The organism is Microbulbifer sp. ABH2_005, assembly GCF_056160005.1.
The window spans coordinates 2,940,063-2,997,733 of record NZ_JBSWWI010000001.1 but is presented as its reverse complement, the minus strand read 5'-3'; the positions used below and the strand labels follow the sequence as shown (position 1 = coordinate 2,997,733).

The 57,671-nt window shown below is 52.8% G+C and carries 48 protein-coding genes, 1 tRNA gene and 1 pseudogene (2 of these 50 cut by a window edge); 24 read left to right on the top strand and 26 right to left on the bottom strand.

Going from position 1 to position 57,671, the window contains the following annotated elements; translation table 11 throughout:
• The 6 genes from thiO to ACXAFI_RS13075 form a co-directional block, all read left to right on the top strand.
• A protein-coding gene (gene thiO / locus ACXAFI_RS13100) for a glycine oxidase ThiO (protein WP_475109167.1) crosses the window boundary here: on the top strand, positions 1–306 show its 3' portion. Its footprint begins 771 nt before the window's first position; 306 of the gene's 1,077 nt are visible here — the last part of the coding sequence; its start codon lies beyond the left edge, outside the window; its stop codon occupies positions 304–306.
• On the top strand, positions 306–506 hold the full coding sequence (gene thiS / locus ACXAFI_RS13095) for a sulfur carrier protein ThiS (protein WP_475109166.1): 201 nt from the start codon (positions 306–308) through the stop codon (positions 504–506). The genes thiO and thiS overlap by 1 nt, the downstream gene beginning before the upstream one ends.
• Before the next feature lie 5 nt (positions 507–511).
• Positions 512–1,318 carry a thiazole synthase gene (locus ACXAFI_RS13090; protein WP_444921503.1) on the top strand — a complete coding sequence of 269 codons (807 nt, stop codon included), beginning with the start codon at positions 512–514 and terminating at the stop codon, positions 1,316–1,318.
• 7 nt (positions 1,319–1,325) lie between these two features.
• Entirely contained in the window at positions 1,326–2,879 is a 1,554-nt protein-coding gene (thiE, locus tag ACXAFI_RS13085; RefSeq protein WP_475109165.1) for a thiamine phosphate synthase, read from the top strand.
• Positions 2,873–3,622, top strand: a complete 750-nt coding sequence (locus ACXAFI_RS13080; RefSeq protein ID WP_475109164.1) for a HesA/MoeB/ThiF family protein — start codon at positions 2,873–2,875, stop codon at positions 3,620–3,622. The genes thiE and ACXAFI_RS13080 overlap by 7 nt, the downstream gene beginning before the upstream one ends.
• Positions 3,623–3,890: 268 nt before the next feature.
• The gene (locus ACXAFI_RS13075; protein WP_475109163.1) at positions 3,891–4,361 is read left to right on the top strand and encodes a Dps family protein; all 471 of its coding nucleotides are present in this window, start codon (positions 3,891–3,893) and stop codon (positions 4,359–4,361) included.
• Between the two features lie 40 nt (positions 4,362–4,401).
• Here the strand turns inward: ACXAFI_RS13075 and ACXAFI_RS13070 are convergent, their stop codons facing one another.
• The gene (locus tag ACXAFI_RS13070) at positions 4,402–5,316 is read right to left on the bottom strand and encodes a LysR family transcriptional regulator (protein WP_475109162.1); all 915 of its coding nucleotides are present in this window, start codon (positions 5,314–5,316) and stop codon (positions 4,402–4,404) included.
• Between the two features lie 191 nt (positions 5,317–5,507).
• Between ACXAFI_RS13070 and ACXAFI_RS13065 the strand changes: the two genes are divergently transcribed.
• From ACXAFI_RS13065 to ACXAFI_RS13050, 4 genes are all read left to right on the top strand, one after another.
• Positions 5,508–7,487: an acetoacetate--CoA ligase gene (locus tag ACXAFI_RS13065; RefSeq protein ID WP_475109161.1), complete on the top strand. Its 1,980-nt coding sequence runs from the start codon at positions 5,508–5,510 to the stop codon at positions 7,485–7,487.
• 128 nt (positions 7,488–7,615) lie between these two features.
• Positions 7,616–8,008 carry a hypothetical protein gene (locus ACXAFI_RS13060; protein WP_475109160.1) on the top strand — a complete coding sequence of 131 codons (393 nt, stop codon included), beginning with the start codon at positions 7,616–7,618 and terminating at the stop codon, positions 8,006–8,008.
• Between the two features lie 221 nt (positions 8,009–8,229).
• A complete protein-coding gene (locus tag ACXAFI_RS13055) occupies positions 8,230–10,035 on the top strand; it encodes an autotransporter assembly complex protein TamA (RefSeq protein ID WP_475109159.1) in 1,806 nt (601 codons plus the stop codon).
• Positions 10,035–14,048, top strand: a complete 4,014-nt coding sequence (locus tag ACXAFI_RS13050) for a translocation/assembly module TamB domain-containing protein (RefSeq protein WP_475109158.1) — start codon at positions 10,035–10,037, stop codon at positions 14,046–14,048. The genes ACXAFI_RS13055 and ACXAFI_RS13050 overlap by 1 nt, the downstream gene beginning before the upstream one ends.
• Before the next feature lie 632 nt (positions 14,049–14,680).
• On the opposite strand, the gene ACXAFI_RS13045 is transcribed toward ACXAFI_RS13050, so the two are convergent.
• From ACXAFI_RS13045 to ACXAFI_RS13030, 4 genes are all read right to left on the bottom strand, one after another.
• The gene (locus tag ACXAFI_RS13045; RefSeq protein ID WP_475109157.1) at positions 14,681–15,283 is read right to left on the bottom strand and encodes a hypothetical protein; all 603 of its coding nucleotides are present in this window, start codon (positions 15,281–15,283) and stop codon (positions 14,681–14,683) included.
• A 349-nt stretch (positions 15,284–15,632) separates the two neighbouring features.
• Positions 15,633–16,205, bottom strand: coding sequence for an HD domain-containing protein (locus ACXAFI_RS13040; protein ID WP_475109156.1), 573 nt, complete (start codon positions 16,203–16,205; stop codon positions 15,633–15,635).
• 107 nt (positions 16,206–16,312) lie between these two features.
• Positions 16,313–17,170 carry a M90 family metallopeptidase gene (locus ACXAFI_RS13035; RefSeq protein WP_475109155.1) on the bottom strand — a complete coding sequence of 286 codons (858 nt, stop codon included), beginning with the start codon at positions 17,168–17,170 and terminating at the stop codon, positions 16,313–16,315.
• Positions 17,167–17,586: a nuclear transport factor 2 family protein gene (locus ACXAFI_RS13030; protein ID WP_475109154.1), complete on the bottom strand. Its 420-nt coding sequence runs from the start codon at positions 17,584–17,586 to the stop codon at positions 17,167–17,169. Before ACXAFI_RS13030 ends, ACXAFI_RS13035 begins: the two co-directional genes overlap by 4 nt.
• 337 nt (positions 17,587–17,923) lie before the next feature.
• Here ACXAFI_RS13030 and ACXAFI_RS13025 point away from each other — a divergent pair, with 337 nt between their 5' ends.
• Entirely contained in the window at positions 17,924–18,688 is a 765-nt protein-coding gene (locus ACXAFI_RS13025) for a substrate-binding periplasmic protein (RefSeq protein WP_475109153.1), read from the top strand.
• Between the two features lie 243 nt (positions 18,689–18,931).
• Here ACXAFI_RS13025 and ACXAFI_RS13020 read toward each other — a convergent pair.
• Positions 18,932–19,008 (bottom strand) — tRNA-Arg (locus ACXAFI_RS13020).
• Positions 19,009–19,378: 370 nt separating this feature from the next.
• Between ACXAFI_RS13020 and ftsH the strand changes: the two genes are divergently transcribed.
• The 3 genes from ftsH (at position 19,379) to ACXAFI_RS13005 (ending at position 25,633) form a co-directional block, all read left to right on the top strand.
• Positions 19,379–21,331: an ATP-dependent zinc metalloprotease FtsH gene (ftsH, locus tag ACXAFI_RS13015; protein ID WP_475109152.1), complete on the top strand. Its 1,953-nt coding sequence runs from the start codon at positions 19,379–19,381 to the stop codon at positions 21,329–21,331.
• 792 nt (positions 21,332–22,123) lie between these two features.
• Positions 22,124–24,412, top strand: coding sequence for a TonB-dependent receptor (locus ACXAFI_RS13010; protein WP_475109151.1), 2,289 nt, complete (start codon positions 22,124–22,126; stop codon positions 24,410–24,412).
• A 243-nt stretch (positions 24,413–24,655) separates the two neighbouring features.
• Positions 24,656–25,633, top strand: coding sequence for an NAD(P)H-quinone oxidoreductase (locus ACXAFI_RS13005; protein WP_475109150.1), 978 nt, complete (start codon positions 24,656–24,658; stop codon positions 25,631–25,633).
• A 24-nt stretch (positions 25,634–25,657) separates the two neighbouring features.
• Here ACXAFI_RS13005 and ACXAFI_RS13000 read toward each other — a convergent pair whose 3' ends face one another.
• Positions 25,658–27,973 carry a transporter substrate-binding domain-containing protein gene (locus ACXAFI_RS13000; RefSeq protein WP_475109149.1) on the bottom strand — a complete coding sequence of 772 codons (2,316 nt, stop codon included), beginning with the start codon at positions 27,971–27,973 and terminating at the stop codon, positions 25,658–25,660.
• 70 nt (positions 27,974–28,043) lie between these two features.
• On the bottom strand, positions 28,044–29,396 hold the full coding sequence (gene xseA / locus ACXAFI_RS12995; protein ID WP_475109148.1) for an exodeoxyribonuclease VII large subunit: 1,353 nt from the start codon (positions 29,394–29,396) through the stop codon (positions 28,044–28,046).
• 172 nt (positions 29,397–29,568) lie between these two features.
• Between xseA and guaB the strand changes: the two genes are divergently transcribed.
• Together guaB and guaA are read left to right on the top strand one after the other, a co-directional pair.
• Positions 29,569–31,056, top strand: coding sequence for an IMP dehydrogenase (gene guaB, locus ACXAFI_RS12990; RefSeq protein ID WP_475109147.1), 1,488 nt, complete (start codon positions 29,569–29,571; stop codon positions 31,054–31,056).
• 87 nt (positions 31,057–31,143) lie between these two features.
• The gene (gene guaA, locus ACXAFI_RS12985; protein WP_475109146.1) at positions 31,144–32,721 is read left to right on the top strand and encodes a glutamine-hydrolyzing GMP synthase; all 1,578 of its coding nucleotides are present in this window, start codon (positions 31,144–31,146) and stop codon (positions 32,719–32,721) included.
• A 384-nt stretch (positions 32,722–33,105) separates the two neighbouring features.
• Here guaA and rlmB read toward each other — a convergent pair whose 3' ends face one another.
• The 7 genes from rlmB to ACXAFI_RS12950 all read right to left on the bottom strand — a co-directional run bounded on the left by rlmB (position 33,106) and on the right by ACXAFI_RS12950 (position 38,005).
• Positions 33,106–33,882 carry a 23S rRNA (guanosine(2251)-2'-O)-methyltransferase RlmB gene (gene rlmB, locus ACXAFI_RS12980; RefSeq protein ID WP_475109145.1) on the bottom strand — a complete coding sequence of 259 codons (777 nt, stop codon included), beginning with the start codon at positions 33,880–33,882 and terminating at the stop codon, positions 33,106–33,108.
• Entirely contained in the window at positions 33,879–34,748 is an 870-nt protein-coding gene (locus ACXAFI_RS12975) for a Rossmann-like and DUF2520 domain-containing protein (protein WP_475109144.1), read from the bottom strand. Before ACXAFI_RS12975 ends, rlmB begins: the two co-directional genes overlap by 4 nt.
• Entirely contained in the window at positions 34,748–35,506 is a 759-nt protein-coding gene (locus ACXAFI_RS12970) for a pyridoxine 5'-phosphate synthase (protein WP_475109143.1), read from the bottom strand. The genes ACXAFI_RS12975 and ACXAFI_RS12970 overlap by 1 nt, the downstream gene beginning before the upstream one ends.
• A gap of 3 nt (positions 35,507–35,509) precedes the next feature.
• Positions 35,510–36,103 carry a peptidylprolyl isomerase gene (locus ACXAFI_RS12965; protein ID WP_475109142.1) on the bottom strand — a complete coding sequence of 198 codons (594 nt, stop codon included), beginning with the start codon at positions 36,101–36,103 and terminating at the stop codon, positions 35,510–35,512.
• A 123-nt stretch (positions 36,104–36,226) separates the two neighbouring features.
• A complete protein-coding gene (locus ACXAFI_RS12960) occupies positions 36,227–36,907 on the bottom strand; it encodes a TIGR04211 family SH3 domain-containing protein (RefSeq protein WP_475109141.1) in 681 nt (226 codons plus the stop codon).
• Between the two features lie 26 nt (positions 36,908–36,933).
• Positions 36,934–37,233, bottom strand: coding sequence for a YciI family protein (locus tag ACXAFI_RS12955; protein WP_152452435.1), 300 nt, complete (start codon positions 37,231–37,233; stop codon positions 36,934–36,936).
• Between the two features lie 46 nt (positions 37,234–37,279).
• A complete protein-coding gene (locus ACXAFI_RS12950) occupies positions 37,280–38,005 on the bottom strand; it encodes a VC0807 family protein (protein ID WP_475109140.1) in 726 nt (241 codons plus the stop codon).
• A gap of 248 nt (positions 38,006–38,253) precedes the next feature.
• On the opposite strand from ACXAFI_RS12950, the gene ACXAFI_RS12945 reads away from it, so the two are divergent.
• The 5 genes and pseudogenes from ACXAFI_RS12945 (at position 38,254) to rluB (ending at position 43,102) form a co-directional block, all read left to right on the top strand.
• Positions 38,254–39,168, top strand: a complete 915-nt coding sequence (locus ACXAFI_RS12945) for a PHP domain-containing protein (protein ID WP_475109139.1) — start codon at positions 38,254–38,256, stop codon at positions 39,166–39,168.
• A 117-nt stretch (positions 39,169–39,285) separates the two neighbouring features.
• Positions 39,286–39,909: an L-threonylcarbamoyladenylate synthase gene (locus ACXAFI_RS12940; RefSeq protein WP_475109138.1), complete on the top strand. Its 624-nt coding sequence runs from the start codon at positions 39,286–39,288 to the stop codon at positions 39,907–39,909.
• 54 nt (positions 39,910–39,963) lie between these two features.
• Positions 39,964–40,860: pseudogene (locus ACXAFI_RS12935) on the top strand (segregation and condensation protein A); the annotation flags it as partial.
• A gap of 212 nt (positions 40,861–41,072) precedes the next feature.
• Entirely contained in the window at positions 41,073–42,248 is a 1,176-nt protein-coding gene (gene scpB, locus ACXAFI_RS12930; protein WP_475109137.1) for an SMC-Scp complex subunit ScpB, read from the top strand.
• Entirely contained in the window at positions 42,245–43,102 is an 858-nt protein-coding gene (gene rluB, locus ACXAFI_RS12925; RefSeq protein WP_152452443.1) for a 23S rRNA pseudouridine(2605) synthase RluB, read from the top strand. The genes scpB and rluB overlap by 4 nt, the downstream gene beginning before the upstream one ends.
• A gap of 73 nt (positions 43,103–43,175) precedes the next feature.
• Here rluB and ACXAFI_RS12920 read toward each other — a convergent pair whose 3' ends face one another.
• The 3 genes from ACXAFI_RS12920 to ACXAFI_RS12910 all read right to left on the bottom strand — a co-directional run bounded on the left by ACXAFI_RS12920 (position 43,176) and on the right by ACXAFI_RS12910 (position 46,078).
• Positions 43,176–43,895: an SRPBCC family protein gene (locus ACXAFI_RS12920; protein ID WP_475109136.1), complete on the bottom strand. Its 720-nt coding sequence runs from the start codon at positions 43,893–43,895 to the stop codon at positions 43,176–43,178.
• Positions 43,896–43,985: 90 nt separating this feature from the next.
• Positions 43,986–45,362: an ATP-binding protein gene (locus ACXAFI_RS12915; RefSeq protein ID WP_475109135.1), complete on the bottom strand. Its 1,377-nt coding sequence runs from the start codon at positions 45,360–45,362 to the stop codon at positions 43,986–43,988.
• An 11-nt stretch (positions 45,363–45,373) separates the two neighbouring features.
• Entirely contained in the window at positions 45,374–46,078 is a 705-nt protein-coding gene (locus ACXAFI_RS12910; protein WP_475109134.1) for a response regulator, read from the bottom strand.
• Between the two features lie 168 nt (positions 46,079–46,246).
• Here ACXAFI_RS12910 and ACXAFI_RS12905 point away from each other — a divergent pair, with 168 nt between their 5' ends.
• The 3 genes from ACXAFI_RS12905 to ACXAFI_RS12895 all read left to right on the top strand — a co-directional run bounded on the left by ACXAFI_RS12905 (position 46,247) and on the right by ACXAFI_RS12895 (position 47,866).
• Positions 46,247–46,714 carry a Spy/CpxP family protein refolding chaperone gene (locus tag ACXAFI_RS12905; RefSeq protein ID WP_475109133.1) on the top strand — a complete coding sequence of 156 codons (468 nt, stop codon included), beginning with the start codon at positions 46,247–46,249 and terminating at the stop codon, positions 46,712–46,714.
• A 216-nt stretch (positions 46,715–46,930) separates the two neighbouring features.
• The gene (locus tag ACXAFI_RS12900; protein ID WP_475109824.1) at positions 46,931–47,482 is read left to right on the top strand and encodes a flavodoxin; all 552 of its coding nucleotides are present in this window, start codon (positions 46,931–46,933) and stop codon (positions 47,480–47,482) included.
• 6 nt (positions 47,483–47,488) lie between these two features.
• Entirely contained in the window at positions 47,489–47,866 is a 378-nt protein-coding gene (locus ACXAFI_RS12895; RefSeq protein ID WP_475109132.1) for a hypothetical protein, read from the top strand.
• Positions 47,867–47,943: 77 nt separating this feature from the next.
• On the opposite strand, the gene ACXAFI_RS12890 is transcribed toward ACXAFI_RS12895, so the two are convergent.
• The 8 genes from ACXAFI_RS12890 to ACXAFI_RS12855 form a co-directional block, all read right to left on the bottom strand.
• Positions 47,944–49,902 carry an alpha/beta hydrolase family protein gene (locus ACXAFI_RS12890; protein ID WP_475109131.1) on the bottom strand — a complete coding sequence of 653 codons (1,959 nt, stop codon included), beginning with the start codon at positions 49,900–49,902 and terminating at the stop codon, positions 47,944–47,946.
• A 113-nt stretch (positions 49,903–50,015) separates the two neighbouring features.
• Positions 50,016–52,070: an alpha/beta hydrolase family protein gene (locus ACXAFI_RS12885; protein ID WP_475109130.1), complete on the bottom strand. Its 2,055-nt coding sequence runs from the start codon at positions 52,068–52,070 to the stop codon at positions 50,016–50,018.
• Positions 52,071–52,208: 138 nt separating this feature from the next.
• Positions 52,209–53,342 (bottom strand): succinyl-diaminopimelate desuccinylase, encoded by a 1,134-nt coding sequence (gene dapE, locus ACXAFI_RS12880; RefSeq protein WP_475109129.1) that lies wholly within the window; start codon positions 53,340–53,342, stop codon positions 52,209–52,211.
• Between the two features lie 90 nt (positions 53,343–53,432).
• Complete coding sequence (dapD, locus tag ACXAFI_RS12875; protein ID WP_475109128.1) at positions 53,433–54,464, bottom strand: 2,3,4,5-tetrahydropyridine-2,6-dicarboxylate N-succinyltransferase; 1,032 nt, start codon at positions 54,462–54,464, stop codon at positions 53,433–53,435.
• A gap of 9 nt (positions 54,465–54,473) precedes the next feature.
• Positions 54,474–54,827: an ArsC family reductase gene (locus tag ACXAFI_RS12870; RefSeq protein WP_152452464.1), complete on the bottom strand. Its 354-nt coding sequence runs from the start codon at positions 54,825–54,827 to the stop codon at positions 54,474–54,476.
• Between the two features lie 2 nt (positions 54,828–54,829).
• Positions 54,830–55,498, bottom strand: a complete 669-nt coding sequence (gene nth, locus ACXAFI_RS12865; protein WP_475109127.1) for an endonuclease III — start codon at positions 55,496–55,498, stop codon at positions 54,830–54,832.
• A 60-nt stretch (positions 55,499–55,558) separates the two neighbouring features.
• Positions 55,559–56,737 (bottom strand): succinyldiaminopimelate transaminase, encoded by a 1,179-nt coding sequence (gene dapC / locus ACXAFI_RS12860; RefSeq protein ID WP_475109126.1) that lies wholly within the window; start codon positions 56,735–56,737, stop codon positions 55,559–55,561.
• Positions 56,738–56,764: 27 nt separating this feature from the next.
• Positions 56,765–57,671, bottom strand: the 3' end of a protein-coding gene (locus ACXAFI_RS12855; protein WP_475109125.1) for a [protein-PII] uridylyltransferase. 1,802 nt of this gene lie beyond the right edge of the window; the window shows 907 of its 2,709 coding nt (coding positions 1,803–2,709); the start codon falls outside the window, past its right edge; the stop codon is at positions 56,765–56,767.

Here is a 57,671-nt window from a genome sequence, read left to right as displayed (position 1 = left end):
AGTGATGGCCGCACTGTGATTGGCGCTACAGAAATTGAAAGTGAAGATCTGTCCCCGATTTCGGTGCGCTCTAGCATGGAACTCTCCTCTGCCCTTTATTCCCTTAATCCAGCATTTGCCGAGGCTCGTATTTTGGAGACTCGAGTGAACTGTCGCCCTGCCACTATGGATAATCTGCCATATATACACAATGAGGATGGGCTGGTTCGGGTAAATGGCCTCTATCGCCACGGCTATCTTTTAGCGCCGGCGATGGTAGAGCAGGTCGTGAATCAAGTAACGCAACAACGGTTACAGGTGGTTTGATGCTGGTATCAATTAATGGGGAAGCTTACAGCCTCGAATCTCCCATAAAACTCGCTGCACTTTTACAACAACTTGGGTATCGCGGAGAAACATTTGCCGTTGCGGTTAACGGTAGTTTTGTCAGCCGCTCGGAATATGGTAATACACAGATTAATAGCGACGATAGCCTTGATATTGTTGCGCCAGTAGTAGGGGGTTAGAAAAGATGAGTGACCTATTAACGCTCTACGGAAAAACATTTAATAGCCGGCTTTTGGTGGGAACGGCTTTATACCCATCCCCTGCCATTATGCGTGAGTCGGTGCAAGCCTCAGCATCAGAAATTATTACTTTGTCTCTGCGTCGACAGAATCCAGCGCAGCAGCGGGACAATAGTTTTTGGAATTATATTCGCGAGTTTGGTTGCCAGTTGTTGCCCAATACTGCCGGCTGTAAATCCTCCCGTGAGGCGATCGAGCTGGCAAAAATGTCCCAGGAGATTTTCCAGACTGACTGGATCAAACTGGAAGTCATTGGCGATGACTACAACTTGCAACCTGACCCTTTTGGTTTGGTAGAGGCGGCGAGGGAGCTAGTTCATCTCGGCTTTAAAGTCTTGCCTTACTGCACTGATGATTTGGTCTTGTGCCGCAAGTTACTAGATGTGGGCTGTGAGGTATTGATGCCTTGGGGGGCGCCGATTGGCACTGGGCAGGGACTTCTGAATAAGTACAACCTGCAAACTCTGCGTGACCGCTTGCGTGATGTGCCGCTAATTATCGATGCTGGCATCGGTGCGCCATCGCAGGCTGCCGAAGCTCTGGAGATGGGATTTGATGCGGTATTACTAAATACTGCCATCGCCAAAGCGCAAGATCCCATACGGATGGCACAGGCCTTTAAGTTGGCGGTGGAATCTGGACGAATCGCCTTTAATGCGGGCCTGATGCTCAGGCGACAAACTGCCAGCCCCAGTACCCCAACCCTGGATATGCCATTCTGGCAGCAGGCAGAGAGTATGCTGCAGGATTAGGATGTTTATGCGAGATCAATTTCTAACGAAAAAACCTATCACCTGGACCATTGCTGGCAGTGACTCTGGGGGAGGTGCCGGTATACAGGCAGACTTGCTGACGTTTGCCGATTTTGGCTGTCACGGTTGTAGTGCTATCACCGCCAACACCGCACAAAATACGGTGGAAGTGACTGCGATTAATGCAGTTTCTTTAGAGGTACTGGATTCCCAGCTACAGACTTTACAGCGGGACTTATTCCCCGCTGCGATTAAAATTGGCCTGCTGGCCAATACCGGTCAAGTCTTGTTGGTTGCTAATTTTTTACGCAAATTAAAAACGATACAGCCGGTTCCCGTTATTTATGATCCGGTTGCCGTTGCCACCAATGGAGCAGGACTTACTGAGGGCGATATTGACGCGGAAGTCTTGGCCCAGTTACTGCCGCAGTGTGATCTGGTGACTCCCAACTTACATGAATTGGAGTGGCTTACCCGGGCAAGTACCACGGATGCGAAATCTATTTTAGAGGCTGCGCGACAGCTGCACGCCTTGGCAGGTACAGGGGTTTTGGTGACCGGTGGCCACACGCAGTTGCGGCCAGGTGAGGTTTCTGACTTGTTTTGGGACGGTGAAAAGGCCGACTGGTTTATTGGCAGGCAGGTGCCGGGTAATAATACCCACGGAACCGGCTGCACTTTATCCTCTGCTATTGCCGCCTGTTGCGCTCTCGGTTATCCCATAAGAGATGCCTGTGTGGTTGGTAAGGCCTATGTGCAACGTGGTTTACGCCTTGGGGAGAATTCCCATATCGGCGTTGGTGCCAGCCCGGTAGGGCATTGTGGTTGGCCACTAGACTTGGCGGATTTCCCTGAGATACTGCTCGCGGGTGAAGAGCGCGCGCAAGATTACGGCCTTAGCTCTACCCAGCCATTCGTTCAAGGATTTGCTGCAACCGATACCCAAGCTTTGGGTTTATATCCGGTGGTGGATACTGTGGAATGGTTGCAACGCTTGGCTGAACAAGGCGTGCGCACCTTACAGTTGCGGATAAAAACGCCCGGTGAGGATCTACGTGAGCAAATTAAGCGCGCGGTCGCTATCGGTAGGAGTTATAACTTGCGCTTGTTTATCAATGATTACTGGCAGCTAGCGATTGAATGCGGTGCTTATGGTGTTCATTTGGGGCAGGAAGATTTACAAGAGGCGGATCTTACTGCGATCCAATCTGCGGGCCTTAAGCTGGGTATCAGTACCCACGGTTTCTTCGAGTTATTGCTGGCCTATCGATATCGCCCCAGTTATCTGGCGATCGGCGCTATTTACCCCACAGATACCAAGGATATGTCTGATCAGTTACAAGGGGTAGAGAAGCTGACGCGGATGGCTGTACTTCTACCCAATTACCCACTGGTTGCGATTGGTGGCATTAATCAGCAGTGCGCACCAGAGATTATTGCTACTGGTGTGGGCAGTATCGCTGTGGTCAGTGCAATTACCAAGGCAGAAAATTATAAGCGGGCGGTTGCCGAATTCAATGCCCTCCTGGAAGACAAGTGTACGGAAGTCGAGCCATGTTAAGCAGTAAGGAGCTACAGCGGTACAGTCGCCAGATGATTCTGCCCCAGGTGGGAGAAGAGGGACAGGAAAAACTGGCGGCGGCACGGGTAATGATCATTGGTCTCGGTGGCTTGGGTAGTCCGGCAGCACTTTACCTCGCCGCTGCAGGCATCGGTGAATTGCACTTAGTAGATGGTGATCATATTGATCTTTCCAATTTGCAGAGGCAGGTGCTGTACAAAACCAATCACCAAGGTAAATCAAAGGCGCAGGTGGCGGCACAGCAGTTAACCGCAGCAAATCCCAATATTCGAATTTATGCGCATCCTCAAATGGCCGATGAAATCTGGCTTAGAGATCATGTTGCACAGGTGGATCTGGTGCTGGATTGCACGGATAACCTCAAAATACGCTACCGGATAAATCGAGCTTGTCACGAAATCGGGCGACCAGTAGTGATGGCATCAGCCCAGGGCTTTTCCGGACAGTTGATTAGTTTTGATTTTTCTAAGAATAAAAATCCCTGTTACGCCTGTCTGTTTCCACCCCAACAGCAGGAAGATATTCATAACTGCTCAACGATGGGGGTGATTGGTCCGGTTTTGGGTGTTGTTGGCAGCGTTCAAGCTTTGGAGGCATTGAAAATTTTACTCGGTTTGCCGGCATCCAGTCTTGGTCAATTGTATTTAATTGAGGGGGAGACCCTGGCTATGCGGACACTAAAGCTAAATAAATCTGAGAATTGCCCAGTTTGTTCTGCATAGAAGTTGGCATAATTATGCAACAAATAATAATTTTTTAAATTTCTCAGGGTGTCGGATATTTTTTTTGTGGTTTTTTTGAGGGAAAGTTTCGAATTCTGGGGATAGGCGTGACACATCTTCCGGATATTGTTAATGTGTAATCGAAAGCTGTGTATTTATAGATGTTGAATTTTGTGTCTTGGCTTTCATAGGCTCAATATTTGTATCTTTTTCAATACATGGACTTTTTTACAAAAACCCAACTCTTATACACGAGGGGCGCGTTGTTATGAAGAAAATTGACATTGGTATTAGTGAAAGTGACCGGGAAAAAATCGCTGGTGGCCTCAAACACTTATTGGCAGACAGCTATACCCTATACCTACAAACGCACAATTTTCACTGGAATGTCACAGGCCCGCTGTTTCGTGAATTACATCTGATGTTTGAGGAACAGTATACGGAGCTTGCAGAAGCGGTTGATGATATCGCCGAGCGTATCAGAACCTTGGGAGTTCCCGCCCCAGGCACTTACCAGGCATTTGCTCAATTGAGCTCAATTGAGGAAGTGGTAGAAATTCCTGCAGCTGAGGATATGGTAAAAATATTAACCGAAGGCCACGAGAAGGTTATTAAGACTTGCCGGGAAGTATTAAAGTCTGCGCAAAAAGGGGAGGATGAATCCACCCTGGCACTGGTGTCTGATCGCATGCAGGTGCATGAAAAAACTGCCTGGATGTTGCGGGCTACCAGTCAATAAGACTGTTTTCGGTGCGGGCGTTTTGCCCGCACTGAATAAATTATTTCGGTAAGTATCCAGGATGTAAGTCCCCAGGATCTTGTTGAATGCTTCGCAGAAAAGCGCTGGCCGCAGCAGAGAGCGTGCCACGGCTTTTCATCAATATACCAACCTCCTGATATACAACAGGAGCGGATAGAGGATGGCAGTGCAAACCGTACTCGCGAATCTGCCCTTCGCACAGACTCGGTACCGCACTTACCCCCATATTGGCCCGAATCAATTGCCCGATAGTACTGAGCTGATTGGCTTCACACAGGTAGCGGGGCACCTTGCCACAGTCTGCAAAGGCCTGCTCTGTCCAACGGCGCACAGCTGATCCCCTATTCATAGAAATAAACGGGTAGTCCGCCAGGTCGCGCCAGTGCAAGGCCTCTTTGCTGGACAGAGGGTGTTGCGGAGGAGTGACCGCGATAAAGCGATCTCGCTCCAGGGGGGTAAACTCCAAGCCGCCCAGATCCTCCGGGCGGAAACTGATGCCCAGCTCTGCGCGTCCCTCCTGCACTGACTGCACAACACCCTCCATCACAATGTCTTCCAGCACAATGTTGATCTGGGGATTGTCCCGGTGAAAGCTGGCCAATAATTCAGGTAGGCGATTTAGGGCGAAGGCCGGGATTACCGCCAATAACAACTGCCCACGATCGAGGCGAAAACGCTGCTGAATGGCCTCAAGAGATTGGTCCCAGTTGTTAAGCAATTGCTCTGCACGGGTTAGGAATTCACGGCCCTCTGGGGTCAGTACGAGTTGACGACCATCGCGACTGAACAGCGGTCCCCCGGTGGCGTCTTCCAGGTTGCGAATAGCCACCGACAGCGCCGGCTGGGAGGTGTGTAGTTGTGCGCTGGCCTGCGCCAGGCTGTGGCTGCGCGCAACGGCTACGAAGGCGCGGAGCTGTTTTATCGTGGCACTCACAGGGGCTCCAGACTGATAACCGGGTTCCCGGCAGGGTTTCAGAAATGCTTTCAGAAAAAGTTAAGATTTATTTAATAAACCTTCGAAAGATTAATATAGTTTAAAGTTGTAGGGCAAGGCATGATTGCCCCTTTCGCCCAGTAAATGGGTGTAGAAATATCGAGAATAATGAACCCATAAGGCCTGCTGAAATGAAGGACAACACACAACCCCTCTGGCAACCGAGCCCCGAGGCCATTGCCGCTACCCAGATGGATGAGTTCCGCCGCCTGATCAACGAAAGGCACCAGCTTCAGCTGCAAGACTACAGCGCGCTCTACCAGTGGTCTGTAGAGGAGAGGGAAACCTTTTGGCGTGACTTATGGGATTTCACTGAAGTGCAGGCCAGTGCGCACGGTGAAGTGGTATTGGGTCGTGACAGTATGCCGGGTGCAGAGTGGTTCCCCGATGCCCGTCTCAACTTTGCCGAGAATCTTCTGCGTTTCCGGGACGATAAACCGGCCTTGGTTGAGCGCCTGGAGAATGGCAGCCGACGCCAGCTCAGTTATGTGCAGCTGCACAGCCGGGTAGAGCGTCTTGCCGCAGCCCTGGCGGAACAAGGGGTTTGCGAAGGGGATCGGATCGCTGGCTTTATGCCGAATGTGATCGATACCGTAGTGGCCATGTTGGCAGCCACCAGCCTCGGGGCGATTTGGACTTCCTGTTCGCCGGATTTTGGTATCAACGGGGTATTTGACCGTTTCGGCCAGGTGGGGCCAAAAGTACTGTTTGCCTGCGAAGGCTATTTCTATAACGGCAAGGTGATTGATTCCCTGCCGCGCCTGCGTGAAATTATCGCCCGTATCGATTCCATCGAGAAACTGGTGGTGGTACCGGTTGCCCGCTCCCAGGAGGAAACCCGCCAGTTATTGGTGGCGGAGCCTCTGGAGAAAGCAGTCATACTGCAGGACTTTGAAGCAGCGGCGCCCGAGCGCGAACTCTCTTTTGTCCAGACCGCTTTCGATCATCCCCTCTACATCATGTACTCCTCCGGTACCACTGGGGTACCCAAGTGTATTGTGCATGGCGTAGGCGGCACACTGCTGCAACACCTTAAAGAGCACCGCTTGCACTGCGATCTCCGTCGCGAGGATACGCTCTTTTACTTCACCACTTGTGGTTGGATGATGTGGAATTGGCTGGTAAGTGGCCTGGCCTGCGGCGCCACCCTGGTCTTGTTTGATGGCTCACCTTTCTACCCAGAGGCAGAGAGCCTGTGGGATATGGCAGATGAAGAAGGTATCAGTGTATTCGGTACCAGCGCCAAGTATATTGCTGCATTGGAAAAGAGCGGCTGTAAACCCCGTAAGAGTCATAAGCTGCAGCGTTTGCGCGCAGTTTTATCGACAGGGTCGCCCTTAGCTCACGAAGGCTTTCGCTATGTGTATCGGGATATCAAGGAAGACCTGTGCCTCTCCTCTATCTCCGGTGGTACCGATATTGTGTCCTGCTTTGCCCTGGGCAACCCAACCCTGCCGGTCTATGCGGGAGAGTTGCAATGTCGCGGTTTGGGAATGGCCGTGGAAGTTTGGAATGATGAAGGGCAGTCGGTCACAGAAGAGAAGGGCGAACTGGTGTGTGCCAAGTCTTTCCCCTGTATGCCAATTGGTTTCTGGAATGATCCCGACGGGAAGAAATATAAAAGCGCTTACTTTGAAAACTGGCCCGGTGTTTGGGCCCATGGGGATTATGCGGAGATCACCGCCCATGAGGGTGTAGTTATTTATGGTCGCTCCGATGCGGTTTTGAATCCCGGTGGCGTGCGAATCGGCACCGCCGAAATCTATCGCCAGGTAGAGAAAGTAGAAGAGGTGCTCGACAGTATCTGCATCGGCCAGCAGTGGCATGACGATGTGCGAGTGGTGCTGTTTGTGGTGCTGCGTGAAGGAATTGAGCTGGATGAGGGGCTGGTACAGAAAATCCGCTCCACCATTCGCGCCAATACTACCCCGCGCCATGTACCGGCCAAGGTGATTCAAGTGGGCGATATTCCGCGAACCATTAGTGGAAAAATTGTCGAGTTAGCCGTACGCAATGTGGTGCATGGTCAGGCGGTTAAGAATAAGGAAGCTCTCGCCAATCCCGAAGCACTGGCACTGTTCGAAAACCTTCCGGAGCTGAAGGAAGATTGAGGCTTTTAGGGTACTGAGGAGCTACGCATTATGGTGAGGGTACGTAGGCGGGCGTCATTTTGTTTATGCCGGTTCTGCGCTACTCTTGCCCTCGAGTAAAACGAATAAATTCACGGCGAAGAACAAGTATGGTTACATATCTCTATTGGGCAGCGGTTATTGCCCTGGTTATTCTCTCTCTCTTTATCGGTAGTCGTATGGGCAGCCTTAAAATTGGCGCCATCGCGGCCGCTGTTTTCTTCCTCGCCGGGTGGCTGGCGTATTACTTCCATTACGAGCAAGTCTTTGTGAAGCGTTTTGGCGGCGTAATGAGCATTTCTGTGCCCGAGGGCTTCCGTCATATCGGCGCCACTTGGAAAGAAGATAATCTATGGGTTGAGAATTACGACCCCAGAACCAACCAGTGTATTTTCACTGAGTATTCGAAGGGGAATATCCTCAAGGGGCGGGTCATCATCAAAGACTGTAACCCCCTGCTTGGCAGCCCTAGCTCTAGTCCCCGTTCCAGCACCCAGCCATAAATCGTATATAGATTTCAGGTCCGGCACGAACCTGAGAAAAAGCCAGCAGGTTCGCACACTTGCGTCAGTATTTTGTGAGCGATCATAAAATACCTCAGCTTATGAATTGTTTGTGCCAACAAATTTCCCCTGGACATTGGTTGTCCGGGGGAAAATCAGATGTTAAGGGAATGGACTCCCGGTAGTAGGCGGAGTAACCGCTGTGGACAACGGATAAAATTTTGCGAATCCTCAGTACATGTCTGCTTGTCGCTTTTGTTCTGCTTTCCCCGCTGCAGGCGCAGGCGGTGACCATCCCTTTTTTTTCCAACCTGCCCAGTTTTACCCTTTCTGTACAAGGGGACAAACAATTACAGGCCACCCTGCGAAACGAGCTTGAAGAGCTGCGTAAAAATAGCAGTGCTCTCGAAAGCTACGAGTCCCCGCGTGATATCGCCCACTACGAGCGCGGCAACCTAGAAAAGTTGCTGCGCTCCGAGGGTTACTACGATGCTATTGTGCGTGAATCTGTAGAAGGTCGAGAGATAAAATATCAAGTGATACCCGGCCCTCGCTATTTAATAAAAAGCCTGGATATCATCATGCCTGCCGACTTAAGGGCGGGCTTCCCAGGATTGCCGATTGGAGTTGGAGACCCGCTGCAGGCAGATGAGGTACTTGAGGGCGTGCAGACTATTACTCAATACCTCAATAACAATGCCTGCCTGCTCAACGTGGATGTCACCTACCAGGCCACAGTGATTCACCAGGAGGCCGCCGCGCGCCTGGAGTATCGGGTGGCCCCTAGCCCAGAGGTGATGGTAGGGGATGTGCAGGTTCTCGGGGCGACTTCGGTAGAAGAGGATTACTTGCGGGATAAATTGAATATCAACCCCGGAGACTGTTTTAGCCGCAGTAAACTGGATGCGGCTCAATTACGGCTGCTGCGCACCAATCTGGTCTCCAATGTTACCAGTCAGGTATCTGAGCCATACGGTGGTCTTGTTGACATTAACTTTATTGTACAGGAGCGCAATCATCGTACGGTGACTCTGGGGGTGGGCTACACCTCTGATGAGGGCGCCGGAGTTTCCGCCAGTTGGGAGCACCGCAACATATTTCACCGTGGTGAGAAGCTGGAAGTATCCAGCAAGGTGAACAAGGTGAAACAATCTCTGGAGAGCAAGCTCAGTATTCCGCGCTTTTTCAATGATAAGCAGCGTTTTACCGGTAGCGTGGGTTTGACTGGTGAAGATGTGGATTCCTACACTTCCAGGGCCTTGACGCTAAAAGGGTTGGTGTCCCGCAAGTTGAGTAAGCACCGCACCATCAGTGCAGGGGCAGAGTTGAAGTTCAGTCGCGTCGATGAAAAAGTGGATGGCGCAGTGGAGGGTGGAGACCCGGATGAAAATTACCATTTGTTGGCATTTCCCCTTGGGTTTAAATTAAACACCACGGATAAACCCCTGGATGCTCGCCGCGGCGCCACCACAGCACTGGAAGTAAAGCCCTATCTGGACCTCAAAAATAATAGCACCTCCTTTGTCAAAAATATCCTGCAATTAACGGCCTATAAAACAGCGGAATCGGCGCGCTACGAGCCGACATTGGCGCTGCGTATCAAGGCCGGGGCTATTACCGGCGCACCCAATTTGGAGCTGCCTGCGGATGAGCGCTTTTATGCCGGTGGCGGTGGCTCGGTGCGAGGTTATGGCTACCAGGAGTTGGGCCCAAGGCTCGTGGAAATTGATGCGGATGGCCAGGAAAGCCTGTCTGATGCGATTGGTGGCCGCGGTCTCAGCGAAGTTTCCATTGAAGGGCGTTTCCGCTTTAGTGAAACCTGGGGCGGGGTTCTGTTTCTCGATGGGGGCAACGCCTATGAGAACCCGCGCCCCAACTTTTCCAACCTCTTTTGGGGGGCGGGCTTTGGTGTCCGTTACAACACCTCCTTTGCACCCATCCGCTTTGATTTGGCTTTTCCCCTGGATCGACGCGACGGTGTAGATGATCACTACCAGGTTTATGTCAGTTTAGGGCAGGCCTTCTGATGTCCAAATTGAGAGGGGTTACTCTGGGCTTACTTCGTGCGCTTGGCGCTTTTCTACGGAGCTTTTGGCGCTCCCTCAGAGCAGGAGGGGCAGTAATCACGGGCTTGTTGATATTTATTCTGCTTACACTGTTCTATTTTCTTGGCACCGAGCAGGGTAGGGTCAATCTGACTCGCACAGCTTTTTATGGCGCGGAGCAGGCGATTGATGGACTGACTATTGAGGCCGATGGAATTGCCAGTGAGCGCCTTGGGGCCTGGTTTTTTGAGCGCTTGCGGATCAATTTTGATAGCAACACCCTAGCCGATGGAGAGCGGTTGGAATTCAAACTGCAGAGCTTTTCCCGCAATCCCATCAATATTGAGCGCATCGCCGCTAAAGATTTTTTGTTGAACCTTGATGTGCTGGATGAACTACTGAGCTCACTGGCACGGGCGGAAGAAGATGCAGTCCAAGTTGTGGACGAAAGTGATAGTGGCATCGCTAGCAGTTGGGAAACCCTGTTGCCGAGCTTTCGCCTGGGAGAATTAAAACTTGAGCGCTTACAGTTAATCAGTAGCAAAGTACCCGATATTCCCACGGTTTCGGTATTTGGTAATACCCTGTATCGGTGGGAGGGGCAGCCCACCCAGCTGCAATTGAAAATTCTCGAAATAAATGGTGGGGAACTGCAATTTATTGCCGAGGGGCGCGAACAACAACCGGGCCGATTTGTTCTGGATTTTTCTGCCAGTGAGAGGGCTCAGGGTTTTGTTGGCCGTCGGTTGCAATTACCACAAGGGCAGGCCCTGGATGCGCACGGTAAAATTTCCCTGCGCCGCCACGATCAGCAGTTACTGGTAGATATTGAATCTCTCTCCACTCCACTTTCCCAGCATCAATTAGGATTGACCGGTAGCGTACAAATAGACCTTTTCCCTTGGCGTTTATACACAGAGGGTATCTGGTTGCAAGTAGATGGCCGACGCAGCACTTTGTCTGGCAATGTTAGTGCCGATGATATTAATGCTGAACTCCACCTCAATCGCTTGCCGATCACTCTCTCTCGTCCATGGCAGGATGTACTAAATAGCGGTTGGCTCAGTGCAGAAGTCACCGTTAGCGGCGCATTAGCACGGCCTAATATCTCCGGTCAGGTAAAGCTTAACAGCAGCTATCGGGATCAGCCCCTGAACTTGGTAGGAGAAGTGAATACTACCCAGGGTGTTATCCAGCTGGAGTCTTTACAGCTGGAGTTTGCCGGTGCAGAGATTCGCACAGCGGGCACTATCGATACTGAAAATAAAACTCTGGATTTGGGTGTGTCAGCGCAAGAGCTTGGCGTAGAAGAGATACGTCGGCTGCTGTCTTCCCTGCCGCAAACAGAGAAAATAAATATCCCGAATGACTTTTCCGGCACCCTGCATCAGTTGCAGGCGCGAGTCAAAGGACCCTGGAATAAACCCGATTTTGAAGGGGATCTGAGCGCCGTTACCGTCTATCGGGATTTACACAATGAGCTGACGGCCAAGATCGATGGCAACTTGCAGGGAGTAACAATTACAGATCTGAGCCTGGTGGGCGAAAAGCTGAATGTCCTCGGCGGTGGCACGGTGGATATCGAGGCGAAAACGCTAAATTTGCAGCTCAAACTGGATATTCGAAATCTCAATCCCTATGAAGATCTGGACCTGACCTCGGCGCAGGGCGTAACCCTGAGCCTGCAGGGGCAGGTCGGCGTGGAGGGCCCCTGGTCCAATCCACGCCTGAATGCCAGCCTGGAGTCTGATGGCTTGGTTCAAGAATATCGGTATAACTTGAAAGGCGATGCCAGCGGGGATCTGGAAAAAATAGACCTGCAGGGTTTGCGCTTGGAGCTCTTTGCCAACGGCACCTTGAACTATTTTGGCTCGAGGCAGTTTCAAGGGCCCCAGTCGCCTGTGATTATTCCCGGGATTGAGAAGGGAGCTGTACAACCCGCACAGAGCGAGAGTCGACTGACTGCCTTGGCCGAGGAAGCCCAGCGTCTGGGGCGGCAGGGTGTTGTACTGGTAGAGGCGCAGGGAATAATCGAACCAAAGAAAGACCGGCTCCAGGTGGGGGTGAATGTGCGCAACTTGCCCCTGAGCCTGGTGGAAGTGGTTGGGTTGCCACTACCCAATACCCTTGAGGGTGAGCTGAGCCTGGATGGTGAAGTTAACGGATCACTGACCAACCCTGAGGTACGAGCTAGTGTGTTGGCCCAGGGTGGCTACCGCTATGAGCCTTGGAAATTACAGGGCGCATTGGATTATGCCGACAAGAGTTTGGTTGTCGAAGGCTTGGAGTTTTTATGGGCGGGGCGCAACCAGTTATGGGTTCACGGCAGTCTGAACGAGCAGCGCCTGGACTTACAAATTCAGGGCCGGGCTTCTCTGGAGGATCTCTCCCAGGAGGTGCCTTTTAATATGCCCAACCAAGGTGATGTCACTCTGCACGCGAGTGTCACTGGCAGTCCACAGCAACCCCTGCTTGAGGGCGATCTACGCCTCAGTGGCTATATGCCTGGTAGGGAGAAAGGGAGGGTTCAGGTACAGCCGCTCTCTATGGGCCTGGAATGGCATACCGAGGGTGGTGAGTTGCAGGTGTCCCTGGTAGCTGATCACGGTAATCGGCGTGCGATAGATAGCAGCGCCAAACTACAGATCGCTCCAATAGTTGAGCGACTGTTCGCCGATAACCCAACTGAGCCGATGAGCGAAGTACCTCTGCAATTGGTTAGTGGCGGTACCGCAGACTTGTCAGTGCTGGCAGAATTTATGGACCCCAGGGTTAATGTTTTGCGAGGGTTATTGAGCTTTTCTGCTGATGGCACCGGCACTCTGGGCAATCCCCGTTTAAATGGCGAAATAGAACTGAGTGGGGCCAGCTACGAACACCGTCCCAGCTATACCCGTATATCGAATATTGATTTTTATGCGCGCCTGACTCCACAGGAGTGGCGCATTGAGAGGGGGAGTGCCACTGTTGTCGATGGCGGTAATATTAATCTGGGCGGAGCCATATTTTTTCCTGGGCAGGCCCCAGCGAGAATGGATCTCAGCCTGAATTTAAATCGGGCGCATTTACTGAATACTCCTGCGGTACGCGGCGCTATTAGTGGGCAGGCAACTCTGACTGGTACAACGGAGAGCGCCGAGGTTGCCGGCCGCTTCACTCTGCGCCCTTTATCTGTACAAATTGAACAGTGGATCGGCAGTAGTGTGCCGGAAATACAGGTGACGGAAGTCCAAGTGGATGGCGAGCAAGTGGAGCGCGCACCGCCACTGCTCAGTAAGTTGGGTTTGGCTGTGGAAGTCATTTTGGATCAGCAGTCCTATGTGCGTGGCCTGGGGCTCAATTCCCAGTTGCGCGGCCAGGTAAACATTCAAGGAACTGCATCCAAGCCCGAGGCCTCTGGTAAATTGACCATTGTACGGGGCAGTTTCGATTTGCTCGGTAAGAAATTTGATTTGCAAGAAGGGGAGATACGCTTCGAAAATAACGAAGTCGCCGTTAATGTCGAAGGGGTATACGAACACAGTGATGGAGAGATTACCGCAACGATCTCCGGCAACACTTCCGACCTGGATATTAACTTCAGTTCCGATCCTTCGGCTTCCCAGGATGAAATCTTGGCGCAACTGCTTTTTGGCAAGTCACTCTCAGATATTTCCCCGCTGCAAGCCGTGCGTTTGGTTAGTGTAATACGAAGCCTGCAGACTGGCCGTGCAGCTCTGGATCCCGTGGCCAAAACTCGTGAATTGTTGCGTTTGGACACCCTCAATATCGAGCGAGAGGAAAGCGATGAGGGGGATGAGTATGCCCTGAGCTTGGGTAAATATATCACCAACCGGATTTATGTGGAGTTGCAGCGTAGTACTGACCCGTTAAGTCCCTGGCAGGCCGAGATGCAGATAGAAATTCGCGATAATCTCAATCTTGAGTTTAAAACGGCTGACGAGGGCGATAGTGGTTCTGGTAGTGTCGAATTGCAGTGGAAAAAGGACTATTAATGTTTATTGTTTTTAATAGTTACCAATAAGGTGAAGTTGGGCTTGCTTTCGATTTGGTGATTAATAACCTGCTTTTTTAACTTCTTAAAGAAATTTTTTGACTGGATCACAGGATGATCCAGTCATTTTGCCAAAGTGCAGCAGAAGATTGTGATAGATCGAGAGCCATAATAACCACTAAAATACCTCTGGTGATATCTATTGCTGGGTATCTCAAGTTCTTGTCTCCAGGCTGATGATTTGTATTTATCGGCTATTTTTAGAGATGTCCTCCTCTCGCTGTTATCTTGTTGTGGGGAATTTTACGCGAATGTCTGAAATTCCTACTTTTGAGATTTCGAAGCTTCGGTAAAAGCTGTTATAAGGCTTCTATAAAAATCTTTGCCGCTTAGTGGTTTAATTCATCGGAGTAGCTTACTTCTAAATTTACATCAAGTCACTGGCATTGGTTGATTGTTGTAAGTCTATTCAATGAAGGTTTCTCAGTCAGACTATTATTCCAGATGGGGTCATTCTGGGTATTTTCAGATCTTGGTTTTTTAATATTTAGATATTCCTTCGTAAGTATAAATTTTGATAGCTATTGTTTGGCTTTGTTTTCGAAATTTTGGCAATTTCATTTGAGACCTATTCTACTCTTCAGAAGGCCTCAATTGTTTTGTGATTACCATATCTGTAATCTCTAAAACACACCCTTTTTGGGGAGGATCATTGACTCCCCAATTATCGACAACAATCATCATGGATTCGTCAAAAACACTAGGACCTTTCTCGCGATAGGCATGCCAGAGTTGATTGGAACTGTCACAGCTTGTCGCTGTAGCATCACACACCCGGATATCCCATTGGTAGGTACCGCTATTCGGCCCCGAGAGAACCTGGCTGGAAGTGAAAGTGATATGTTGTTTAGTGCCGTTATTTACTCTGATAGCGCCCTGTTTATTACCCCACCCTGCTTGCTTGGGGCGGTCTCCCCAGTTAGAAGCGAAACCGCCGGGACCATTGGGGCCTTTGGTTTCTACAAAGTCCACTTCACGGTCGCCACCATCCCAACAACCCCCCGGTTGCCCACACCAGGGAAACATGTATACGGCGATCCACTCCCTCGGACCACATTTACCTGCAGGGACAGTAACCTTAAAGTCAATCGCGGCAATATCCTCCATCCGGATATCTTCATTACCACATTGAACCGCAGTGGTATAAACGCAAGCGCCTTTAGTATCTCGATTCATTGTGATCGTTGCTGATCCGGCATGAATGCTTGGCTGAAAATCGATTAAGGTGCACCGGTTGTATTGAGCAACCTTGTCATCTTGGTGGTTAAATAGGGGCTGGCAGCTAGTAGGAGAAGTGGCTGATGTTGTGTGGAGAAAAAAAAGACTGAAGATACTGAGGAGTGGTGGGATTACTTTTGGCACGATATTAACTCCTGATGAGCTGGAACTGATCAAGATATCGGAGGCAATGAGGGCGAAGCTTCACAAGGAATATAATTGATTATAGAACAGGCTTAGCTGAATGATCTTAGGGGGCAGGTTCACGACCTTAATTTAATACACTTGAATCAGTCTAGGCTAGATCTTACTTGAGGATGCCATCTTTGACTACGCCCTCTAGTTTGCTTCTAATTTCAGACCAAAGTACTTCGCTGCCTTTCCCAATACGCGCGTTTAAAGAAAATACTTGTTCCTTGGTGATACCGTGCTGCTTCCAGCTGTGTCCCCCGCCATAAATGTTATGGAGTAGGGGAGGAATACGATCAATAGCCTTAGCAAAGCGAGCATCAGCTGTTTCTCCAGACTCGAACTCCTCCCATAGGTTCACCAACTCTCTATTCATATCTCCAGGCAAGAGTGAAACCAGGCGTTGCAAGCCTTCCTTTTCTTTTGCCGTGTCTGTTTCACTTGAATAGATTATGGTATCCCCTGCATCAATCTCCCCAAGATCATGTATAAGCAGCATTTTTATAACCCGATCTATATTTGTTGGGTCATTTGAATAATCTTTCAGGATCAAAGCGCATAGACAGACATGCCAGCTGTGCTCTGCAGAATTCTCGAAGCGCTTCAATCCCACAGGTTTTGTTTTTCGTTGTACATTTTTGAGCTTCTCTATTTCAACAATAAAGCGGAGCGCTTTTTCAATATCTTCCATTACAATTTCCTGGGCTTACTTGTGTGGGATTATTTCTTGGTGTTTATCGTGGCCAATAGGCAGGGAATGTCATATTGCGCTTCAATACAGGGTTTAAAATTAATGATTTACAATCCTGGCTTTATTCTCCTAGTTCCACCGATCAAGCTTGCTGGGTCTAGCCGATAGAAATTACTCAGTTCATTGTACAGTTCTGGGTGTAGAGAGCGCATGGCAACGGGTATGGTATAAAAACTCTCAGTGGCTACGGCAAAAAATTCAGCTGGAGATTGGGCTCCATATAAATCCAATACTGAGGGACTGTCGCCGGGAAATTGACCAAATTCGGCTCTTTGCCGTAAACGGTGGAATTCCCGGCTCATTACTTCGGCCCAGTTGGCGCCATCGTTGGACTTCTCAAATAATGGGCGGCCATCAAAGTAGCCATCTTCTTCATCTACTTTGTGGGCAAACTCGTGCAGGGCAACATTGTGGCCTCGTTGGGGATTCTCAAGATCCTCATCCAAATCTCCCCAGGAGAGCACCACTGGTCCGCGGTAATGTGCTTCACCTTCCCGCGCACTGTGTCTGGCCGTTTCTATATAGCCTTCCCTGTGGGTTTCATGGGCAACATAGGTGTCAGGGTACAGGAGTATGGTGTAGAGATTGGGATAGCACTCGTTTTTGCGGCCCAACAACAGCAAGCAGGCATGGGCGGCGATGGCGACTCTCATTTTTTCATTGACTTGTAAGCCGTCACAGCCGACAAATTCTTTGTCATGAAGGAAAAGGGCAATATTACTGCACAGCTCTTGTTGTTGATTGCTGTTGAGATGATGATATAGCGGGAGCGTTTCTTTTAGCAGTTGTAACTGTTCTTGTGTGATCGCTTGTGCGCGTCGGTAATTGATACGCCAGCGGCGGTAAAAAATAGGTATAAGCCAGACAGCTAGGGCGAGCAGGATAATCGCAAGGAAAGCGCTCATAGGCTATTTGCCGACTGTTTAGCTGAAATATCCTCGCTTATTGAAAAAGCCTCACAGGGCGTGCCCTGGTGGTATTGCATCTGCCAGTGACCTTTGTTGAGTACCCAAATAGAGGAATGTTTGCAGAAATCAGAGTAATTTCCCTGCTGGTCGCGGTGTGCGGATTGATGCAGCAGTAATTGAACAGATTCAGAGAGCGATATACATTGGTAATTCTGGCTGTGAATTGTCCATTCACTTTTTTTCTCTGACTGCATCAATGTGGCTATCAATTTAAAGTCAAAGCTTCGGCCAGATTTTCCCGCCTCTCTAAAATCTGGGCTTAACAATTTTTCCAGTATTTTTTGATTGCTGCTGGTGTCTGTGTCGTGCAGCATGGTTTCATACTCAATGATGCGATCCAAATCTGATGCCATTTTGACTGGCCCCTTGCTTGAGTCTTTCCGGTTTTTTGCGGAGGTATATAGCACGTCGAGCATAATGCAAGTTTGACCCTGCAGTTTTTCAAAATCCTATAGATTGAAAAAAGTGGTTTATTAACCGAGGTTTTAAACCCGCCCCCTTTAATAATTTTATGGTTGGGGAATTGTGCGCCCTTTTCAAGCCCCTTGATCTATAAAACATTGGCTGTCGATGTGTGCCTAATGGGTAGGCGGTTTCTTATTTGGTGGAAATGTGCGACTTGATTAATCACTGTTCGATGCCAACACTTAGGGCGTCTAGGTGATTTTTCTGTCACTTTTGGAGATAGTTATGCTTATACGCTCCCTTATTGCTTTTTTAGTTTTAATGTTCGGCGTCCTTGTTCCGGCGGTTGCGCAGTCGGGTGGTACGCCCTTAAAAGTGGCGATAGCTGGTGATGCCCCGCCCTATGTGATTAATAAGGCTTCCAGTGGTTTGGAGGTGGATATTGTACGGGAAGCGCTTCCTGACTATGCCGTACAGTTTGAGCAGATGGGCTTTGCAGAGACAGCACCAGCACTTGAACAGGGTAAAGTGCAAGCGGCGGTTAATGTGATGAAGAAGGATGATGGTCTTTTTTATTCTAATAATATGATCAGTTTTGCCAACTACGCCGTTACCAAAGCTACCGATAAAATGAAAATTGATAGCATTGCAGATCTTGCCGGTAAGAAGGTGATCACTTGGCAGGGTGGGCCCATGGACTTGGGGCCGGAATTTGAAAAAATGTATGGACCCAATGGCACACAGCGTCAGAACCTTATTCAAGCTCCGACGGCTCCCGATCTTGTCGCGCAATTTTGGAAGATGAAAGATGTTGTGGCAGTTGTGGACATGGAGTTATTCAAGAGCTTGAGTAATAAAATGGGGCACAAAATGGATCAGGTTAACCTTTTCCCAATTTTCGCTCCGATGACTGATTTTCGCGTAGGGTTCCGTGACCAGAAAGTGCGTGATGACTTTAATCGCGGGCTTGCCAAGCTGTGTAGCAGTGGTCGCTATAATGAGTTACTGAAAAAATACGATGTGGTACAGAAAGAAAATATCTGCAAGTAAGCCAATGCGCGAACTTACATTCTGTAAAAGTATTCAGTAGAAGTCAGCATCAACAGTAGGCGAAAGGGGCCTGGGTTGTTACCTGGGTCCATTTTTTTCTTGAGGGGGCTACTAGCCTGTTCTTAGCTAAGCTGAATGGTTACTAGTAGGCTCAGGCTCAGGCTCAGAAGGTAAAAGGGTAAGGTGAAAAGGTAAGCTAGAAATAAAAAGGGCCTGTAACTTGCGTTACAGGCCCTTTCTGTATGGCGCGCTCGGGAGGATTCGAACCTCCGACCGCCTGGTTCGTAGCCAGGTACTCTATCCAGCTGAGCTACGAGCGCGTTATGGGTGCGAACTATAGTCAGTTGATTTGTTTAAGTCAACTGATTTTTCAGGAAAAACCTTTAAAAATCCGCAACTTATCAAACTTTCTCGGCCCCCGGTTCGGAGCACAGCAAGTTCGACAGGGCGCGAATTCTGCCCTGCAGGAGGCGACTTTGCAAGCCTTTTTAAAAAATAGCTGCTCCTGGCCTTGAGGTGAGATTGAACGGCGCTGTAAAAGCGCCTGTTCCGCTGGTAGGTCTAATGCCCATGAGTCATTACGCACAGTAGTTCAGCACAGTTGGCGGAGAACTATACTGTTTGTTCCAGTACAAAGTGCCTGCCTTACAGCACGTGGAGGGCAGCTTATCCCAAGTACAGTGAGATTCTATGGCAATTGGGGATGACGAAGAAAAGGGGAAGAAGCCGTCACCGGAGGAGCCTGGCTCCCCACTGACAGGCCAATCCCAGCAAGGCCCGTTGGGCTGGTTGCAATATGTCATTCTTCTCTTCCTGGTTATCCTCACTCTCCAGTACTGCTCGAGCGGGCAGTTTGGGGCAGAGAGAGAGGCCTTGGCTTACAGTGACTTTAAAGAGGCTCTCAGCAAGGGGGAAATTGCCAGTGTCCTCTTTGAAGGGCAGCGTATTACCGGAGTTTTTAAGCGGTCCACAAATTCCCAGCCCGAGAGCAAGAACGGCGCAAAGGAAAAGACCGAGAAACCAGAAGAAAAGCGCTTTGCCACCACTTTGCCCCCGATTCAAGATCCCGAGTTGCTCCCTCTACTGGAAAAACAGAACGTAACTATCCAGGCAGAATCGTCACAGGGGGGATTTTGGCAGAGGATGGCGATACTGCTGTTGCCATGGGTTCTGATAATAGCGCTGCTGGTCTGGTTGGGTCGACGAATGCAGGCCCGCATGGGTGCAATGACTCCCGGCAGCCCTTTCAGTTTTGCCCGATCACCGGCTAAACGCTACGAACGCAGTGAATCCCAAGTAACTTTTGATGATGTGGCCGGTCTTGCCAATGCCAAGAGGGATCTGCAGGAGATTGCCGGCTATCTAAAAGACCCCGATCACTACCGCAAACTTGGGGCAAAGATCCCTCGTGGGATTCTGTTAATGGGGCCGCCGGGTACAGGCAAAACACTGATGGCCAAGGCCTTGGCCGGAGAGAGTGATGCGCCTTTTTTCAGTATCAGCGGCTCAGAGTTTATCGAGATGTTTGTTGGCGTTGGGGCATCCCGGGTGCGGGATATGTTTGCCGAAGCTAAGAAAGAAGCCCCTGCGATCATTTTTATTGATGAGATCGACTCGGTGGGACGAGCACGTGGTACTGGTCTGGGCGGGGGCCACGACGAACGTGAACAGACCCTCAACCAGATCCTTGGGGAAATGGACGGTTTTGATCCCCAGGAGGCGGTGGTAGTGATTGCCGCAACCAACCGCCCGGACGTGCTGGATGCGGCACTGCTTCGCCCTGGACGCTTCGATCGCAAGATCACCCTGGATTTACCGGATAAGCCCGCTCGCCAAGAAATCCTGCGGATTCACTCAAAAAATGTCCCGCTACACGGAGAAGTTGACCTGGAGCATCTCGCTGCCCTGACCGCGGGCTTCGCGGGTGCGGACTTGGAAAACTTGATAAATGAGGCTGCTTTACTGGCGGGTAGGCAAAACAAGGAGGCCGTAGATATGGATTGTCTGCTACAGGCCAGGGACAAGGTCGTACTCGGCGGAGAGCGGGAAGTCATAATGGGGGAGGATGATCGAAAAACGGTTGCCTATCATGAGGCTGGTCACGCCCTCACGGCGGTGTTGCTACCCCATGCTGATCCATTGGAAAAGGCCACCATTATTCCCAGAGGACACAGCCTTGGGGCAACAGAACAAATTCCAACTGAAAATCACCACAACATGAAGGTGAGTTACCTGCGTGATCGTATCGGTGTGATGCTCGGTGGCAGGGTGGCCGAACAGGTGGTATTTGATGAAGTCAGCAGTGGGGCAGAATCTGATCTGAAGCAGGCCACCCGATTGGCCCAACATATGGTGACGCATTGGGGGATGAGCCGGAAACTGGGGCCGGTGGCCTTTCGGCGCGGAGAGGAGCATATCTTTCTGGGTAAGGAAATGGCACAGCAGAAAGATTTCAGTGAACATACCTCTGAAATTATTGATGATGAGGTGATCGCTCTGGTCAGTGAGATCGAGAAGGAAGTTCAGAATCTTTTGCAGAGTCATCGCAAGAAGCTCGATGCTTTAGCAGAAGCATTGCTGGAGAAGGAGACTCTGGACGCGGTAGAAATCCATAAAGTGATCGCCCTGGAGGATAAAGGATAACCTCAATCTGTAAGCCATGAACTTAAGGCAACTTGGGTATTTGGGAATATCGTAGGATAGACTTGTGATTGTCGAGCCGATAATAATTTACCGATCAACTTTATCGTCATCGTCCGATAACTCGTAACCTGCTAACCAATCACTATTACCTTGTTTATTTTGGCAGTTAAGCAGTTGGACTTGGTGGTCAACTCCAGGTTTTGGCAAATGTAAGAAATTTGTAATTGGCGTCTTAATAAAATATTCATAAGTACCATTTACTGGTGGTTTTACTCGACTAATTTTACTGACTGCTAGGTCTTGCCTCGTGTCTAATTTATTTGGGTATGAAGACGCTTTTATTTTCGGCTGTATTTTGTCTTTGTGTCTCGAGGTGAGGGGCCGATGCCTCTTTTCCCGCGCTGATTGCGGCAAACACTCATTTCAATTCCCTCTTTTTTTAAAGGTTTTTCCAGTGTGGGGGAATTATAGGTCCGCACTTAAATAGTGCATATTCAGCTTTATTTTTTCATCATTTTTTAGCTTTCGCTTTTTTAACGAACTTTCCAGACAAATTGAGTTATTTTTATGGTTATCCACGATAAATTGACTTCCACCGGGAGGGGCTAGCCTGTAATCTGTTTACGTCACAGAAAACATGCGAATTCTGTGTCTCTTTATCAGCGCGGTCTTGGATCGGAATCTCGCAAAGTCGGAATCTCCACAGAGAGAGTAGAGCGGCGGGATAAGGCAGTACCGATTGCGATAAGTCCGTTGTTGTAGATAAAAACAATAAAACAATGGAGAGAAAACATGGGAAGTCCGTCAAAACTTAAGCAGCACTCCGCTCTGCTTTCCGCCTGTTCAGTAGCAACTCTTTGGTTGGCCAGTGGTGCTATCCCTAGCTTTGCTGCTGAGGGTTCGGTTGGTACCCTTATGGAAGAGGTACAGGTCACCGCCCGTAAACGTGCCGATGCCGAAATTCTGCAGGAGGTGCCCGTAGCGGCTACCGCCTATTCCGGTGATCAGCTAGAGGCCCTGCACACCAAGGATCTGCAAAGCCTTTCCTTCAAAATGCCCAACGTCCAGCTGGAAGATGTGGGCACTGTCAAAAACACCGCAAACTTTACCGTGCGAGGTCTGGGTATCAATAGCTCTATTCCCTCTATTGATCCTACAGTCGGTGTGTTTGTGGATGGTATGTATCTGGGTGTGAATGCCGGTGTGGTGACAGACCTGTTCGACCTGGAAGGAATTGAGGTCTTGCGGGGCCCGCAGGGGCTATTGTTTGGCCGCAATGTTACCGGTGGCGCAGTGGTTATAAAGACCGCCCGCCCCACGAATGAATTTTCCTCGCGTTTTAAACTATCCACGACTGACAATCTCGATACTGTCGCAGCTGGCACCATTAACGGCGCTATTTCCGATAGGGTCAATGGCCGTTTAACGGTTTATTACAACGACGACCGAGGATGGTTCGAAAACGTTGCCACTAACAACGACAATGCCGGCGCTTCCGATAGTTGGTTTATTCGGCCGAGCTTTAGCATCCAGCTCAACGACACAGCAGAGCTATTGGTGCGTATGGAACACGGCCGTATGGATTCCGATGGTGTGGTGGCGCAGAACCGTGGTTCTGAACCCTATTTTGAAGAGACAGATACAGGGGTTATTCCATGGGGTAGCGCCACCCAAATAGCTGCGTCAGTAGGCATCGATGATTGGGATAACGGCAAGGGCTCGTTTGAGGTGGCTCAGAACGAGGAGGGCTCCCAGAAAGATGAGTGGAGCCAGATCATTACCGAGTTCAATAAGGATGTGGCCTTTGGTGATGGTACCATCACCAATATTCTCGCTTGGCGCGAGTATGAGGCGCGAGGTATGGGGGATATTGACTCCTTGCCCCTAACGCTTTTCCATGCGGATTCCAGTGTTGAGCAGAGTCAGCTCAGTAATGAACTGCGCTATGCGGGTCGCTTTGGTCGCACCGCCTTAACTACCGGCGCTTACTGGTTTAGCCAGGACGTGACCTACCTGGAAAATCGTCTTCTGTTTATGGGGGCATTTGATTGGACTGGAGGTGGAGAGCAGGATCACAGCACTTATGGCGTATTTGCCCAAGCGGATATTGACCTGAATGAGGCCTGGGTGTTGACCTTGGGCGGGCGCTACTCCAGTGAGAAAAAAGATGCCAAGATTGCCTCTATTCCACTGAATACTTGTACCCTGAGCGGTTGTTCCTCCTATGACTTTGAGGATAGTGAGAGTTGGAATGCTTTCACGCCTAAGGTGGGCCTGCAGTGGACCGTCTCTGATGATACTCAGCTGTATACTTTCTGGACCAAGGGTTTCCGCAGTGGCGGCTATAACTTCCGTAATGCCGGCATTAATCCTTTAACTAGAGGACCTTATACTCCGCAGGCTACCGATCAGGAGGAGCAGAACAGCTTCGAGATCGGCGCCAAAGTGGATTGGCTGGATGGGCGTCTGCGTACCAATATGGCGGTGTTCCACAATACCATTGATGATATGCAGCGCGAGGAAAACCTTCCTGATGCGGTAACTGGGGTTGCACAAATCATCCGTAACACTGCCGATGCCACCATTCGCGGTGCTGAGTTGGAGGCGATGGCGGCGTTGAGTGAAAACCTGCTGTTTACTTTCAATGTTGGTTATGTGGATGGCGACTACGACAAGGTACTGGGCGACCTGAATGGCGACGGCCTTGTAGATGACACCGATCTCGGTCTTGAGATTCCCCGGTTGGCGCCCTGGACTTACGGTGCAGGTTTTATCCACGATCTGCAGTTAGGCGCCTACGGCACACTCACTTCTCGTTTGAACTTCAATCATCGGGATGAGGCGCCTTATACGGATGACAACCGCGGTATGTTGTCGGAAGTCGACATGGTGGATTTCAGTATTGGCTATACGCCGGACAATGGTAGCTATACCGTCTCACTATTCGGCAAGAATATGCTGGATGAAATGGCCGAAGGCAACAATACCCAACTGCCGCCCGAAATGGGGGGGATTGGCGCAAGCTTTACCCCACTCAATAAAGGGCGTGTTATGGGGGTGGAGTTTCTCTACGAGCTTTAACAGCGCGGCATACCCTCTTCATTAACTGGGGCCTTGCTCAACGTTAATGGATTTTATGTGGCTGGGGTCACTTGCACACTGAATCGGCGAGTGATCTGTGCGAGTGTCCCTGGCCATAATTGTTTTTACCTACCTGTAATTTCCCCTCATTAGCGGTACAGTAGTGCCCAGTATCCCTCTGATGGTATTTAGAGCTTGTCGCCATCGCTCAACCGGGTCGTGAAGAATTTAAAGGAGTGAATCATGCGTGCGATTGATCTGCCGGAATATGGCGGCCCCGAAGTCATGCGGCTGGTGAACCTGCCCAAGCCTGAACCCGCTCCTGGCGAGGTGTTGATTGAAGTGGCCGCTGCGGGGGTAAATCGCCCCGATATTGTTCAGCGCAAGGGCCATTACCCACCGCCTCCGGGCGCCTCGCCGATTCTTGGGCTTGAAGTGTCCGGGCGGGTGGCTGCGGTGGGGGATGGTGTCGAGCGCTGGAAAGTTGGCGATAAGATCTGCGCGCTGACTAATGGCGGCGGCTATGCGGAATTTGTCGCCGTACCCGAGGGGCAGTGCCTACCAATACCCGGCGCTTTATCCATGGTAGAGGCTGCGACTTTACCGGAGACTTTCTTTACAGTTTGGGCCAATGTGTTCGACCGGGCTAGGCTAAAAAGTGGTGAAATTTTTTTGGTGCACGGTGGCAGCTCGGGTATTGGCACTACCGCTATTCAGTTGGCGCACCAGCTGGGTGCCAGGGTTTTTGCCACCGCAGGTTCTGCAGAGAAGTGTGCAGCCTGTGAGCAACTCGGCGCTGAGCGGGCGATTAATTATCGGGAAGAGGATTTTGTGCAGGTAGTACAGGAAGCTACCTCGGGCCACGGAGCGGATGTCATTCTGGATATGGTGGGCGGCAGCTATATTGAGCGCAATATTAAAGTGGCTGCGAATGATGGGCGCATAGTGAATATTGCCTACCTGCAGGGAGCCAGTGTTGAAGTGAATATGTTGCCGGTTATGTTGAAGCGACTTTCCCTGACCGGATCGACACTGCGGCCGAGATCTACAAGGGTTAAGGCTAATATTGCCCACGCCCTGGAGTCCCAGGTTTGGCCATTTATTGCAGCGGGTAAAATTCATCCACAGATTGCTGCGCGTTTCCCTCTGGAGGAGGTTGCCGAAGCACACCGGCTTTTAGAATCCGGTAAGATTGTTGGAAAAATTGTGCTGACCCTGTGACCTTTAGCGAATGTAGGTGGTTGGCTAAGGCGCGGAGTAGTTGGGTATCTGCTGGATAACCCCTTCTGGAGTATTGTGTGGAGAGCAGTAACTCTCGCCCAATGATTTGCGTAAAGGCACTGCTGCAGTGGGATCGTCACTCATCATCTCCACATAGGCCTTATAGAGATTGCTGATATTACGTACATACTGTACAGGCTCTGAGCCTCGCACATAGCCGTAACGCGCTCGCTTAAAATACTGGGGTTGGGCCAGTTTCAACATGGCTACCTCGACATTGTCGAACCAGACATTAGGGTCTAGCCCCAGTTGTTTGGCGAGACGCTGCGCATCGAGAAGGTGGCCGTAACCGGCATTGTAAGAGGCGAGGGTGAACCAAAGTCTGTTTACCGTAGGCAGGGACGGATTAAATCTATCTCTCACCCAATCCATATATTTTACCCCGGCTTTAATACCGCGTTCCGGCTCAAATAGCGGCGGGGGGAAGCCCATTTCCTCGGCGGTTGCCGGCATTACCTGCATTAACCCCTGAGCGCCTACCGGAGAGACGGCTTTGGGATTAAAGTTACTTTCCTGCCACATCTGTGCGACGATCATGCGCCAGTCAAAGTCATATTTAAATGCGGATTCTTTTACCAGATCATCGTAGGGTGAGAGGTTTTCGCCTGGAATAACCCGGCTGCTCACCCTCTGCATAAAGCGTTTATTGGGCTCAAAATAGGCTGCATAATCTTTCTTGTATTGTGCTGTTTTTCGGTAGCTTTCTATAAATTTATTCAGGTTTTTCAACAGGTGCCAGTTCTGGCGTAGAACCAGCCAACCCTGAGGCTGGGGGTCACCAAGTAAAGTTCCCAGTACTAAGTTGGGCTGCACGGAGGATTCTATTTTTGCTCGACCTGAACTGGAGATAGTTGCATCGATCAATCCATCCGCTATGAGTGAGAAAATTTGTGACTGGGACATATCCGGTGGTGCCACCTGAATTTCCACATCGATACCGGCATCGCGCAATGTTTTTGCAGTATCGATAAATGAAGAGTAGGCGCGAAGAGTGAGCTTTCGACCACTCAGGTCCTGAATTTTCTCGATTGGAGGTTTATCCTTGCTGCTTACTATTTGGTCTGCTGATTCCACATAGGGTTTTGTAAATACCATTCCCTTATCTTCATACGAAGATGTGATATTGAGTTCCGCCCCGGCAAAGTCGCCCCGACCAGCTCTGAGCCAGTCCGCCAGGTCTTCTTCATAGGGCACCACGATAATTTGCAATTGAAGTTTGTGTTTGTCGGCGAAGGCTTTTGCCAAGTCATAGTCAAACCCCATTAGCAGGCCTTTCCATAGGAAATAAGTTGTAGGGCCGTTATAGGTGAGCAGACGGATAACCCCCGTTTTTTTGATGCCTTTCCAGTCGGTAATACGCTCTTCCTGCGCTTTAACTAAATTGCGGGTAAGGAAGTTATCTACTGTCGAGTTAAGGCGCCTGTTGTCTTTGCGCATTCCCCAGGCAATATTTTGTACTTCACTGACATAGGCCCCTAAGCGCAAGTCATCCCGATAATTACGTAAATCCTCCGCGGAAAAGTCTTCCAGAATCGCCACTCGATTACTTTTCATGTTGAGCATATCGACTAAGCCGTCGCGATTACCGTGGATAACAAATTCCCTAACCGTGAGGTTTGCATCAGGGTATTTGGCAATTAACTGTTTTGCCGTTTCCATATTGGCTGAACCCTGCGGCACGATTAACTCAACATCGTTCAGTTTGCTCGGGTCACTAATGTCTGGACCAGATGCACCGGTGACAAGCTGTTGGCGGGAGTGGCGAATGGGGACACTGAAATCGATGATTTTTTTGCGGTCATCAGTCACTGTCAGGTTATAGGCAATGACATCGGCCTCACCGGCAATCAACATCTCCACCGCTTTATTGGGGGTTGGGGCCTTGATCCACTTGGCCTCCAGTTTGAGTTGGTTAGCGAGTTTATTACCCAGCTCGAAGTTACGTAGGCTGACTACCCCGTCTCGGGGAAGTAAGTTTTCCGAAGCGCCTGTCAGGTTTACAAAGCGAATCGTACCGTGTTTTTTTATTTCCTTAAGATCACCGGTTTCGATGTAATTGACCTGTTGTTCTTTTGCAGGCGTAACGGGGGGACTTTTTTTCCCCTGTGTTCGGGTGTCTGCATTGGAACTACTTTCAGAAGTGGCAGAGGGTTGGATTGTACTTTTGTTCTCGGTGCTCTCGGGTGCTTTTGGGGCGCACCCGGCGAGCGCGAAAATTAGTACTAAAAGATATATCAAAAACCAGCAATAGGGACTGATAGCTTTATAGCGACACCTCATAGATAGCTCCAAAAGCTCTCTACAGATGGATTATAGTGTCGTGCCCAGACAGCCCATTCGCTGGGTTTTTTTAGTGGTCGATACTCTCTACCTTGGCAGAGAAGTGACCGCGGGCGAGTTGAACTTCAATCTCCTGGTTAATCTCCAGTGCGCGGCTGTCTTTCAGGGCGCGTCCCTGTGAATCTTTGGCGATGGCATAACCCCGCTGTAAAACAGCTAGGGGGCTCACATTATGAAGTAGCTGCGCCTGGTGATTGAGCCTGTCAGTTTTTTGCAGTAAAAGGCGTTCCGCCGCTCTTGGTAAGGCATTTTGTACCTGCCTAAGCTGCTCGCTTTTTTCCTGCAATTGTCGCTGGGGTTGGCAGTGGGCGAAGGCACGCAGGGTGGCTGACAATTGGTTGCGGCACTGCTGGATTTGCTGTTGCCCGGCTGTCAATAGACGCATCTCCAGGTGGTCGAGGCGTTGTGAGCGGTTTTGTAGTTGCTCACGGGGGTGGCGCAGTCGATTCCGATGCAGCATAACTTGCTGTTGTAAATGGCGCATCTGGTGCTGGATGGCCCGATATAATCGAAGCTTGCTGTTTTCCAGGCGTTGAAATAACTCAGCGGCATTTGCACTGGCAATTTCTGCAGCCGCAGAAGGGGTGGGTGCACGCACATCAGCGGCAAGGTCAGAAACCGTCGTGTCGGTCTCGTGACCCACGGCGGAGATTGTGGGAATAGGGCAGAGCGCTAAGGCCCTCGCCACAACTTCTTCATTAAAGGGCCAAAGGTCCTCCAGTGAACCGCCTCCGCGACCAACAATTAGTAAGTCATGGCGACCGCTGCGCCCTGCCTTTTCGATAGCGTCGGCAATTTGCATTGCAGCCCCTTGGCCCTGTACGGCCACAGGCCAGAGCTCAATTTGCGCTCCAGGGTGGCGGCGCTCCAACACATGGATCATGTCGCGGATAGCGGCACCGGTGGGGGAGGTGATAATGCCAATATTGGTGGGTAAATAGGGCAGGGCACGTTTGCGGGCGCTATCGAACAGTCCTTCGGCTTGAAGCCTGGCCTTGAGCTGTTCCAGTTGGCGCATCAGGGCGCCAAAGCCGGCCTCCTCCATATGCTCCACAATCAGCTGGAATTCCCCGCGGCCCTCGTAGAGGCTCACCCGTGCACGGATCAGCACTTCGCGGCCGTTTTGTGGGCGAAAGGGCACACTGCGGTTGCGCCCGCGGAACATGGCGCAGCGCACCTGGGCGCGGGCATCTTTCAAACTAAAATACCAGTGGCCTGAGCTGGGCACGGTAAAATTGGAGATCTCCCCGCTGATCCACAGTAGGGGCACGCTGCCCTCCAGCAGCTGTTTCACCTCCCGGTTGAGGTCGCTAACCGACAGGACGCTACGCTTGGTGTTGGGGGCTGCGGAGCTGGATTGCATCTGTGCCTCTCAAGTGAAAACTGGCGGAGCAATATTGCAGCATCCCCCTTTTAGGTAAAGTGCTTAGCTCGTTTAATTCGATTTTCTGTAAATTGTCATTTGCGCTTTTTTCCTTGAGAGGTATAATCGCCCCGATACCCAATCCCGCCTATTCGAGGTTTGAGTGTCAACAATGTCTGAATCCAATCTGCGCATCGCGCGCGAAGCCCTCACTTTCGACGACGTCCTACTTGTGCCCGGTTATTCCGAGGTGACTGCCAAGGATGTCAGCCTTAAAACCAAACTGTCTCGCAACATTACCCTGAATATTCCCATTGTCTCCGCCGCCATGGATACAGTGACGGAATCGCGCCTGGCAATTGCCCTGGCACAGGAAGGTGGCATCGGCATTATCCACAAGAGTATGTCTATCGAAGAGCAGGCTCTTGCGGTGCGCGCCGTGAAAAAATTTGAAGCCGGTGTGGTTAAAGACCCGATCACGATCGAGTCGGATGCCACCGTACGCGAATTGATCGCCCTAACAACCCACCACAATATTTCCGGTGTTCCAGTAATGGATAGAGGGGATTTGGTGGGTATCGTCACCAGCCGCGATGTCCGCTTCCTCACCGATCTGGATGTGAGTGTTGCCAGTGTGATGACGCCAAAAGAGCGTCTGGTAACTGCCCACGAAGATGCTTCTTCTGATCATGTGCGTGAATTGCTGCACAAGCACCGCATCGAGAAGGTGTTGGTGGTAAATGACAATTTCGAGCTGCGTGGTCTGATTACTGTCAAAGACTTTAACAAGGCAGAGCAGTATCCGAACTCCTGTAAAGATTCCGATGGTCGTCTGCGTGTAGGTGCCTCAGTAGGTACCAGCCCAGATACCGATGACCGCGTGGCGGCATTGGTAGAAGCCGGTGTCGATGTACTGGTAGTGGATACCGCCCACGGCCATTCCCGCAACGTGATTGATCGCGTACGCCGCATTAAAGAAATGCACCCCCAGGTGGATGTGATTGGCGGCAATATTGCAACCGGCGATGCCGCGCGCGCGCTGGTGGAAGCGGGTGCGGACGCAGTGAAAGTCGGTATTGGCCCGGGTTCTATTTGCACCACCCGAATCGTAACGGGTATCGGTGTTCCCCAGGTCACTGCAATTGCTGAGGTTTCCTCTGCGCTCGAAAGTACCGGTGTGCCCATGATCGCCGATGGTGGTATTCGCTACTCCGGTGATATCTCCAAGGCAATTGTTGCCGGTGCTTCCTCTGTAATGATGGGCTCCATGTTTGCCGGTACCGAAGAGGCGCCGGGTGAAGTGGAGCTTTACCAAGGGCGTACCTATAAATCCTATCGCGGTATGGGCTCTCTCGGCGCCATGGCGCGTACTCAGGGTTCCTCCGATCGCTACTTCCAGGATGCCAGCAAGGGCGCAGAAAAACTGGTTCCAGAGGGTATCGAAGGGCGTGTTCCTTACAAAGGTCCTCTGTCTGCCATAGTACACCAGATGCTGGGCGGCCTGCGCTCTGCTATGGGCTATACCGGCAGTGTGGATATCGAAACCATGCGCACCCGTCCAGAATTTGTGCGGGTAACCTCCGCCGGCATGGGTGAATCCCATGTGCACGACGTGCAGATTACCAAAGAGGCGCCCAACTACCCGGTGGGCGGACGCTAAGCCTCTCGGTGAACAACTTTCAGTACCAAGCCGCAAACGGACCTTTCAGGTCCGTTTGCCGTTATTTATTCTGTTAATGAGTCAATCATGAGCCAAGATATCCACTCCAGCCGAATCCTGATCCTCGACTTTGGGTCCCAGTACACCCAGTTGATCGCCCGCCGTGTGCGCGAGCTGGGTGTTTTCTCCGAAATTCGCGCCTTCGATATGAGCGAAGAAGAGATCCGCGAATACAACCCGAAAGGTATTATCCTGGCCGGCGGGCCTGAGTCCGTACCGGAAGAGGGTTCTCCCCGTGCGCCAGAAGCGGTTTTCAATTTGGGCGTGCCGGTATTGGGCATCTGCTATGGCATGCAGACCATGGCACATCAACTCGGTGGTGCCGTACAGGGCAGTAACATCCGCGAGTTTGGCTACGCCCAGGTAAAAGTCGAAGGCAGCTCCAATCTATTGCGCGATATCAAAGACCACCTCAACGAGGAAGGTGAGGCACTGCTGGATGTATGGATGAGCCACGGCGATAAGGTTGTGCAGATGCCGGAAGGCTTTGAGCTGATGGCTTCTACCGACTCTTGCCCCATTGCCGGTATGTACTCCGCTGAGAAGAATTTCTTCGGTGTGCAGTTCCACCCGGAAGTTACCCACACTCTGCAGGGTATGCGGATCTATGAACATTTTGTTATCGATATCTGTGGCTGTGAAAAACTCTGGACGCCGGCCAATATTATTGAAGACTCCATCGCCAAAGTGCGTGAGCAAGTAGGTGAAGGCAAAGTGTTACTGGGTCTTTCCGGTGGCGTCGACAGCTCTGTGGTGGCGGCACTGCTGCACAAGGCGATTGGCGATCAGCTGACCTGTGTTTTTGTGGACAATGGTTTGTTGCGCAAAAACGAAGGTGATCAGGTAATGCAAATGTTCGCCGATAACATGGGCGTTCGAGTGGTTCGCGCCGATGCGGAAGAGGACTTCCTCTCGCGTCTGGCGGGTGTGGATGAGCCGGAAGCCAAGCGCAAAATTATCGGTAATACCTTTATTGAAATATTCGATCGCGAAGCTTCCAAACTGCAGGATGTTAAGTTCCTGGCTCAGGGCACAATCTACCCGGATGTGATCGAATCTGCCGCCGCCAAAACCGGCAAAGCCCATGTAATCAAGTCGCACCACAATGTGGGTGGTCTGCCGGAGGATATGCAGTTCGAGCTGGTGGAACCACTGCGCGAACTGTTCAAGGATGAAGTGCGCAAGATCGGCCTGGAGCTGGGCCTGCCCTACGATATGGTCTACCGTCACCCCTTCCCGGGACCGGGCCTGGGGGTGCGTATTCTCGGCGAAGTAAAGAGAGAGTACGCCGATATCCTTCGCGAGGCAGATGCGATCTTTATCGAGGAGTTACACAAGGCCGATTGGTACCATAAAACCAGCCAGGCGTTTGTGGTATTCCTGCCAGTGAAATCTGTTGGTGTGGTGGGCGATGGTCGCCGTTACGAATATGTGGTGGCATTGCGCGCAGTGGAAACCGTGGACTTTATGACAGCTCGTTGGGCGCACCTGCCTTACGAGCTGATTGAGAAAGTCTCCAATCGCATAATCAATGAGATTGAGCATATCTCCCGCGTAGCATACGACGTATCGAGCAAACCACCGGCCACCATTGAGTGGGAATAAGCGTTTAATCCCGCGGCTTAAATGGGGTGCAAGGCACCCCATTCCCCTATTTTTCCCGCCAAGCGTGCCACTTTCCACAGCTGTGGCCTTTCACCTTTAGTGCCCCTTATTTGGTTCGCCCGTCTCTTATCTCTCTCTGCTTATTCGCTGTAACTCGTTGATTTTTTAAGCGTTTCGAAAGCTGGTCATTTTTTCCTCAGATTGTCACACTGGCGCAACCATGGGCCTTTGCGCCGGGGAGGGAATAGTTATCCTCAGAGATATCCACAGAATCTGTGGGTAGCCTTTCGATGAGGGAAATGGGGTGGATATCTTGCAAGCGGGAAGTGTCTGCGGGGTACCTTTATTCAAGGCTACCCCATTCAAGGCTATCCAGGTGGCCGATTAGAATTGTTGGCGAAAGCTGATCAGTGCGGCGGTGACTGCCACGTTGAGGCTCTCCACACCATTTTGCATGGGGATACGCACTAACTCATTGCACTGTTTGGCGACGGCATCGCTGACACCGTGGGTTTCGTTGCCCAACACAAAAATGGTTGGCTTGTTACCGGTAACCTCTGCCAGAGTCACTGAGGCGTGGGAGGACAGGCCACAGATACGTGCGCCAGACTCGCGAAAGTCTGCCAGTGCGTCTGCCAACGTTTCGCAACGGAGGATCTGGGTTTTAAACAAGGTGCCGGTGCTGGCTTTAATAACCAGCGGATCTATTTGCGCGCAGCCCTTCCTGGGCAAGATGATTCCGTCCACGCCGCCGGCACAGGCGGAGCGGATAATCATGCCGAGATTCTGTGGGTTGGTAATACCGTCCAGAGCCAAAAGTTCGTAGGTTTTAACCTCATCCCTGTGATTTTGCAGGAAGGTTTTATAGCTGCCGTAGTTGGGTAGGGCGAGATCCAGGGCCACCCCCTGATCCTGGCGGGAATTTTTCGAGATGCGGGAGAGCCCTTTGCGATCCCAAAAGGCGGTTTCTATCTGGCGCTCCTCGGCCAGGGCTTCCATGCGGCTGATCAGTTGATCGCGCCGGTTGCTGCTGGCCAAGTGCAGTTTGTGTACCGGGAGGTCTGGGTCTTCCAGTGCTTCGAGTACCGGTTTGCGCCCGTAGATAGTTAGCAGGCTGTCGAAAAAAGCTCTTTTTTTCAGGTATTCAGAGGAGTCTTTCACCGCAATGGCTCACTCAGTAGTTCGATCAATTTGGCCGCGCTTTCATCGGATAGCTGGCCGCGCCGCGCCAACTCTACACAGGCGAGGCCCAGTTGGCGATAGTGGTGCGCGAGTTCCGGCGATACCGACGTTAAGTTTTTCAGCTGGTTGGCCACGGTTTCCAGGTCGCCCCGGGCGATCGGACCGGTGAGGGATGTCTCCGGCCCCAGGGCCATATTGTTCTGAGCAGTTTGCAGGACAATGGGCTCCAGTAACTTGAGGGCGCTGTCGCGGTCGATGCCCGCCGCGGCGAAGCTGCGCAAGCTGAGGTCGATCAATACGGTGAGATAGTTGCATGCGATCACCGAACCCGCATGGTATAGAGACTTATGTTGGGCTTCGATGGTGAGGGTCTTACAGCCTATGGCAGTGAAGGTCTCTTCCAAAGCCGAAGTGGCAGAGCTGTCGCCTTCTAGAGCAACGCTGCTGCCAGCGAGACTGTCGAGGGAACGTAGCGGGTCGGCAAAGCTGTGTACCGGGTGGGCGCTGGCGATGGAGGTGGGGCGCAGACCTTCGAGCACTTGGGAGCTGAGGGCGCCGCTGCAGTGAAAGGCAACAATGCCCTCGCGCTCGCCAAGGTGATCAGCGAGGCGATCGGCTGTTGCGGCAATTTCGCTATCGCCGCAGGCGATCAGCCAGAAGTCCGCCGGTTCCATGGAGTTCAGTGCGGGAACTGCGCGCCCGGCGCCGATGAAACCGGCAGCTGCTTTTGCGCTATCGACACTGCGATTAAGAATCGATTGAACCTGAAAAACTCCGGCCTGCTGCCACAGGCGCCCGAGTGTTTTCCCCAGGCGCCCGGCACCAATAATATTGAGTGTCTTCATTAGTTGCCGGCGAGGCAGTTCAGATAGGCTTTAACGGCATTTTCCAGGCCCATGCCGATGGCATCTACGGTGAGGGCGTGGCCAATAGAAACTTCCTGCAATCCCGGTAGAGTGCGGTAGCGAGGCAGGTTGACCAGATTCAGGTCGTGACCCGCATTCACCCCCAGTCCCAGCTGGCGCGCGTGTTCGGCGGCGGCACAGTGGGCGTTGAATATCTCTTCTAGCTCCACACTCTGTTTGGCGGCTGCTTCCGCATAAGGGCCGGTGTACAGCTCTATGCGGTCAGCGCCCACATCCTTGGCCAGGCTGATCTGCTCCAGGTCCGGGTCCATAAACAGGCTGACACGGATGCCGGCGTCCTTGAGCTTGGCGATTATGGGTACTAAGCGCGGCCCATCCAGCTTGAGGTTGAAGCCGTGGTCAGAGGTCAGCTGGTCGTTGCTGTCGGGAACCAGGGTGCACTGGTCCGGCTGGGTTTCCAGAGCGAGTGGCATCAGGCCAGGGTAGTCCCCCTGGTGCTCGGCAAATGGATTGCCCTCAATATTGAACTCAATACCATGGCGATCGCGGCAGAGGGCGGCCAGTTCGCGCACGTCACGGGGGCGAATATGGCGTTGATCCGGGCGCGGGTGCACGGTGATCCCCTGGGCGCCCGCGTCCAGGCACATTCGGCCGTGGGCGGTGACATCGGGAAAGTTGCCTTCGCGGGAATTGCGGATCAGGGCGATTTTGTTGAGATTAACACTGAGAGCGATCACAGCTTATTCTCCCTTACTGTTGTTGGCGACAGCGTTGTCACCGGTGTCAATACGTTTGGCCTCGAGGATGCGGATGGGCATGTTGGGGGCGCTTGGGTGCTGTCGATAGAGACCGCGAGGCTGCTCTACCATTTTTTCCACCACATCCATCCCCTCGACTACCCGACCAAAAACGGCGTAGCCGGGTTTGTCCTCTTGCGCGTCGAGCCTGGTGTTATCGACCAGATTGATAAAAAACTGTGAGGTGGCGCTGTCCGGGTCATTGGTCCTGGCCATGGAGAGCGTACCGCGCAGGTTTTGCAGGCCGTTGGCGGATTCGTTGACGATGGGATCTTGAGTTTCCTTCCTTTGGAAATCGAATGTAAAACCGCCGCCCTGCACCACAAAACCAGGCACTATCCGGTGGAAGATGATTCCGTCGTAAAAGCCGCTATCGGTATAGGTGAGGAAGTTTTTTACTGTGACTGGGGCCTCTTTGGCGAAGAGTTCGATCTGAATAATGCCCATGTCGGTTTTCAGTTTCACGCGCGGATTTTTGGCGAGTGCGGGGTGGGCAAGGGCTGCACAGAGTAGCATTGCAAAAAGTTTACGCATCATCCTTAGTCCTTTAGGTTTCACGGCGGCCTATGGGCGCCGCCGCTTTTGTGTTGGATGTGGGGCTCGGGGATACTAGGTTCCCCGGGGCTCAATAGTATGCGATTTCGGAGAGAGTGGGCGAAATCAGTTCGCCCACTCCGAGTGGCGCTTGCGCGGGCGCAGGTGTGGGGCAATCATTGCGAGCAGGGCGCCCAACAGCACGGATAGGGCGCCATACATATACCATTTGTGGCTTTCGCTACCGGATAAGCGCTGGATCTCTGCTTCTGCCATGGTTTTCTCCTGCTTGAGCAACTCGTGCTGGTGCAGGAGCTTCTGGTGACGCTCATTGAGTGCCAGGGCATCTGCCGATAATGCCTTGAGGGTTTTCAGCTCGGCTGCGAGCGTCTGGCTCTGCTGCTGGGCGGACTCCAGGGCGCTGCTCAGCTTGCCGTTTTCTTCCTCTAGGCGGCGAACTTCACCACCGAGGTTGCCTTCCATTTTTTCGAAGCGCTCCAGGTTTGCTACCGCTTCTTCCAACTTGAGTTTCGCGACTGGCTCGGAGACCAGGTATTGGCGCCTCACCCACCCCTCTGTACCGCCCTGGGTGCGCACGCGGGTCCAACCTTCTTGCGGGGCATCTTCGAGGACGCTGAGCTGGGTGCCGCTGGGCAGGCCGCGATGCAGAATGCGGAACCCATTACCTTTGCCGGCGCGCATGGGAACATGTAGCTGGTCGGTGATATAGCGGGTTTCGGCGGCCGCAGTTGCTGGAACTGCGTTGAGCAGTGTGGCGGCGATCAGGCCGCACAGTAATTTCTTCATTGCGATACAGCTTGTGCTTGTTGTTATTAGGGCAGAACTAATTTGAATGGCTTAACGGCAACTGAGGCGTAGACTCCAGCAGCCACATAGGGATCGCCGTCGGCCCAGGCCTGAGCCTCCTCAAGCGAGGGAAATTCGGCAATCACTAAGCTGCCGCTAAAGCCGGCTTCACCGGGTTCCTCGCTATCAACGGCGGGATGCGGTCCTGCAACCAGCAGGCGCCCCTCGTCTTTAAGACGGTTGAGTCGGGCTAAATGGTCGGGGCGCGCTTTTTTGCGCAAAGGGAGACTATCGCTAACATCTTCACTGATGATTGCGTACCACATTGTGAATTTTGCTCTTGTTAGTTGATTAGAAAACTTTTGTTTTTTGTTATTGGGCAACCATGACTTCTTCCAGCTTCAGCCCGGTTAGCTTGCCGATGCGGGAAAACAGGAAGAAGAGCACCAGCATTAAAATAATGGTGGCTGGCAGGGCGATCACCGGGTAGCTGAGTGCTGTCATTTTACCCAGCTCCTCATTGAAAGCCTCTGTACCCGGAGGGCTCTGTAAAATAATTTTTGCCAGTACGTAGTTGAGCACTGAGGATAGGAAAAAAGAGGCGGCGATCATCCAGGAGGCCTGCTGCAGAGTGCGGTCGAAGGCACCCTGGTTGCCTTTACTGGCGAGGCTCTGTGCAATTTTACCGGTATCCAGAATCTGGTCGTTGTATAGCAGGGTCTTAACCAGTGGCCAGCGGGTGTAGAGGGAGGCGACGGTGGCGATACCCAGAAGGCCCGGAATGGCGGCTTCTTTAATGGCAATATACTGCGGGTCCAGTTCCAGCAGGCTGATGCCACCGGTAAGCATGATACTGATAATGCCCAGGGCGGAGAAGAAGTTGACCTTGCCGGAGCGAATGAGGTCGCGCAGTCCGTAGCCGAGAGGGAAAGCCAGTGCGACCACTAGTGCCCATTTGGTGCCAAGCCAATCGTCTCCTGAAAGTTTGGTCAGCACCAGGGTGGGGATAATGATATTCAGAAGCAGGTTGCCGAGCAGGCCCTCTTTCTTCTTGGGCTTTTGCTGGGATACTGGGGTGGTCGAATTCGTTTCGCTCATACTCAATTCCGGTGATAATGCCCGCGGGAAGTTAGTTGAGAAGTCACATTACAGTGGCCTTCCAGGAAAACGCTTCCCCACTGACAATACTGCTGTCAGACTCCGGTTCCTCGTGGCCGCCAAGGGTGACCTGTGGTCCGGGCCCTATCCCTGAAAACACCGGTTGCGGCTAAGACAGCCCCACCGGGTTATCGTTCCAAATAATAGATACTGCGACTTTTAACCCCCAGAGAGAGTGGAGCCTGCTGTTGAGTTTCCTGCCAGAAGATCTAAATACAGACCTTGTAGACCTTCACTGTCACAGTACCGCTTCCGACGGTATTTTAAGTCCTACTGAGCTGGTGTCGAGGGCGAATTCCCAGGGTGTGACTCTGATGGCACTCACCGACCACGATACGGTGGACGGTGTGGCTGAGGCACAGGCTGCAGGTGACCAGTTAGGCATCACCGTGGCGACGGGGATCGAATTCTCCAGTCTTTGGGGGCGGCGCTCTGTTCATATTGTTGGTCTCAATATTGATCCGGCATCTGCATGCTTGCGAAAGGCAATCGCTCTGCGTGAGGAGTTGCGCGAGGAGCGCGCCGAGCGGATTGCCGAGCGCTTACATAAGCGGGGCTTCGAGGGAGCCTTAAAGGGGGGGCGAGCTATTGCTGGAGATTCCGTGCTGGGGCGGCCGCATTTTGCCCGCTGGCTGGTGGAAGCCGGGCACGTTGAGGACACTGCGCGGGCGTTCAAACGTTATTTGGGTGCCGGCAAGATCGGCGATGTACGCGTGGAGTGGCCACAATTGCGGGAGACTGTAGAAACCATTCAGTCTGCTGGTGGCACAGCTGTGCTGGCGCACCCGCTCAAGTACGGCCTGACACGCACCCAATTGCTGCGACTTCTAACAGAGTTTCACCACAGTGGCGGCAATGCTGTAGAACTGCTCTGTGGCCGGCAGAATCCCACCCAGACCAGGGAGCTACGCAGTTTGATGGCGCTGGCTGTTGGCGATTCCAACGATGCCCCAATGCACAGCTCTTTGGGGAGTGACTTTCACCAGCCGGAGCAACCCTGGAGGGAGCTCGGCTGTGTGCGTTTGCCTGAAGGCGTCGAGCCCGTGTGGAATCTGTGGCACACTCTGCACCGGGATCGACCGGGGGAAGCGATATCTGCCTGATGGTGTGGCGTTCCATGCCGCGTGAGATGGGGGAGTGGATATTGGTCGACTCCAAATCCCCGACGGGTATCTGAGCCCGTCGCAAGAGGTTTCAATTGATTAAAGCTTGGGGGCTTTGTGGCGCAGTTCTTTCAAATTCATCCGGACAATCCTCAAGGGCGCCTGATCGGTCAGGCTGCGGATATAGTGACCAGTGGTGGAGTGATTGTTTATCCCACCGATTCCGCCTACGCAATTGGTTGCCGGCTTGGGGAAAAACTGGCGGTTGAGCGTATTCGCGCCCTGCGCCAGCTGGATAAAAATCACAACTTTACCCTGATGTGTCGTGATCTTTCCGAGTTGGCCACTTATGCCAAAGTGGATAATCAGATGTTCCGCCTGCTGAAAAACCACACTCCGGGTTCCTATACCTTTATTATGCCGGCCACCGCCGAGGTGCCGCGCCGCCTGATCCACCCTAAACGTAAAACAATCGGCATTCGTGTGCCCGATAACCCCATCGCCCTGGCATTAATTGAGGCGGTAGGTGAACCGCTGATGAGCTGCAGCCTAATTATGCCGGGTGACGAACAGCCATTGACTGATCCCTATGATATTCGCGATACCCTCGAGCATCAGGTGGAACTGGTGATCGACGGTGGTTTTTGTGGATTGGAAGCGACCACGGTGATCGACCTTACTGGCGATGAGCCTAAGCTGATTCGTCAGGGCTGCGGTGTCGCTGATGAAATACTGGGCTGATTGGCGCCGCGCTGGTGTATAATCGGCCGTTTGCGATTTTGAGGGTGGGGCAGGGTGTCCAGTGAAGAACTACTAGCCGAGGTGGAGGAGCAGGTACTCGCCGATGTTGCGGCTGCCGAAACCGACGCGTCTGCTGATCTACCCTCGGAAAGCCCGAATACCCACGAGAGTGAGGAGGGCAAGGGTCCTCTCGCGCTCGTATTGGGGGAAGCCTTTACCGACCTTCCACCGGACCTTTTTATTCCACCGGATGCACTGGAAGTCATCCTGGAGGCCTTCGAGGGCCCCCTGGATCTGCTGCTATATCTGATCCGCCGCCAGAATCTGGATATTCTGGAAATTAACGTCTCCGACATCACCCGCCAATATATGGCCTATGTGGATATGATGACGTCGATGCGTTTTGAGCTGGCGGCGGAGTATCTGGTGATGGCGGCAATGCTTGCCGAGATCAAGTCGCGCATGCTGTTGCCGCGTCCACCGGCAGCGGAAGAGGAGGAGGGCGAGGACCCGCGCGCTGCACTGATTCGTCGCCTGCAGGAATACGAGCGCTTCAAATCTGCCGCCGAGGATCTGGATGAGATCCCGCGCATGGGCCGCGATATCCATCAGGCCAGTGCCGAGGGACCGGATCGCAATATTACCCGGCCCGACCCAGAAGTGGATCTCAAGGAAGTGTTGGTGGCGTTAGCGGATGTCTTGCGCCGCGCCGACATGTTTGAGAGCCACCAGGTAGAGCGGGAAAGGCTCTCCACTCGCGAGCGTATGACCCAGGTACTCGACCAGATTCGCCACGGGCAGTTTGTGCCCTTCGTGAGTCTCTTTACTGCGGAAGAGGGGCGCCTCGGCGTAGTGGTGACTTTCCTCGCCGTGATGGAACTGGTTAAGGAGTCTCTGGTGGAACTGGTACAAAATGAGGCCTTTGGTCCCATTCATGTGCGCGCAGCCAGCCACAATCACGAAGCTGGCGATGATGAGTTCAACGAAAGTGAGCGTGACTTCGATACTGGAGAATCGGAGGAGATACCTCGTTTATCCGGTGATGAGGGCACTTTGAACAGTGATTTAACCGATGGCGATTTGGCCGACGGTGATCTGACCGATAAAGAGCCGCTCGCTGCGGGGCAGGTGGAGCCCAGAGAAGAAGAGTTGGAAACAATAAAATGACAATCGCTCCGGAGTTACTGCGCAGAATCCTAGAGGGTGCCCTGTTAGCCTCGGCACAGCCCCTCAGTGAGGAAAAGTTGCTGTCCCTGATGGATGAGGAGGAGCGCCCCTCCGCCACAACCCTGCGGGATCTGCTCAGTGAGATTGCTGAAAGTTGTGCCGGGCGCGGCTTTGAGCTGAAAAAAGTGGCCAGCGGCTGGCGCTTTCAGGTGCCGGAAGATCTGGCCCCCTGGGTGAACCGGTTATGGGAAGAGAAAGCTCAGAGGTATTCTCGCGCCACTCTGGAGACATTGGCGATTATCGCCTATCGCCAACCGGTCACCCGTGGTGATATTGAGGAAATCCGCGGGGTTGCGGTCAGCTCCCAGATTGTGAGGACACTGTTGGATAGAGGCTGGATCAAGGTGGTTGGCCACCGCGATGTGCCTGGCAAACCCTCACTCTATGCAACCACCAGGGATTTTCTCGATTATTTCAATTTGTCCTCTCTGGATGATCTGCCCACTCTGGCTGAGATCCGCGATATCGAGAGTTTGAATAAGATACTCGAATCTGAGGGGTTGCCTCCCGAGGAAATCGCTGCCGCACTCGCCGCCGAGGGAGAGGAGCTTACAGAGGGCGAGCAGGCGAGTGTGGAAACGGAAGAGGAGGCCGGCGCAATCGAAGATGAAGAGCGCCAAGGGTCTGATGAATTTCAAGAGGATGTCGATGCAGCGGAGGATGCCCGAGTCGCGGCAGCGCTTGAGGAAATCGCAGCGGAGGCTGATATTCAACTAGGGGCCGATGCAGAGCTGCCTGAGAAAGAGGCAGAAACTGCCGAAAGCGAAGAGTCGGCGGTCGCTGAGTTGCCCGAAGCGGTGCAAGAAGAGATCAGGGAAGAGGCGCCGGAAGATGAGTGGGGGTTGGTGCAGGCACAGCCTGAGAGCCCAGAGGTTTCTGAGCCTTTGAGTACCACCGAGGAGGAACCAACTCCTAAAGAAGAACATGAAAGCGAAATTGAACAGGGCGTCGAATACGGGGAGCCACAAGCCCCTATTGCGGCAACACTGCCGAAGAGCAGCCTGTTTGGTGATATCGATACTGAGGCTGCCGCCGATCAAGAGGAGCGGGGAAGCAGTGATGTCGATGAAGATTCCCAAGATGTAGTGCAAGCGGAAAACACCACCCCATGAGTGATGGCACCTCGCCAGCAGGCGAAAAATTGCAAAAAGTATTAGCGCGCAGCGGCCTCGGGTCGCGGCGCGAAATGGAGCGCGCGATCGATGCGGGTCGCGTGACGGTCAACGGAAAAGTAGCGGAACTCGGCGAGCGTGTTACCGGCGAAGATCATATCGAATTTGATGGCCAGGGTTTGCCCTCCAGTGCGGAAAACCGCTGCCGGGTAATTCTGTACAACAAGCCTGTCGGAGAGATTTGCTCACGCCACGATCCGGAAGGGCGCCCCACGGTTTACGATCGACTGCCCCGACTGAAAACTGGCCGCTGGATTTCCGTGGGCCGCCTGGATTTCAACACCAGTGGTCTGCTGCTGTTTACCAATAGCGGTGAGCTGGCCAACAAATTGATGCACCCGTCGTCGGTGATCGATCGTGAATACCTTGTACGCATCCAGGGGGATGTGGACGAGGAGATGAAGCGACGTTTGCTGAAAGGCGTGCTACTGGACGACGGCTCCGCGCGCTTTACCGATATCGTCGAGAGTGGCGGTGAGGGCAAAAATCGCTGGTTTTACTGTGTGGTGATGGAGGGGCGCAACCGCGAGGTACGTCGCCTGTGGGAATCCCAGGGCGTTCGTGTAAGCCGCCTAAAGCGGGTGCGCTACGGCAGTGTATTTATTCCCTCCCATGTGCGCGTGGGCCAATGGATCGAGATGGAGCCCAGGGAAATTGATGACCTGTGTATCACCGCCGGCCTGCCCAAGCTGGGGCAGCGTCCGCTGACCCAGGGGGAAAAGCAGACCCTGGAACGCCAGCGGCGCAAGTTGCGCAAGTCTCCGGTACCGGCGCAGCGGCGCAATAAGTCCTGAGATTTTTTAGCGTTTTTCATAGAAAAAGCCCGCCTTGAGCGGGCTTTTTTTGTAGCTGGCTAAACATCTTGGCCTATGGCTGATTTTCCTTTTGTTGCTCCTTTTGATCTTCATTTTCTGGAGTTTCCCCGGCCTCTTCCTGCTGCTGGTTCTGCATCTCCGACTGTACTCCTTGGGGGCCTCCGCCCATGGCATCGTCCACATCGGAGGGGATATCGGATACCGAATTACTGGTATCGCTATTTCCCCCTTCTTCGGCTCCCTCAGTCTTGGCGCTGGACTCCATCAGCTGTTTGAGTTTTGCCAGTCCCTGCTCATAGGACTCGCCCACCATTTTCTTTATGGCCAGTCCCATCCAGCGCTCCCTGGGTCCACCCCCTGTGTCGGTGTTAAAGCTCCAGACAACCTGGGTTCCGCCGTTTTTAGGGAGCAACTTGAACTCGGCTGTGGCTTCACTACCATCGCCGAAATTCAGTTTGTTGAGCACTATTGAGTTTGGTGTGCTGGCGGTGATCGTCTGGGTTCCTCCGCCCTCGTTGGAGTTTTCCCCGCGCCAGCTCATGGTTGCGCCGACCCCCGTCTCTGGACCGCTGTATTGGTACTCCATGGCAGGGTCGATATGTCTCCAGGGAGACCAGCTGTTGAACTTGCGATAGTTATTGACGTAGGGGAATACGTCCTGGGGCGGTCTGTCGATATAGACACTGCGCTCCAGTGAGACTTCGCGGGGAAACAGATAACCGGCCAGGAACAGCAGTATCAGGAATACCAGGATATAGAGTATCCAGCGCATAGCGGGGCCCTTTGCAAATTTCGGGGCCTAAAACCCCGACCGCCGGCGAATTACCGACGCCAGTCAAGGTTATAGCAGTTTCTCTGCGGTTTAATCGTCGCTGAGGTGGATAAGCGGCAGCTTGATTTCGACGCAGAGGCCGGCACCGGCATAGTTGCGCGCAGTAATGCTGCCACCGTGATGCAATATCGTGCGCTGTGCGATAGCCAGCCCCAGACCAAAGCCGCCACTCTCGCGGGTGCGGGCGCTGTCTGTGCGGTAGAAGGGGCGGAATATCGCCTCCAGATCGGTTTCGTCCACCCCGGAGCCAGAGTCGATCACGGAAATGCTGCAGCTATCGGCGGACTCCTGTACCAGTACTCGAACCAGTCCATGGCTGGGGCTGTATTTGATGGCGTTGCGCAGGATATTTTCCAGTGCTGCGGTCAGGGAGCTGCCGCGAGTAGCGACTAAAAGCTCTTCGCCATTGGCACTCATGTCAAAGCCGAGGTGTTTTTCCGCCGCTTCGATATGCAGGTCTTCAATTAGGGCTGAGAGGAGGCTGTTGAGTTCGACTACATCATCCAGTGGGCGCTGCTCCTGATTGCTGACCGGCAGGGAGAGAACGTCGGCAATAATGTCTTCGAGATAGTCCGCCGCTTTGCCGATCTTATCGAGCTCAGTATCGAGCCCCGCCACCTGCTTCTGGCGAGCGATGGCCAGGGCCACTTGCAGTCGCGCCAGGGGGGAGCGCAACTCGTGGGAGACGTCTTTGATCAGGCGACGCTGCTCTGACATGGACTCCTGTAGCTGAGCGGTCATGGAATCGAAGTCCAGCGCCAGGTCGGTCAGCTCATCGTTGCGGCTGTGTAGGCTGGGAGCGACCCGATAATCCAATTCACCGGCGGCAACCCGTTTGGTGGCGGCGCGTAGCTGCTCCAGGGGGCGGCTCAGGTAGGTGGCCAGCCAATAGCAGGCGATACCGGAGGCGATCATGGAGAGCAGCAACATAGGCCAGAAGTTGCGCCACAGGAATCGCAGCAATAGTCCCTCTTTGCTATCCCCGGCAACTAGGGCGATGCGCAATGGGTCACCAGTGCGCAGTGGCAGGAAAAAGCCGACGGTGGGTTTGTTGTCCACCAGCATATGGGCCTCGCGATTGCGGTAGTCGAGGCTGTTAATCAGCGGTGCCATACTCTGTGGCACCGGCCGCCCCAACAAGTCATTGCCCTCGCTGTCCACCGCGTAGACTCGCCGTTTGACTTTCTTGGGCGCGCGTTCCAGCCAGTGCTGAAACTGCTCGGGTCCGTGGCGGCGGGCGATACGCATGTTGCGCATCACCTCTCGAAACAGTGCGGGGCCTTCCCAGCGCTCCTCCTGGCGGGGGTCGCCAAACTCGCCAAAGTGGGTAATGTAAATGGCGGCAACCACCATCACCATGGCGGTGATCCATGCGCCAAAAAACATTTTCCAGAAGAGGCTGCGCATTTTGATACTACCTATTGCTTGGCCTGGGTGAGCATGTAACCGGCGCCGCGGATATTGATGATCAGATCGCGGCTGGCGCCTTTATCCGCGAGTTTCTTGCGAATGTTGCTGACGTGCACATCGATGGAGCGGTCGTAGGGCATCAGCTTGCGCCCCAGGGCACTTTCGGTGAGCACCTCTTTACTCACTACATCCCCGGCGCTTTGGACAAGCACCTTGAGTACGGAAAATTCGGCGCCGGTCAGGGACAGGGCCTGGTCGCCCCAATAGGCCTGATGCTCGGCTGGCAGCAGGCGCAATTGACCGCTGTTGAGGCTGTCGTCATTGTCCTCTACTTCGACCCGACCGCGACGCAGGATAGCCCGCAGGCGCGCCGCCAGCTCACGGGGATTACAGGGCTTGGGTAGATAGTCATCGGCGCCCATCTCCAGGCCCACGATTCTATCCACGGTATCTCCCTTGGCGGTAAGCATAATAACCGGCAGGGAGCGGCTGGTGGGCGAAGCCTTCTCTCGCAGCTTGCGCAGTACGTCAAAGCCGTTGTGTATCGGCAGCATCACGTCTAATACCAGGGCATCAAAGTGTTGACTCTGGGCCAATTCCAGTCCGCGGCCGCCATCATTGGCGGCGGTTACATTGAACCCCTCCCCGGTAAGGTACTCACTCAGCAGATCGGTTAATTCTGTGTCGTCGTCGATAAGAAGGATGCGGCTCATGGCGTTCTCTCAATTGCTGTGGGGCCATTATATGCAAAGCACTGGCGCTAGTTATCGCCGCTTATCCGGCTTTTTACCGTTCTTAACAAATGTTTACCGCAGTTTGCCCCTGTTTACACAGGCCCGACTTACTATGAAATCACTGAATACAAACGTGAGGACGGAGTGATGAAAAACTGGAAACTGATGCTGAGTAGTCTGGCTCTGGCCGGCGTAATGGCGGCCCCTGCAGCTACTATGGCGTTTGGCGCAGAGGAGGGCCATCACAAGCGCGGATTTGAGCATATGGCGCGTAAGCTGGAGCTGACCGAGGGCCAGAAAGCCCAGTTAAAGGCTAACAGAGATAGCAACAGTGAAAGCAGGAATGCCCAGCGCCAGCAGTTACAAGAGCTGCGCAAGCAAATTCATACCGCCCTGGAGAGCGGAGCTGACCAGGCCACCCTGGACCAGCTCGGGACCGAATTGGGTAAGTTACAGGTTCAAAAAATGCAAAACCACTTCCAAATGCGCCAGCAGTTCGAAGCGATCCTCACCGATGAGCAAAAAGCCAAATTTGAAGAGTTGAAAGAGCAGCGCAAAGAGCGCCGTGTAAAGTGGCGTGAGGAACGCCTTGAGCGCCGCACCACAGAAAGCTGATCTTCCCCAAATCGCAGACTCCTTGTGCGATCCGCCGGGCGCACCCTTCCCCAGAGGCCCGGTCGGTTCATAACCCTTTGCCCCCACAATTATGGGGGCTTTTTTGTACCGAGGCACAGCCTTGGTCAGCTTGCCGTGCCCCGCCTTTGCTGGGAGAATACGCCGCCCCGCCAATAAGTATCTAGTGTGGCCCGGTTTGGGCGAAGAGGAATGACTGTGAGCAAAATCGGCTTGTTTTATGGCAGCGACGAAGGCAATACCGAATCTATAGCCCTGCGCATCCGCGCCCGCCTGGGAGAGGAGCGGGTAGACCTGTTTGATATTGCCGATATTACCCAATTGGAGATTGCCAACTACGAGCAGCTGATTTTCGGTATTCCTACCTGGGACTTCGGTCAGATTCAATCCGACTGGGAAGAGTTCTGGGAGGATGTGCAGGAAATAGACTTCAGTGGCAAGACGGTGGCCCTGTTTGGCCTGGGCGATCAGTTCGGTTACGGCGATTACTTCCTGGATGCGATGGGCATGCTACATGATGTGATTGTCGGTCGAGGGGCGGCCATCGTCGGCTTGTGGTCGACAGAGGGCTATGAATTTGAGGCCTCCAAGGCGGAAATTGAAGGCGAAGACAAATTTATGGGCCTCGCTATTGATGAAGACCAGCAGGAAGAGCTGACTGCCGAACGCCTCAATCTCTGGTGCAAGCAAATAGCTGACGAGTTTAACCTTGATGGCGGTGCCGCCAGTGTTGTCGAGCTGGATGACTAAACCTTCATGCCACAGACGATCCCCTTTAAAGAATTCTGGCCCTGGCTGACTGAACACCCCAATTGCATTCTCCGTGCCGGTACCCCGGAGAGCGTCGTTTATGATGATGATGACTATTACTGGCGTTTTGCTGAGGAAGATACTCGGACACTACTGGTGCAGGTGATGCGCGGCAAACGCCCGGTAGCGGAGTTCTTTATTGAGCCCTCACATATTGCGTCTGTACAAGTGGGTCCAGGGGAAAGGGGGGAGTATAACTTCGACCTGATGACCGAAATCCATGGGCAGCTGCAGGTTATTTATTATTTTGTGCTGTCTCATGGTTTTGAGGAACAGGTTAGCCCAGACGAGGAGCCCCCTCAGGCCTCAGGTCACCTTCATTAAATGCTTTGCCACTCGCTTGTGAGTCGGCGATACCAGTCGATAATTCGACTGGTATCGAAAAGACTGATGTTAATTTGTTACTGTTTCTCAGTCAGCTGTTTTTCTACTGATCCAACACCGATGTGCTTATCAAGAAAAGCTAGCAGTTCGGTATAAAGCTTCATATTGTTTTCCTCGCTATAAAATCCGTGCCCTTCATTGGCAACAATAAGGCTTTTTGCTGGTTTCCCTTCTTTCTCAAGTTTTTCCAATAGCTCCTCGGCATGCTCAACGGGCACTCGCTCATCTTTCTCACCGTGAATAATAAATAAGGGAATATTGAGTTTATCGGTGTTGTAGATTGGGGAGTTTTCCTTAAGGAAGTCCTTATCTTTACTCAGCTCCCTTTTAAGGTAGGCCAGTCCCCTTTCGCGGCGCCTGATGTCCCCCTTCTTGTACATCATCTCCAGATCATAAACACCTACATAGCCGGCGGCACACTTATACAAGTCTGGGTATCTGATGGGATTCATTAGGGCTGAGTAGCCCCCGAAGCTGGCACCGTAAATACAGATTCGCTGAGGATCAGCATATCCTTTGCCTACAGCCCAGTTAACTGCATCCGCGATATCACTTTGGATTTTTCCTCCCCACTCGAGCCTGCCGGCTTTATAAAAGTGATCGCCATAGCCTGTGGAGCCACGAAAGTTTACCTGAAGAACCAAGTAACCATTTTGGGATAGGATTTGTGCTTCTTGGTCGTATCCCCAGTAGTCACGGGCATGGGGGCCTCCATGGGGCAAAACGACCATGGGGTGATGCTCCTTGGAGGTCTGCGGGAATGTGAGGTATACCCCAACCCGTAAACCATCTTTAGTTGTGAAGGCATCGGCTTGCATTGGTTTGAGTTGATCAGGGTTTAGCCAGCTCGCAGATGAGATAAGAAAATCCACGCTTTTGGAACGCATATTCACCAGGAAGTAATCACTGGGTAAGCGGTCTCCATGTACTTTCAGTACTCCCAGGCTTCCATCGGTGGTGAAACTAGTAAAGGAAATGTGATAGCCCTCAAAGGCTTTTTTTAGTCCGCGAAAAAAAGCTGCGAAGCCTTCGCCTTCGTGGAAGAAGTGCTCTTCTGGGTAATCGGGGTGCAAATAGATACCCAGAGGTTTGTAGTTACCAGGCGCATAAATTATGCCATGTATATCAGAAGTTTCATGTTGGTAGACTACGGAAAATATGTCAGACTCAGGCTTTAGTTTGATGAGTTTCTCTGTTTGAGATTTTTCAAGGAGAGCTAAGAAGGATTCACCAGTTGTATAATCAAAACCGATTGGAGTGGCGGTATCTAATAAGGGGTCGCTAACTCTTTTCCACTTATTTTTTGTTCTGGTGTATAGCTGATTTTCTCCATCTTCATCAACTCCGTCAGCAAAAAGGAGATTTCCTTTTTGATCGGTATATGCCCTGCCCCAGGCCTGAGGTAGTCGAGAAATACGTTTTCTCACACCGTTATAGATATTTAATCTCAATACTTCGCCAATGGACTCTTGGTTGTTTGCCCAGGGGTGTGTAGAAACTAGGATTTCTTTTTCTTCTTTGAGTAGCGGATCAATTAAGGTGGCATGGGCGTAGGTAGCTTCAGCTTTTTTTAGACGAGAGCCCACTTGGCGTTCGCCCGCTAAGTGGCCAAAAATATTTTTACCCTTTGAACCGTCATAATTGATGGCAAATAGGGAGCCGTAAAATACAGGCGCCTCAAGAGCAGCTTTCCGAGAAACCACTTCTGCTACTACGCGTTCATCATTAGCCCAATAAAAGTTGCCGACTTCCTCCTTGCCTCTAAAGCGAAGAGTACCGGTAATTTTGAGGGGGTTAATGGACATAAAAACAAGTACTCTCTCCCCTTTATATAACTGTTTAACTGCTAAGTGAGTACCTGTGGGAGAAATTTTCACTTCTTGTATATCTGCATGCCGTACCAAATCGGATAGGGTAACTTGTTCGCAAATGGTGAGGGTGGGCCAAAGGAGAAAAAGACAAAACAGTTTGCGCATTTGTAAGTTCCTTGTCGTTTTATATTTTTATTATGAGTGACAAGGGGTATTGGTTAAATAGCAAAGGTAAAGCCTTGAGGCTTTCCCTTCGCTAAAATGTCATGATAGTTAAATTATTTACTTGCTAGGTCTTCGCTATCCCGACTTGGCTTATGCTGATCAAACCAGTACAAAATAGAAGCCACTTTCGCAACCATCTGGCTGGGCCTCGCGGCAATACTGTGAGAGGCGCCTGGAATTCGTACCATTGCAGCTTCCACATCGTTTAACTTCAGTGCCTGGTAAAACTGCTCTGTTTCAGACATGGGTGTGCGGTAGTCCTCCTCTCCGGTAAGCAGCATAGTTGGCGTAGTGACATTGCCCACATAAGTCAGCGGTGAGCGGCGGCGATATTCCTCAGGTTTTTCCCAGGGCATGCCTGAGAACCAGTATTTGGTAAAGAACCTGGAGTAGTCAGCAGTCAAGACGAAACTCTCCCAATTGATTACCGGCTTAGCAACTACTGCTGCGCGAAATCGATCGGTTTTTCCGATGATCCAGGCCGTTAGGGTGCCGCCTCCGCTGCCGCCGGTAACGAATAATTGCTCCTCATCGATATAACCCTGATCAATTACTGCATCGACGCCGGCCATTAAATCGTCGTAATCCTGGCTCGGGTAATTGTGGTGAATCAGGTTGGCAAATTCATGCCCGTAGCTGGTAGAGCCCCGTGGGTTTGTGTAGAGAACTACATAGCCGGCGGCAGCAAAAAGTTGCACCTCGGCGGCAAACCGGGGGCCATAGTTAGAGAAGGGTCCGCCGTGAATTTCCAATAGCAGGGGATATTTTTTCTTCGGGTCGAAGTTAGGCGGGTAGGCGACCCAACCCTGTATATCGCGCCCATCGAAGCTGGACTTGTAATTGATCTCCTCCACGTGGGCCATATTGCGCAGCGGCACCACATCGTTATTGAGGCTGGTCAGCGCCTTTACTTTGCCGTTGTGGGCTAAAGCCAGCTCTGCCGGATGCTGCGGATTGGTTTGCGTGTAAGCAATAGCTCCGCGTTTGGATGTGGCAAAGTGAGTGCCCGAGTAGGGTCGCCCCAGCGATAGACCGCCAGCATCACTGGCGACTACAGTGTCGCTGCCACCAATTTTTTTAATGGCAATTTTTGTGGAGCCCTGATCGTCGTAGCTATAAGCGATACGTTTACTGTCGCCTAGCCAGTTGAAGCTGGAGATACTGCGGTCTTTAGCGGTTTGGACTTTGCGAGATTCGCCGCTGTCGAGATCGATGATGCGCAGGCTGTGTTGTTGGTACCCGAGCCGTTGATCCTCGAATCCCAGGTAGGCAAGCTTTTTACCATCGGGGGAAATCTGCGGATGGTGATCGGGCCCGAATCTTTCGGTGATCTGCTCGATGTCGCCATCCTTGAGATTTACTCTATAAATTTCAGAGTTCATCAATTCGATCTCGTGATCGGGGTGACGATTTGCAGAAAAATAAATGGCGTCGTTGTTTTTGCTCCAGGCGAGACTACTGTCGTGATCGAACTCACCGTTGGTAAGCTGACGCGGCGTGCCGCCCTCACGGGGGATGACAAATACCTGGGTGTGCCCCTGCTTGAGGTAACCCATACCGTCCGCTCGATAAATACTACGGTCGATAAACTGGGGCGGCTTTGCCCACTCGGCGCCCTCGGGGGCACCGGGTAGTTCAACAGGCAGAGGTTTGCTCTCGGGCACAAACATGGTGAAGGCAATTTGTTTGCCCTCCCGTGACCACTGAATATTGGAAGGGGATTTTGGCAGGTGGGAGATCTGCAGATTTTGGCCGTTATCGAGCCACAATAGGTGGATCTGGGGGCTGCCGCTGCGGGAACTGATAAAGGCGATTATTTTACCGTCCGGGGATAGGCGCGGAGAATAATCTGAGTAATCTCCTGAGGTCAGTGGACGGTGGTCCTTGCCGTCGGCACTGATGCGCCATAGGTTTGCCCGCTTGTTGTCCGCCATTTTGTTCATGGAGTTGCGGACGTAGTAAATACTTTTTCCGTCGTTGCTGAACTGAGGATCGCTGGCATACTCGAGATTGAATACATCCTCATAGCTGAAGTTAGTGGGTTGCTCTTCAGCGAGGGCAGGACTGGCGATTAATATCGCCGCGGCTATTTTCAATAGTCTGTTCATTATCTGCGGGCTCCTCCATTTTGTTATCGGAAGGAGCATACCGCAGAGGCAGTTGGTTAGGAGGCGAATAAGCCGATCCGTGTATTTAGTGGGATAGTCCGTGCAATTAATAAATAATTATCGTCTGGGGCAGTTAGCTCAGGTTAGAAGCTCCCTAAGTACTTCCCGATAGATTTCCTTAAGTATATCCAAATCGTCGGCTTTGACTCTCTCATCAACTTTGTGAATAGTGGCATTGACCGGCCCCAGTTCCACTACTTGCGCTCCTGTTGGAGCGATAAAGCGGCCATCGGAAGTGCCCCCGGCAGTCGATAATTCTGTTTCCTTTCCTGTGATTTTTTGAATCGCTTGCTCTACAGCGTGGACCAGTGGGCCCTCGGCAGTGAGGAAGGGGTGCCCGGACAAATTAAAGTTCGCTTCATATTTCAGTTTGTGCTTATCCAGGATTGCTCGGGCACGGGTCTCCAATTCTTCGGCGGTGGATTCCGTAGAAAAGCGCCAGTTACAGAGCAGATCCACTTCACCGGGAATCACATTGGTAGCTCCTGTACCTCCGTTGATGTTGGAAACCTGGAAGCTGGTGGCGGGGAAAAATTGGTTGCCCTGATCCCACTCTTCTGCTGCCAGTTCAGCGAGTGCTGGGGCCAAATTGTGAATTGGGTTTTCCGCCAGATGTGGATAGGCCACATGTCCCTGAACACCGAAGACTTTTAACTCAAGGCCCAATGAGCCGCGTCTTCCGTTTTTAATAATATCGCCGACGCGCTCGCTGCTGGAGGGCTCACCGACAATACTGCAGTCTATTTTTTCGCCCTGCTCCTCGAGCCACTCAACGACTTTGACTGTGCCGTTGATTGCCGGCCCCTCCTCGTCGCTGGTGATCAAAAAGGCGATGCGACCGCTGTGATCGGGGTGCTGGTGGATAAACTCCTCGCAGGCCACCACCATTGCTGCCAGTGAACCCTTCATGTCGGCCCCACCGCGACCATACAAAAAGCCATCGCGGATTTGTGGCTCGAAGGGCGGGCTGCTCCAGTTTTCCTCCGGCCCGCTCGGCACGACATCCGTGTGACCGGCAAAGGCAAGCAGAGGGCCTTTGCTTTGCCCGTTGCGCACCGCCCAAAAATTATCGGTATCGCCACGTCGCAGCTTTGTCACCTTGAACCCAACTTTTTCCAGTCGCTCAATCATCTGATCCATACAGCCTGCATCTTCGGGGGTTACGGAGCGACGGCGGATAAGGTCAAAGGCCAGTTGCAGTGTGGGGGTCACGGAATAATCCTTTTAGTTGATGAGGTGCGCTGTTATTAGAATTTATGCAGATGGAGAGCGGGCGGGGCCGGGGCCCCGCAGGGTCAGGTTTTAATTGCTGTGCAGTGCTGCATTCAACTCAATGGCGCTCTTATTCGTTAGACATTCAACGGCGCCATTGGTGGAATTTCTGCGGAACAGCAGGTCGGATTTTCCGGCCAGTTCGCGCGCTTTGATATGTTCGACCAGTTTGCCGCTGTCATCTAGGAGGGCCACCTTAGTTCCGGCGGTGATATATAAACCCGCTTCCACGGTGCAGCGATCCCCCAGGGGGATGCCGATACCGGCGTTGGCACCCAGCAGGCAGTTGTCGCCCACGGAAATCACTATGTTTCCGCCGCCGGAAAGGGTGCCCATGGTGGAGCTGCTGCCACCCAGATCGGAACCAGCGCCGACAAATACGCCCGCAGAGATGCGGCCTTCGATCATACCCGGCCCCTCGGTGCCCGCGTTAAAGTTGACGAAGCCCTCGTGCATGATGGTGGTACCCTCGCCGAGATAGGCGCCGAGGCGCACGCGTGCGGTGTGGGCGATGCGCACGCCCGTGGGCACTACGTAGTTGGTCATCTTGGGGAATTTGTCGACGCAGGCGACTTCCAGGTGCTCTCCGTTCAGGCGCGCTTCCAGTTGGCGCTGTGGCAGCTCGTCCAGGTCGATTGCGCCCTGATTGGTCCAGGCCACATTGACCAGTTTGCCGAAGAGACCTTCGAGATTGGTTTCGTGGGGTTTTACCAGGCGGTGGGAAAGTAGCTGCAGCTTCAAATAGGCTTCCGGTACCGTCTGTGGTGCCTCGTCGCTGGAAAGTACAACGACAACCAGCGGTCGGTGGCTGTTGGCGAACTGCTGCAGGATCTCCGCCTGTTCGCCCGCCCCGGCGCTGTGCAGCTTTTCTGTGAGGCTGTGCAGCAGGGTCGCGTCGAGGGGTAGGCTGTGGTTGCCGCCATCGATATGTAGGGTCTCAGTTACCGCTTTGGCTATTTCTGCATTGGGTTTGAACAGCGGTTTTGGGTAAAAGACTTCCAGCCAGTCGCCCTTGCTATTGCAGGTGCCAACGCCAAATCCGATGCTGTAGATATCATTCATTTTTTTCTCCTAGTTGGCTTGGCCGGTAAGCGCGGCGAATTCTTGCTCTTTAAAACCAAAGCGAGTAGTGCCGTCTGAGGTGGTCACCGGGCGCTTGATCAGGGTGGGGGTCTCGCTGGCAAGGGTTAAAGCGCTGTCGTTGTCCATTGTATTTTTCTGTACTTCGCTCAGAGCGCGCCAACTGGTGGAGCGGCGATTCAGTACTTCCTGCCAGCCAAATTCATTCAGCCAGGCTTTTAGGGGCACATTGTCCATGCCGTCTTCACGGAAATCGTGAAATTGATAGTCGACCCCATTCTTTTCCAGCCACTTGCGGGCTTTTTTTACGGTGTCGCAGTTTTTAATGCCGTACAGAGTAATCACAGTTACGCCTTTTTGGTTTTCTTGGGGTTTTTGCGGTTGGGGTAGCAGGTGGTGCAGATTTCGCAGACGGTGCCGTCGCAGCCGCGCGCGGAACAGTACTCGCGGCCATAGAAAATAATCTGCAGGTGCAATTTATTCCACTTTTCTTTGGGGAACAGCCTTTTTAGGTCTTTCTCGGTCTGGGTGACATTTTTACCGTTGGTGAGTCCCCAGCGCTGCGCTAAGCGGTGAATATGAGTGTCCACCGGGAAGGCCGGGTGGCCAAATGCCTGGGACATCACCACGCTGGCGGTCTTGTGACCGACACCGGGCAGGGTTTCCAGGGCGGCCATATTTTCCGGCACTTTACTGTGGTATTCGTTGACGAGAATTTGTGAAAGCTTGCTGATGGCTTTGGATTTCTGCGGTGATAAACCGCAGGGGCGGATAACCGCCTGGATATCCTCCACGGGCACCAGTGCCATATCCTCGGGGTTGTCGGCCAGCTGCCAGAGGGCGGGGGTGACTTGGTTGACGCGCTCATCGGTACACTGTGCCGAGAGCAGTACGGCAACCAGCAGCGTGTAGGGGTCTTTGTGATCGAGCGGAACCGGGGTCTGCGGATAGAGTTCTTCCAGGCGCTGTAGAATAAAATCCACGCGCTCTTGTTTGAGTAAGTTTTTTACTGCCATTCTCATCTGTGCCTGGGTGGGGGCTCCTGGGTTACGGTGTCTGTTGGATTAATTCGGCGGTCAGTTCTGCCGGCAAAATTCTTTGATGCGCTCTGCCGCTTCCACGCACTCTTCTAATGTGGCCACCAAAGCCATGCGCACATACTCGCTGCCGGGGTTCACTCCCTCGTTCTCGCGGGCGAGGAAAGAGCCCGGCAAAACCGTGATATTTTGCTGGCGGTATAGCTCGCGGGCAAACTCCTCCCCGTCGCCGACACGCGGCCACAAGTAAAAGCTGGCTTGCGGTTTTTGTACATCGAGGCAGCCGTCGAGAATATCGAGCACCGCGTCGAACTTCTGTCGGTAGAGTGCGCGATTCTCGCGCACATGCTCTTCATCCTGCCAGGCGGCGATGGAGGCGTACTGGTTCGGCAGTGGCATGGCGCAGCCGTGGTAGGTGCGGTAGAGCAGGAATTTATCCAGCAGCTGAGCGTCGCCGGCGACAAACCCGGAGCGCAGTCCCGCCAAATTGGAGCGCTTCGACAGGCTGTGAAAAACCACACAGCGACGATAGTCGCCCCGGCCCATTTGTTCGCAGGCTTGCAGCAGCCCGGCCGGCGGTGCGCCCTCGACGAAGTAGAGTTCCGAGTAGCACTCATCCGAGGCGATGGTGAACTCGTAGCGGTCTGCCAGCTCGATGAGCGTTTGCAATTCGTCGATCTCCAGCAGGGCGCCAGTGGGGTTGCCCGGTGAGCAGAGATACAGCAGCTCGCACTGGCGCCACACCGATTCGGACACCGAGCTGAAGTCCGGCTTAAAGCGATTGCCAGCGACGCAGTTGATGAAGTGTGGCTCGGCGCCGGCCAGCAGGGCGGCTCCCTCGTAAATCTGGTAGAAGGGGTTGGGCATCAGCACTTTACTGCCCGGCGTGACCATAGCCTGTGCGAAGGCGAATAACGCTTCGCGGGTGCCATTCACCGGCAACACCTGGGTGTCGGCACAGACCTGTGCGAGCTGAAAGCGGGCGCATAGCCAGTCGGCAATCGCCTGGCGCAGTGTTTCCAGGCCTTTTGTGAGCGGGTAGGCGGCGATTTTGTCCAGGTGCGCGACCAGCTCCCTCCGCACGAATTCAGGCGGCTCGTGTTTCGGCTCGCCGATGGAGAGGGCGATATGGGGTTTGCTCGCCGGCTGCAGGTCCGCTTTCAGTGCCTGTAACTTGGAGAAAGGGTAGGGCTGCAGCTTGTCCAGGTTTGGATTCATAGCGTTCTTATCCGCTCGTCATAGGTGTTATTGCGGCGCTGTGTGGTCGTCCAGCTCCCGGCAAATGGCCTGCTCCAGTGCGCGATTGGTCTCGGCGTCACTGAGCGCGTGACCCTCGGCATCGGTGATATGGAAAATATCCTCTACCCGTTCCCCAAGAGTGGAGATTTTGGCGTTGTGCAGGCGCAGATCGTGGGTGACAAAAGTGCGCGCAATCAGCGCGAGCAGACCGGGCCTGTCGGCGCTAGTGATTTCCAGTGTGCTGTATTGGTCGCCCGTCTCGGTAGACAGGTGCGCGCGACTCTCCAATGAAAACATCTTCAGGCGCCGCGGGGTGCGCCGCTGGATCACCTTGGAGTAGTCCTCCACTAAGGCCAGTTCTTTTTGCAGTGTCTCGCGAATTTGCTGTAGGCGCTGGGGCTCGTCGAGCAGGGGTTGGCCATATTCGTCCAGCACGTAAAAAGTATCCAGGGTGTAGCCGGAGGCCGAGCTGTACAGGCGCGCATCGTGCACATTCAGGTTGAGCATATCGAGCCCGGTGACGACGGCGGCGAATACATTGGCGCGGTCGGGGGTGTAGACAAAAACCTGGGTGGCGCCATCGTGCTCGCCGGGGCCTGAGTTGCGTGTCAGTACCAGGGTGTCGCTGGGCATTAGCGGGCTGTTGCTGTGCAGCTCGTGAATGGCCGCGGTGTGCCAGACGATGTTGTCGGCGCTCTCGCGCACAAAATAGTCGTCGCCCATCTGTGCCCAGATGTTTTCCATAGAGGCTTCCGGCAGCCCGAGGGCGCACAGTTTTTCCAGCGCCAGGCTGCGGGTTTCCTCGATAATTTCCTCGCGGTCGATGGGGTTCTCCAGGCCGCGGCGCAGGGCGTGCTGGGTGGCCTGGTAGAGCTGGCGCATCAGGCTGGCGCGCCAGCTGTTCCAAAGCTCT

Coding starts and splice junctions, on each gene's coding strand:
- guaA (WP_475109146.1), top strand. CDS start 31,144: ATGAGCCAAGATATCCACTCCAGCCGAATCCTGATCCTCGACTTTGGG.
- ACXAFI_RS13065 (WP_475109161.1), top strand. CDS start 5,508: ATGAAGGACAACACACAACCCCTCTGGCAACCGAGCCCCGAGGCCATT.
- ACXAFI_RS13060 (WP_475109160.1), top strand. CDS start 7,616: ATGGTTACATATCTCTATTGGGCAGCGGTTATTGCCCTGGTTATTCTC.
- nth (WP_475109127.1), bottom strand. CDS start 55,498: ATGGCAGTAAAAAACTTACTCAAACAAGAGCGCGTGGATTTTATTCTA.
- ACXAFI_RS13000 (WP_475109149.1), bottom strand. CDS start 27,973: ATGAGGTGTCGCTATAAAGCTATCAGTCCCTATTGCTGGTTTTTGATA.
- xseA (WP_475109148.1), bottom strand. CDS start 29,396: ATGCAATCCAGCTCCGCAGCCCCCAACACCAAGCGTAGCGTCCTGTCG.
- thiS (WP_475109166.1), top strand. CDS start 306: ATGCTGGTATCAATTAATGGGGAAGCTTACAGCCTCGAATCTCCCATA.
- guaB (WP_475109147.1), top strand. CDS start 29,569: ATGTCTGAATCCAATCTGCGCATCGCGCGCGAAGCCCTCACTTTCGAC.
- ACXAFI_RS13045 (WP_475109157.1), bottom strand. CDS start 15,283: ATGAATCGAGATACTAAAGGCGCTTGCGTTTATACCACTGCGGTTCAA.
- ACXAFI_RS12890 (WP_475109131.1), bottom strand. CDS start 49,902: ATGCGCAAACTGTTTTGTCTTTTTCTCCTTTGGCCCACCCTCACCATT.
- ACXAFI_RS13005 (WP_475109150.1), top strand. CDS start 24,656: ATGCGTGCGATTGATCTGCCGGAATATGGCGGCCCCGAAGTCATGCGG.
- ACXAFI_RS13075 (WP_475109163.1), top strand. CDS start 3,891: ATGAAGAAAATTGACATTGGTATTAGTGAAAGTGACCGGGAAAAAATC.
- ftsH (WP_475109152.1), top strand. CDS start 19,379: ATGGCAATTGGGGATGACGAAGAAAAGGGGAAGAAGCCGTCACCGGAG.
- ACXAFI_RS13035 (WP_475109155.1), bottom strand. CDS start 17,170: ATGAGCGCTTTCCTTGCGATTATCCTGCTCGCCCTAGCTGTCTGGCTT.
- scpB (WP_475109137.1), top strand. CDS start 41,073: ATGACAATCGCTCCGGAGTTACTGCGCAGAATCCTAGAGGGTGCCCTG.
- ACXAFI_RS13010 (WP_475109151.1), top strand. CDS start 22,124: ATGGGAAGTCCGTCAAAACTTAAGCAGCACTCCGCTCTGCTTTCCGCC.
- ACXAFI_RS12950 (WP_475109140.1), bottom strand. CDS start 38,005: ATGAGCGAAACGAATTCGACCACCCCAGTATCCCAGCAAAAGCCCAAG.
- ACXAFI_RS12905 (WP_475109133.1), top strand. CDS start 46,247: ATGAAAAACTGGAAACTGATGCTGAGTAGTCTGGCTCTGGCCGGCGTA.
- ACXAFI_RS13050 (WP_475109158.1), top strand. CDS start 10,035: ATGTCCAAATTGAGAGGGGTTACTCTGGGCTTACTTCGTGCGCTTGGC.
- ACXAFI_RS12920 (WP_475109136.1), bottom strand. CDS start 43,895: ATGCGCTGGATACTCTATATCCTGGTATTCCTGATACTGCTGTTCCTG.
- ACXAFI_RS13040 (WP_475109156.1), bottom strand. CDS start 16,205: ATGGAAGATATTGAAAAAGCGCTCCGCTTTATTGTTGAAATAGAGAAG.
- ACXAFI_RS12960 (WP_475109141.1), bottom strand. CDS start 36,907: ATGAAGAAATTACTGTGCGGCCTGATCGCCGCCACACTGCTCAACGCA.
- ACXAFI_RS12910 (WP_475109134.1), bottom strand. CDS start 46,078: ATGAGCCGCATCCTTCTTATCGACGACGACACAGAATTAACCGATCTG.
- ACXAFI_RS12955 (WP_152452435.1), bottom strand. CDS start 37,233: ATGTGGTACGCAATCATCAGTGAAGATGTTAGCGATAGTCTCCCTTTG.
- dapC (WP_475109126.1), bottom strand. CDS start 56,737: ATGAATCCAAACCTGGACAAGCTGCAGCCCTACCCTTTCTCCAAGTTA.
- ACXAFI_RS12885 (WP_475109130.1), bottom strand. CDS start 52,070: ATGAACAGACTATTGAAAATAGCCGCGGCGATATTAATCGCCAGTCCT.
- ACXAFI_RS12895 (WP_475109132.1), top strand. CDS start 47,489: ATGCCACAGACGATCCCCTTTAAAGAATTCTGGCCCTGGCTGACTGAA.
- rluB (WP_152452443.1), top strand. CDS start 42,245: ATGAGTGATGGCACCTCGCCAGCAGGCGAAAAATTGCAAAAAGTATTA.
- ACXAFI_RS13090 (WP_444921503.1), top strand. CDS start 512: ATGAGTGACCTATTAACGCTCTACGGAAAAACATTTAATAGCCGGCTT.
- dapD (WP_475109128.1), bottom strand. CDS start 54,464: ATGAATGATATCTACAGCATCGGATTTGGCGTTGGCACCTGCAATAGC.
- ACXAFI_RS13080 (WP_475109164.1), top strand. CDS start 2,873: ATGTTAAGCAGTAAGGAGCTACAGCGGTACAGTCGCCAGATGATTCTG.
- ACXAFI_RS12915 (WP_475109135.1), bottom strand. CDS start 45,362: ATGCGCAGCCTCTTCTGGAAAATGTTTTTTGGCGCATGGATCACCGCC.
- thiE (WP_475109165.1), top strand. CDS start 1,326: ATGCGAGATCAATTTCTAACGAAAAAACCTATCACCTGGACCATTGCT.
- ACXAFI_RS13025 (WP_475109153.1), top strand. CDS start 17,924: ATGCTTATACGCTCCCTTATTGCTTTTTTAGTTTTAATGTTCGGCGTC.
- ACXAFI_RS13030 (WP_475109154.1), bottom strand. CDS start 17,586: ATGGCATCAGATTTGGATCGCATCATTGAGTATGAAACCATGCTGCAC.
- ACXAFI_RS12965 (WP_475109142.1), bottom strand. CDS start 36,103: ATGATGCGTAAACTTTTTGCAATGCTACTCTGTGCAGCCCTTGCCCAC.
- ACXAFI_RS12975 (WP_475109144.1), bottom strand. CDS start 34,748: ATGAAGACACTCAATATTATTGGTGCCGGGCGCCTGGGGAAAACACTC.